We start from the raw sequence: 54,930 nt of genomic DNA on the forward strand, positions 1-54,930 counted from the left end.
GGACAGGCTTCGGCATCGCGGCGGCGACGCTGTTGGTCGCGGGCGGCGGGGCCTCGGCCTTCGGCACGGCGGCGCAGCCCGCGACCAACAGCGTCGCCGCCGCGATGCCGAAGCCTGTCCATGCCCGCCTGATCTTCATTCTCGAAACCCTCGCCAATCAATCACTTCATCCAGCCCGACGCGCGGGACGGGCCATTGGTTCACCGCCGCATCCTCGTTCGCATGGCCGATCGCAAGGCCGGTGAACAATATCTGGTCCTCGCCGAGGTCCAGCGTCTCGCGGACCGCCTGCCCATACATCGCCCAGCATTCCTGCGGGCAGCTGGCAAGGCCATGTTCGACGAGCAGCAGCATCACCGATTGCAGCCACATCCCCATGTCCGACCATTGCGGCGGCCCCATGATGCGCGAGCAATGGAGGAAAAGCATCACCGGTGCGCCGAAGCCCCGGTAATTGTCCATGAATTGAGCGAGCCGCCCCTCCTTGTCCTCGCGCGGGATGCCGAGCGAGGCGTAGAGCGCCTCGCCGACGCCGAAACGGCGGCTTTCCCACGGATCGGTCAGGCCTTTCGGATAGATGTCATATTCGGGCTGGTAGCCCTCGCGCCCCAGCGCGATCCGCGCCGCGACCGCATCCTTCACCCGCTGCCAGGGCGCGCCGGTGAGCACCACCGCCTGCCAGGGCTGGAGATTGCCGCCCGACGGCGCGCGCTGCGCCGCGGCAAAGATCGCCTCGAGGACGGCGTGGTCGACGGGTTTGTCCGAAAAGGCGCGCACCGAGCGGCGCCGGTGGAGCGCCTCGGTGACCGATACAGCCTCATTCGCTGGCATATTTATCCTCTCGTCTCTTTCCGAACAGCAGCCCGCGTTCGAGCCGGGCCTTCAGCTGCCGGTAGTAGGAAAGCAGGAACACGTCATCCTCTTCGGCCACAGGTCGGCCGATCTTGGCGCGGATCGTGTCCGCGACCTCGCGCATCGCGCGCGGGTCGCGCCCGCGCAGGATGCGTTCGAGCTCCTGCAGTTCGAAGATGCCGTAAACCGACAGCTCGGCGTCGCTGAACCGCATCGCCCCCGCTTCGGCGGTCGCCGTGATGTCGCTGTCGAGCTTCGCGCGCTGCGCCATCACGACCCAGGTGCCCGCGATCAGGTCGCCCATCCGCATCCGGTCGCGATTGAACAGCAGGAACAGGCTGAGCGTCAGCGACCAGGTCACCCCGGCAAGGACGGTCCAGCCCGACACCATATCCTCCGCCGTGCCGACGCCGAGCATCATCAGCGGCAGGAACAGTTCAAGCTCGCGGATCAGGTTGCGCGCGACCACGGCGTCGGCGGTGAGCCGACCGCCATCGCGCGCGACGACACGGATACCCATCAGCCGCTTGCCCGGCGTCGCGGCGCGCGATCCAAGTTCGAAACCGATGAACCAGAAGGTGCGGAGTACGAAGGCGCCGAGCATCCAGATCATCACCGCGATGTCGCCGCTCGCCGAAAAGCCGACCCACGCCATGAAGATCGAAAAGAGCAGCAGGACGGCCGAAATGACGATCAGGTCGACGATCAGCGCGCCGAGCCGCAAGCCCGAACTGGCGATCCTGAGTTGCAGGTCGACGCCTTCGGGCGTCACGAATTCGCGGACCTTCTTCGCACTCGCCGCGCGCATCCGCGCGTTAGTCGCCGCGGTCATGCGACGTCTCCGCGCCGCGGGACGTAATAATAGCCGAGCCAGAAGAGCAGCATCACCGTCCCGATGCCATAGCGCAGCATGGTGTCGGTGATCAGCTGGCGGCCGAAGCCTTCGAGAAGCCCCGCGACAAGCAGCATCAGGATCACGCCGACCATCACTTTGCCCGCGGTCTTGCCCGCTTGCGCCGCGGCCTCCAGCCGCGACCGCGCCCCCGGAAAGACGACCGCGGCGCCGATGCGCAACCCCGCCGCGCCCGACAGCGCAGCGGCGAACAGCTCGGTGGTGCCGTGGATGAACAGCCAGCCGCCGAAATCGAACCCGAGACCCTTCGACGAAAAGACCGCGAGCATCGCGCCGAGGCCGATGCCCTGATAATATTCGAGCATCATCGTTGGCACGCCGAAGGCGAAGCCGAGCGCGAAGGACATGATCGACACGCGGCTGTTATGGGTGAAGAGGAAGGTCGCGAAGACGTGGAGCCCGCTTTCCTCTCCGCCCCCGTCCTTACCGTGGCCGAGCGTCGATCGCAGGAACTCGACCGTGGCGCGCGGGTCGCGGCCGCCCGACATGCTTTCGTCGACGAAATTATAATACCATTCGGGATTGTGCGCGACGAGCGACCAACTGGTCAGCGCGCCGAGGATGATCACCAGCGAAATGATCAGCGTTTCCTTCCACACCGCGCGCACCGCGGCAGGCCAGTCGTAAAGGACAAAGCGGCGGATCCGGCTCCAGCGCGTTTCGCGGACGCCGTAGACGAGGAAATAGCCGCGGATCGACAGCGCCTCGAGATGGTCGAGCAACGCCTTGTCGAGGCTCGTCGCGCGCGCGATCGAGAGCGATGACAGCGTCGCGCGATAGAGGATCGGAAGCCGGAGCAATTCCTCGCTGGTCAGCGCCTTGGCGCCGCGCTTTTCGAGCTTGGTGAGCAGCAGGTCGAAGGCGATCCAGTCGGCCTCGCGCTCGGCACGGAAGCGGCCGGTGGAGAAAGAGGGAAGCTCGGCCGCGCTCACAGGCTGCCGGCCCGCTTGATGCCCAGATAGGCCTCGACCACCGCGGCGCCCATCGCGTCGGCGGGCACCTCGATCACGTCCGCCCCCAAACGCTGGAGCCGCGCGATGACGAGCTGGCGGTCGCGGAGCATCGCCGCGGCGACATTGGCGCGCGTGACGTCCGATGCGCTTTCGGGGCGGCGGCGCTCGACCTCCTCGACCTCGTCGTCGCGGATCACGACGAACAGCAGCCGGTGCTTCCTGACCAGCCGGCCCGCGGCGCGGATCATCAGGTCGGCGCTCGTCGCGTCGGTGAATTCGGTGAACAGGATGATCAGCGAGCGGCGGTTGAGCTCGGCCGACAGCGTCGACAGCGCAAGGGTGAAATTGCTCTCGACCGGCGCATAGTCGATGAGGCTCGCCGCGCGCTGCAGCGCCGGGAAGTCGTGGATATGCATATAGGCCGGGGTCAGCGCCTGCGGCTTCGCGGCGAAGGAGAAGAAGCTGATGCGGTCGCCGAGCTTGAGCCCCGCATAGGCCATCAGCAGCGCCGCCGAGACGGCGCGGTCGACGCGCGGCATCCCGCCCACGGGCTCGGCCATCGTGCGCCCGGCATCGATCGCAAGGACGACGCGGTTGTCGCGCTCGACGCGATATTCCTTGGCGAGCAGCTTGATGTGGCGCGCCGAGGCGTTCCAGTCGATCGCGCGGCGGTCCATCCCCGGCTGATATTCGGCGAGCGATTCATATTCGCTGCCTTCGCCGCGAAGCTGCTGCTGGCGGAGGCCGAACCAGCTGTTGCGCTGGAACAGGCGGCTGCCTTCTTCGGTCACCGATCGCAGGCTGGGGACGACTGAAATCGCCCGATCGAGCGCGAAGCGGCGCTGTTTCCAGACGAGACCGAGCGGCCCGGCCCAGCGGACCCACAGCGCCTCGACGAGCGCCTGTCCGCGCCGCGACGCTGCAAGCGGCAGCGTGCGGACGAGCGCCTCGGCGTCGCTCGCGCGGCGCATCTCGCCCGCAAGACGCCCGCCGGGGGCGAGCCGCTCGTCGAGCGCGAGCGCAATCTCGGCGCGGCGCGGGACGGTGGGGGCCTTCGCGACGAGGCGCAGGTCGAACGGATCGCCGACGCCGACCTGGTGCGGCATCGTGGCATCGAGCGCGAGGCGGCGCGGGTTCGCGCCGAGCATCGCGTCGACGAGCAGGCCGAAGAGAAGGAGGCCTATCCAAGCGGGCGCGATCACCCACAGCTCCGGCCGCACGAGCCCGAGCGCCAGCGCCAGCGGAGCGCCGAGCAGCAGCAGATAGATCGCGCGGCGGGTCGGATAGATCAACGCGGCACGTCCTCGCGCTCGACGATGTCGGCGATCACCTGCTCGACGTTGCGGCCCTCGATCTCGGCCGCGGCGGACAGGATGACACGATGGCGAAGCACGCCCGCGGCGAGGCGCTGGACATCGTCGGGGATCACATAGTCGCGGCCCTCAAGCGCGGCGGCGGCGCTCGACGCGCGCGCAAGCATCGTCGCGGCGCGCGGGCTTGCGCCGCATTCGAGGTCGGCGCTGGCGCGCGTCGCGCGGATCAGGCGGACGATATAGTCGACGACCTCTTCGGCGAGGCGCACCGTCGCGATCGCGTCGATCGCGGCGCCGATCGCGGCGGCGTCGGTAATTTTGGTCACGCCGAAATCGGCGACCGCGGGGCTTTTGAAGCGCCCGCCATGGTCGGCGACGATGCGGCGTTCCTCGGCGGCGTCGGGATAATCGACGACGAGCTTGAACAGGAAACGGTCGAGCTGCGCCTCGGGCAGCGGATAGACGCCCTGCTGCTCGATCGGGTTTTGCGTCGCGAGGACGGTGAAGCGCGGGCTCATCGCGTGCGGTTCGCCGTTGATCGTCACGCGCCGTTCCTGCATCGCCTCGAGCAGCGCGGCCTGCGTCTTCGGCGGGGTGCGGTTGATCTCGTCGGCGAGCAGCAGCTCGGTGAAGATCGGCCCCTTGGTCAGCGTGAAGCTCGACGTTTGGAAGTTGAAGAGGTTCGAACCGAGAATGTCGCCCGGCATCAGGTCGGGGGTGAACTGGATGCGCCCGAAGTCGAGCCCCACCGCCCGCGCGAACGCCTGTGCGAGCAGCGTCTTCGCGGTGCCCGGGGGGCCTTCGAGCAGCACATGCCCGCCGGCGAGCAAGGCGATCGTCACCATGCGGGTCAGCGGGCCCTGCCCGAACACGACCTTGGCGACCTCGCCCTCGATCGCGGCGCCCAGCGCCCTCACGCTCTCGATTTCAGCCGTCACGGAGTAGTTCCTTCCTGATGTCGTGCAGCGCCTGCGCGCCCTCCAAAAATTCATGCCGGTTGCGCGCGAACGGCAGGCGCCGCGCGATCGCCGAGAACAGGTCGCCGCCGCGCTTCAGTCGCCGGTCGATCCACGCGTCGGTGGCCTCGCTATCGAGCCCCGCCGGCGCGTGCAGGCGGTGCGCGATCGCGAGGCGCTGGCTCGCGACATAGGCGTCGGCGCCGTCGAGTTCGCGCCGCGCTTGCCGCACGAGGTCGGCGCTGTTCGCGATCAGCGCTTCCTTCGAGATCGGGATCGCGCGCGCGCGTTTCAGTGCCGGGCCGAAGCGTACCCACGCCTGCCACAGCGCGAGCAATCCGGCCGCGATCAGGCAGAGCGTGATGCCGATGAAGGGCGGGACGAAGGCGAAGCGCAGCAGCGAGCGCCCGCCGCCGAAGCCGTTGAGCGTCAGGTCGAAGGCAACGCTGTCGGTGTCGGCGTCCTCACCGACCGCATCGACCAGCATTGCTGCCGCGCGCGCCTTGTCGCGCGATGCGAAGGCGAAATTGTCGATGAGGTCGGGATCGGCGAGAATGTAGAAATCACGCTCCTTCGCCATTGCCAGCACCGCGCCGCCGTTCGCGCCGGCGATCAGCGGAATGATTCCGTCGCCGTCGACCGTTTGCGCATTGTCGGGGAGATAGGCTGCAAAGGGCCGACCGGCGACGTTCGCGGGGACGGTTTGCGCGCGCGCTTGCGGCGCCCGAATGCGGACCTTTCCGAACTGGCTTTCGGGAAGCAGCGCCGTGTCCGGGGTGACCGGAAAGCCCTGGCCGACCCAGCCGGGCTTCTTCGCTTGCCCCGGGATCGTCATCGTCTGCCATTTCGGCAGGACGACGAGCGCGCGGCGTCCGCACTGATTGAGCAATTCCTCGATCTCGGCCGGCGTGGTCTGGTGCGTCGGGGTGAGGATCAGCAGCGGCTCGTCGGCCGACGCGGCGCCGGGGCCGATATGACGCCGCAGCTCGACATGCGCGCCCGACCGTTCGAGCAGGTCGACGATCCCCGCAAAGCCGGGCGCCGCCTTCGACAGCGAATGGCCGCCGCCGTCGTTGCCGCTCGACAATTGCGGGCCGAGCGCGACCAGCGCCCAGAGCGCGATGAACGCGACCACGCCGACCACCACCATCGCCGCCATCAACAGCGGGTTGAAGCCCGAGTCATTCGCGCGCGTGCCGCTCATGCCCGCGCCCAGTTCTGCGGCACGGTCAGCTCGGCATAGGCGCTGCGGCACTCTGTCCACGCGCCCTCGTCGATCGCGCGGCCGCCGAACAGGCTGATCTCGACCGCGCGCGCGATCCGGCTGAAGGCATGGCGCGCGACCGATGGCAGGTCGTGCGCGCCGGCAAGCTCGCGCGACGTCATCGCCGGGCGGACGAGTCCGGGGCGGCGGTCGCTGATGTCGTCGACGCTGCGATAGAGCAGCAGGTGCACCGCCTCGGCGAAGCGGCCCGCGGCGGCAAGCGCGTCGGCGTCGGCGAGCCGCGCGCGCGCGGCGCCGGCTTCGGCCTCGCCCAGCGCCTCTTCCTCGATACCGCCGCGCTTGCGCCCGAAGCGCAGATTGTCGACCCAGTCGGCGAAGGCGGGGACGAAATGATAGAGAATGAGGAGGAGCAGCGCCGCGGCGCCGATCCACATCAAGGGCTTCAGCGCCGGGGCGCTCCATTCGAAGAAATCGCGCAGCCAGCCGAGATCCCATTGCGGTTGTTGGGGCTGCGGAGGGGGTGGCGGCGGGAAACCCGTCTGGATCTCGCCCCCGGCCATCGTCTGGCCATAGGCCGGGTCGACGAGTTCGGGGTCGACAAGCCATCCCTCATCGGATGCGGCCGTCGCTGCAGACGCCTGGGCGATCCACAGCGACATCATGTTGAGAAGAGAGCCCCGCCCCGATGCGTCATCGATCAAGGTGGTAGCGCGAGGCGGCGCAGCAAGGCAAGAGATGCTTGCGCGCCAAACTGCCCCGTTCTAGCGCGCCGGTAGGCGGCCGGTAGTTGCGCGTGCAACCATATGGCCCAGCTAATGGAGGAAGTCGGTGGACGCGGCGCAGGCAGTGCATGAAAAATTCCTCGGCGCGCTGACAGAAGGCCGCTTGCCCGGCCGCGCCGATGCGCCCGATCCGGCTGCGGCGGGCCTGTCGCGGGCGGAGGCGACCGATATCTTCCTGTCGCAGCTCACCAGCCGCCAGATGGACCGGCTGTCGCGCCATCTGCAGGCGCGCGGCGAGGGCTTCTACACGATCGGCTCGTCGGGGCACGAGGGCAATGCCGCTGTCGCCGCTGCGCTGCGCGTCACCGACATGGCGTTCCTCCACTATCGCTCGAACGCTTTCCAGCTCCACCGGGCGCGTCAGTTGCCCGGCGAGAGCGCGACATGGGACATGCTGCTCAGCTTCGCAGCCTCGTCGGAGGATCCGATTTCGGGAGGGCGCCACAAGGTGATCGGGTCGAAGCCGCTCAACATCCCCCCGCAAACCTCGACGATCGCGTCGCACCTGCCGAAAGCCGTCGGCGCGGCCTTCTCGATCGGCATTGCGCGGCGGCTCGGGCGCAAGGGCCTGCCGCTTCCCGACGATGCGGTGGTCCTGACCAGCTTCGGGGACGCCTCGGCAAACCATTCGACCGCGCAGGGCGCGTTCAACACCGCGGGCTGGGCGGCATTCCAGGGCACCCCGATGCCGCTGATCTTCCTGTGCGAGGACAATGGGATCGGCATTTCGACGCGCACGCCGACGGGCTGGATCGAGGCGCAGTTCCGCCACCGCGCGGGGCTGCATTATATCCAGTGCGACGGCACCGACCTTGCTTCGGCTTATGCCGGGGCGAAGGCGGCGGCGGATTATGCGCGCCGGACGCGAAGGCCCGTGTTCCTGCACATGGCGACGGTGCGGCTCTACGGCCATGCTGGGTCGGACGTGCAGGGCGCCTATCTGCCGAAAGCGCTGATCGAGGCCGATGAGGCGCGTGATCCGCTGCTCGCCGGCGCGGCCCTGATGGTGCAGCAGGGCTGGATGACCGCGGCCGAGATTGCCGAAACCTATGAGGAGATCGGCGCGACGCTGGCGCGGCAAGCCGAGGCCGCGATCCGGCGGCCGAAGATCACGACCCCGGCGCATGTCATGGAAAGTCTGATCCCGCCGACGCGCGAAGTTCCGCGGCCGAACACGCCGTCGGCCGAGGACCGCAAGGCGATGTTCGGCAGCGATGCGGGGCAGATGGACAAGCCGATGCACATGGCGCGGTTGCTGTCGTGGGCGCTCGCCGACTTGATGCTCGCGCATGAGGAGATCGTCGTCGCGGGCGAGGATGTCGGGCCGAAGGGCGGGGTCTATAACGTCACCGCGAAGCTTCACCAGCGCTTCGGCTCGGCGCGCGTGGTCAACACCCTGCTCGACGAACAGGCGATCCTCGGCCTCGCGATCGGCATGGCGCACAACGGCTTCGTCCCGATGCCCGAGATCCAGTTCCTCGCCTATGTCCACAATGCCGAGGACCAGATTCGCGGCGAAGCGGCGACCTTGAGCTTCTTCTCGAACGGCCAGTACACCAACCCGATGGTGATCCGCATCGCGGGGCTCGGGTATCAGAAGGGCTTCGGCGGCCATTTCCACAACGACAACAGCCTCGCGGTCTTCCGCGACATTCCGGGTGTGATCCTGGCCGTGCCGTCGAACGGGCGCGATGCTGTGCATATGCTGCGCGAATGCGTGCGGCTGGCGCGCGAGGAGCAGCGCGTCGTCGTCTTCGTCGAACCCATCGCGCTCTATATGACCCGCGACCTCCACGAGGAAGGCGACGGCCTGTGGACCAGCATCTATGAAGCGCCGGGCGAAGGCGCGCCAATCCGCCTCGGCGACGTCGGCATCCATGGCGACGGCACCGACCTTGCGATCGTGACCTATGGCAACGGCTATTATCTCTCGCGGCAGGCCGAAAAGCTGCTCGCCGCCGATGGGGTGAAGGCGCGCGTCATCGACCTGCGCTGGCTCGGCCCGGTCGACGACGACAAGCTCGCCGCCGCGGTGGGCGATGCGAAGCGCATCCTGATCGTCGACGAATGCCGCATCACCGGCTCGCAGAGCGAGGCGCTGATGGCGACCTTCGTCGAGCGCACGCCGGGCAAGACGCTCAAGCGCATCGCCGCCGACGACAGCTTCATCCCGCTCGGCAAGGCCGCAACGCTGACCCTGCCGAGCCGCGATTCGATCTACGCCGCCGCGAAGGAGCTGCTCGCATGAGCGCGAAGAAGACCGCGCTCGTCGTCGCGCCCGGCCGCGGCACCTATGGCAAGGGCGAGCTCGGCAGCATTGCGCGGCTCCACCGCGCACGTTTCGCCGACCTCATCGCGAATTTCGACGCGCAGCGCGCCGAACGCGGCCAGCCGACCGTCACCGAGCTCGACGGCGCCGAGCGCTTCAGCGTCGCGACGCATATGCGCGGCGATGTCGCGGCGCCGCTGATCTATGCCGCCACTGCGCTCGATTATCAGAGCATCGATCGCGACAAATTCGACATCGTCGCGGTCGCGGGCAATTCGATGGGCTGGTACAGCGCGCTCGCGCTCGGCGGGGCGGTGTCGATCGAGGATGGCTTTCGCATTTCGAACGCGATGGGCCTCAACAGCCAGACTCACGGTCCCGGCGGGCAGATATTGCTTCAGGTGGTCGACGAGGATTGGCGGCCCGTCCCCGGCCTCCGTGACCAGTTACTCGATCTCGTCGCGAATATCGCTGCGCGCCCCGGTCACGATCTCGCCTTGTCGATCGACCTCGCCGGGATGCTCGTCCTTGCGGGGAATGAGGAAGGTCTTGCCGCGCTGCTCGCCGAAGCGCCGCAAACGCCCGGCCGCGAACCGCTGCGCCTCGCGGGCCACGGCCCTTTCCACACGCCGTTGATGTTCGGCAGCTCGGACAAGGCGAAGGCCGAATTGCCTCCGTCGCTGTTCGGCGGTCCTGCAATCCCGATGGTCGACGGGCGCGGGCATATCTGGCGGCGCTTCTCCAGCGAGCCGGGCGCGATCTGGGATTATACCTTCGGCCACCAGATTCTGGCGCCTTATGATTTTGCGCTGTCGGTGCAGGTCGCAGTCAAGGAGTTCGCGCCCGACGTGATCATCCTGCCCGGCCCCGGCGACACGCTGGGCGGTGCGATCGCGCAGTCGCTGATCGGCATCGAATGGCAGGGAATGGCCGGCAAGGCCGATTTCGTGGCGCGGCAGGCGTCCGACCCGATCCTGCTCTCGATGGGACGGCCTGAGCAGCGCACGTTGGTCAGTCGATAGAACGTTGTCAGTCGATAGAAATTGGGGTCGCCCCACAGAAATTGGGCCGGCGGAGATGGAACTTTCTCCGCCGGCCCGCTTGGGATCCGTGGCCTGGTGGGGTTCGGCCACGAGGGAGAACGGCGGTGCCGATGGGGACCAACTCAGCGGCGGCCGTCCGTTCATCCTCCTTATAGGCACCTGTGCGGCGATCCGGCGGTGCCGATCGGGATTCATGCACCGAAATGGAGAGGGTTCCCGCGCGCCAGCTCGGCGGTGAAGGCGAGGCGGAGCAGCTCGGCGACGCTTCCCGCCCCGGCGCGGCGCATGATGTTCGCGCGGTGAACCTCGACCGTGCGCGGGCTGAGGTCGAGGCGGCGGGCGATCGCCTTGTTGCCCATCCCCGCAGCGATCGCCTCCAATATGTCGCGCTCGCGCGGCGTCAGCGCGGCTAGCCGCAGTTCAGCGTCGCGGTGCATCGCGAGCGCGTCGCGCCGCGCCTGCCAGCTTGCGATCGCCTCGTCGATCGTGCAGCGGACGAGGCGCGGGTCGAGCGGGGCGGGGAGCAAATCATGCGCGCCGCCGCGCAGGATCGCGCGGGCGTCGGCGATGCCGAGGCGGCTCGCGGCGACGAAGATCGTGACATCGGCGCGTCCGGCGAGCTGCGCGAGCAATGTCTCGCCACTGACGCGCCCTGGTTGCTGCCAATGAAAGAGCAGGATCGCGCAGTCGGCATCGGCGCCCGCTTCCAGCCAGGCGTCGGCGCTCGCGAAGCTGCGCACGATCCGGCCGCCGGGCTCGGCAAGCGTGCGGAAACACGCCGCGCGCTCGACCGCCTCGGGCAGGATCAGATGGATATGGCCCCCGCTCTGGTTCACGCGCCAAGGCTGGCGCGCCCAGCCGCCGAAGCCCAGCGCGATCCGCTCGGCTTCGGCGCCGATATGACGCGATCAGGCGACGACGGGCAGCCGCAGCGTGACGATGGTGCCGTACGGGTCGGCCCGCGCGATCGTCATCCGACCGTCGTGCATGTGGGCGATCGTCTCGACGAGCGAGAGCCCGAGCCCGGCGCCCGAGCCGCCGCGCGCGGGGTCGAGGCGGACGAAGCGTTTGGCCGCCTCGCCGATCTGCTCCTCGGCGATGCCGGGGCCGTCGTCGGCGACCCTTATCTCGACGTCGGTTCCGTCCCGTACCGCAGACAGCCGGATCGCCGATCCGCCATCGGCATATTTCAGCGCATTGTCGATCAGGTTCGACAGCGCCCGGAGCAGCATTTCGCGGTGCGCGATCAGTTCGAGCTCGGCGGGCGCGTCGACGCTGATCGCGAAGCCTTCGTCCTCGGCGAGCGGGCCATAGACTTCGGCGAGATCGTCGAGCAGCGGCGCGAGCGCGAAGCGGGCGAACTGGTCGCGGCCGATCCCGGCCTCGGCGCGGCTGATCTCGAGCGCGGTGTCGAGCAGGCGGTGCAGGCTGTCGGCCTCGTCGATCGCGCCGGCGAGCGCGGCGGTCGCGTTCGGGTCGCGCGTGCGGCCGAGCGCCTGTTCGAGCGTCGCTTTCATCCGCGAGACGGGCGAGCGGAGGTCGTGCGCCATCGAATCGGTGACCATGCGCAGCTCGCCGACCAGTGCCTCGATCCGGTCGAGCATCGCGTTGATCGAAGTGCCGAGCCGATCGAAGGCGTCGCCGGTTTCGTCGCGCTCGACGCGCGCGTCGAGCTTGCCCGACGCTATGGCCGAGGCGGCGCGCGCGAACGCGTCGACCCGCCGCGACAATATCCACGCCGCGAGCGCGGCGACGACGGTCGCGATCAGGATTCCGGCGGCAAGCGCATAGAGAAAAGCCGCCTGACTTGCCCGGGCGAGCTGTGCCTGCGCCTCGAGCACTTCCCCGGTTAGAAGGACATGGCCGGTGTCCAGGCGCCGCGTGACCAGTCCCATCTCCTCGGCAGCCGTGCCGCCCTCGCGGAACAGGCTGATGCGCCGCCAGCGTTCGTTGTCGCCCAGCGTCGCGGGCCATTGCTTGAGATTGCCGACGATCGGCGCGCCGCCCGGTCCCTTGAGCAACACGACGAAATTGCGGTCGTCGCGCGCCGCGAGCCGGTCGCGGATCGCCCGGACGAGGCCGGCCTCACCCTCCTGCCGATATTCCTCGGCGAAATCGTCGCGCGCGACCTCGGCCGCGGTGCGGGCGTCGGCAAGGATCGTCGCGGCGGTGAAGCGATGAATGACCGTCAGCCCCAGCGCGAGCGCCGCGACCTGCGCGAGCAGCAACGCGAGCGCGAGCCGGACCGTCGTCGACTGGAAGAACCCCCGCCGCATTGGCGCCTAGCCCGCCTTGCCGAGCATATAGCCCGCGCCGCGGATAGTGTGGACGAGCGGCTTGTCGAAGCCGTCGTCGACCTTGCGGCGCAGGCGGCTGACATGGACGTCGACGACATTGGTGCCGGGATCGAAATGATATTCCCACACGCCTTCCAGCATCATCGTGCGCGTGACGACCTGTTCCTTGTGCCGGAGCAGATATTCGAGCAGGCGAAACTCGCGCGGCTGGAGCTCGATCCGCCTGCCCGCCCGCGTGACGCGGCGATTGAGCAGGTTCATCTCCAGATCCTCGCACGCGAGGATGGTTTCGACCTGCGTTCCGCCCGACGGTTTGGCGATCAACAGCTTCAGCCGCGCGAGCAGTTCCGAAAAGGCGAAGGGCTTGGCGAGATAGTCGTTGGCGCCCGAGGTCAGCCCCTCGACGCGTGCATCGACCGCGCCGAGGTTCGAGAGGATGATCACCGGCGTCGCGACCTTCGCCGCGCGCAGCGCCGCGAGCACCGCCATCCCGTCCATCCCCGGCAGCATCCGGTCGAGGACGATCGCATCATAGCTGCCGTCGGTCGCGTGGAACAGGCCGTCGCGGCCGTCGGCGGCATGGTCGACGACGAACCCCTCGCCGGTCAGGCTCTTGACGATGAAGTCCGCGGTTGTCCGGTCATCCTCGACGACGAGTATTTTCTGGGACATTCGGTTCCTTCACGCGGGTGGGCGGCAGATGCTTATAGCGGCTCTCGCCTGCATGGCGAATATGGAGGTCGACGCCCTTGTCCGCATCGTCCCTGATGGTGCGCGTGACTGCGGAGACCGAAGCGATCGGCTTGCCGTCGATACCGACGATGACATCGCCCGCCGCGATATCGGCCTTCGCCGCGGCGCTGCCGTCCTGCACGCTGGTGACGACGAGCGCGAGCGGCGCGTGCGGTGCGGTGCGTTCGGCCTCAAAGGTCAGGCCGGGGATCTGGTTGCCGGGAGACGCAAAGGGCGACGCGGCGAGGTGCGCCGCGAGTGCGACGACGCCCGCGAGCATCAGCAGCAACGCGCTGGCGGGAGGCATGGGGCGCGGAGGCATCGCGTCCATCGCTCACGCCGGCGCCGCGACGGGCGCAGCAGCCTTCTTCGTCGCAGGAGGGCGGCTGACGATGCGGTGGACGGCCGCCATGCCCTGCGCGAAGGCCATGCCGCGCGGCCCCGCGATATAGCGCGGTTCCCAGTGGGTCGCGAATTTCGCCTTGTAGCTGCGCAGCCCTTCGAAACCATAAAGCATCTCGCCATGGCGGAAGAGAAAGGCCGCGCCGCGCGCCCAGGTCGGGGCGAGCCGCCGTCCGTCGACCCCGGCGAGCGGCGCGATGCCGAGCGTGAAGCGACGAAAGCCGCGGTCGCGGGCATATTGCATCAGCCGGATGAACAGGAAATCCATCACGCCGTAGGGCAGCGCCGCGACGTGGCGCATCAGGTCGACCGACATTTCGGCGCCGTTCGCGGTCGCGAGGATGTTGGCGAAAGCGACGATGCGTCCGTCGATCCGGACCACCGCGCAGGGGAAGCGCGCGATATAGGCTGGGTCGAAGCTGCCAAGGCTGAAGGCCTTTTCGCGTTGTTTCTTCGCGCGCAACCAGTCGTTGGATACGGCCCGGAGCTCCGCGATGTGCGCGGGGACATCGGCGGCCGCGATGACCGCGAATTCGGCGCCTTCCTGTGCGGTGCGGCGTTCGGCGTGGCGGAGCGACTTCGCTTGCGGCCCGGCAAGCGTGAAGGCGGCGAGGTCGACCTCCGCCTCTTCGCCATATTTCACGATCGAGAGGCCGAGGTCGATCGCGTGCGGCAGGGTGCGCGCCCCGATCTGGTAGAGCAGGATGCGACCCTGCGCGGCGTCGGCTTTTTCGCGCAGTTTCCAAAGCAGGTCCGACCAGCGATCCTCGTTGCCGACGGGATCGCCCATCACGATCCAGTTGGCGCCGAGGGTCCGGTACATCAGGAAGGCGTCGCCCTCGTCGGCGAGGAGGAAGCGCTTGTCGCCGGTCAGCGCAAGGAAGGCGTCGGTGCGGTCGGCGAGCGCGAGCGCCGGTTCGAGCTGCTCGAAACCGATTGCGCTCGACCGGGAGGCGCGCGCCGACGGCGCAAAGAGGCGCCAGAGCGCGAGGCCCGCGAGCAGCACCGCGATGCCGAACTGTGCGCGCAGGAAACGCGGCGCGTCGCCGTTCAGGCTGAACTGCCACCAGAGGCTGCCCGAATAGGCGACATGCTTGTAGGCGAAGAAGCCCGCGAAGGCCGAGGCGAGGATCGCGGTCAGCGCGGCGGCGATCCAACCGGTCGACAATGGCGCGTCGATCAGCGCGGTGCGGCGGTAGAAGGCGGCGCGGCTCCACTGGAGCGCGGCGACGATGCCGGTGAGGATCAGCGCCTCCTCATAATCGCCCCCCTTGGCGAGCGAGAAGAGTATCGCGGCGGCGAGCAAGGCGCGCGTCGCGATGAAGGCGCCGTCGAGGCGGCGGAGCAGCCCGGGCGCGAGGAAGAGGAGGAGCGTGCCCGCAAGGCTCGCGGCAAGGTGCGAGGCCTCGACGAACGGCAGCGGAAGGAAATGCTTGAGGTCGTGCATCCGCGCCGCCTCCGCCGGGGTCGATCCCGAGAGGAGCAGGATCAGACCACCGGCGAAGACGAGCGCGGCGAGCAGCGGCGGCGCCAGCTCGCGCAGCAGCGACTGCCCCGCAGCGGCGAGTTGCTTCGCCGGTCCGTGCCACGCGCGGCTTTCGTGCCAGGCGAGGAGCAGCGCGGCGAGGAGCAGCGGCAGCAGATAATAGATGACGCGGTAGGCGAGCAGCGCCGCGAGCAGCTCTGCCTTGTCGCCGGGCACCATCGCAATCACCACCGCCTCGAACACGCCGAGCCCGCCCGGCACATGGCTGATCAGCGCGGCGATGATCGCGAGCGCATAGCCGAGGAAGAAGAGCGGCCAGGCGGCCGGATCGGGCGCCGGGAGCAGGATGAACAGCGCGGCGCTGGCAGCGGCGAGATCGAGCGCGGCGACAAGCGTCATCGCCGCGCTCATCGCCGGACCGGGTATCGGCGTGCGCCAGCCGCCGATCTCGATCGCGCGCAACCCGAAATGGCGGAGCAGGAGCGGGATCAGGCAGATCGTCACTGTCGCGATCCCGGCGAGGTGCAGCCAGTGAAGCGACAGGCCGAAGTCGAAGAAGGGCAGGATCTGCGTGCTCGTCGCCGCGGCGAGGCCGGCAAGCAGGATCACGCCGTTCCAGAAGGCGAGGCTGGCGAGCGCGATGACGCTGCCGATCTCGCCGCCGCTGAGTCCGGCGGCACGATAGACGCGGTAGCGCGCCGACCCGCCGGTGAGCAGCGCGAGGCCGAGATTGTGGCTGAGCGTGTAACTGGTGAAGCTGGCGAGCGCCGCCGTGCGCCACGGAAGCTTCTTGCCGAGCACATGCAGCGCGAAACTGTCGTAGAGGGTGAGGAGAAGATAGCTTGTCGCGGAGAGCGCCAGTGCCCCCTCGATCTGCGCCGCCGACAGCGCGTCGAAGGCTTGGCGGATTGCACGCGGGCGCACCGAATGGAGCAGGCCGAAGAGCGCGGCGAAGCCGAGCGCAGCGACGAGCAGCGCTGCGAGGATCGAAAGCGACCGCTTGTGCGTGCGGATGCGGGCGAGAAACCGGCTCATTGCCGCGTCCAGTCCTGGCGCTTGCAGAGCAGGCCGCCGAGGATGCAGCCCGAGATGCGGATATCGTTGGGGCTCTTCTGCTCGATCGTCGAATAGAAACGGCGGCCCTGGTCGGGGACATAGACCTGCCCGGTCCAGCGTGCGGCGCCGCTCTTGCGATAGTCGCTGAGCAGCTCGGTTCCGATCAGCGCATTTACGCCGGCGTCGCGTGCGTCGGCCATCGCCTTCGGGCTCGCCCAGACGATATTGCCGCAGAGCAATTGTCCGCAAAAGCGCGTCCGGACAAGCAATGTCCCCTTGGGGTTCTGCCACAGCCCGATCGGGTTCGCGGCGGGCTGCGGTATCGCGGCCGCCGCGATCCCCGTCGAGGCGGCAAGCATCAGCGCCAGTGCAAGCATCTTCATGACCGATTGTCCCTGGCTTGGGTTACTGCCGGCAGGATCGCTGCGGTCAGCGCCGCATCGTCGAAATCCAGCCGGTGCCCGCCGGGCAGCGTGACGCGCCGGACGTTGGGCAGGGTGAGTTCGGGGCAGAGGCTGTTCGCCTCCGTGGAACCATGAATGCAGGTGACCGGCACCCAGGTCAGGCGCGACGCGGTCGGCAGCGCGAGCGCGTCGGGGGTTTCGAGTCCCGCGAGTTCGACCGGCGAGGCGCGAAACACGATGTCGCGCCCTGGAACGACAAGCACGACCGCGCGGATCGGCGCGCGCGCGGCGGCGCGCAGCTCCGCGAGCCCGGCGTGGAGCATGTCGGCGCCGAACGACTGGCCGATCAGCACCACATGACCGGTCCGGCCGAGCGCCATCGCGCGGCGCATCGCGCCCGCGATCAGCGCGCTCGTCTCGGCGGCGGTGCGGCCGGGCGCGAAAAAGGACAGGCTGTTGACGGTAACGATCGCATAGCCGCGCGCATGGAGCCGCGCGGCGACCTTCGGGGTCATCCCGACGCGGTCGCCCATGTCGCCCGACAGCATGACGAGCGCGGGGCGTTCGGGCCCGGCTCCGGCCGCGGGCAGGTCGTGGAAGATCGTGTGGCGATAATAGCCGAGATGGAGGTAATAGAGGCCGGCGACGAGCAGCGCGAGCAGGAGCATGAGCAGCCCTGCGCGTCCCCATCGCCTGTTTCCGGTCGTTCGTGTCATGCGCCCCTCATAGGCGGCCGCCCGCCTCCGCAAGCTGACGCGCGGATTACGATATTGTCATGTGCCGGCCATCCGGGGGACGGCCGCGCGGGACTAGAAGCCAAGGGGTCGAAGGCGATTGAGCTCCTTCGGCGACCCGAACCGCAGGCTGGCCGGGGTCTCACCCGGCACCCGCTGACCCCGGCCCGCCTGTATCTGGCCAGCCTCCGCCCCCGGGGGCTGGCCGCTTTTACGGTGGCGCCCGCGCATCCATTTTCCCCGATCCTACCATGGTTTGCATGGCCTTGCGCGCGGCGCTGTGCTTTACTCCGGCGCGATATCCAGGTTCGGGAGATGACGTGATGGCCGACGGCAAAGCCCGCTACCAGACCTATAACGCCCCCGCCGGCGGCTGGGGCGCCGCCGCGGCGACCGCGAAGGTGCTCCTCGAACAGAGCGTCGTCACCAAGGGATCGCGCGCGCTGCTGTCGATGAACCAGCCCGGCGGCTTCAAATGCCCGAGCTGCGCCTTTCCCGATGCGACCTGCACCAAGAAGCTCGAATTCTGCGAGAATGGGGCGAAGGCGTTGGCGCACGAGGCGACGAAGTTCCGTGTGACACGCGATTTCTTTGCGCAGCACAGCGTATCCGAGCTGATGGAGCAGTCGGACTATTGGCTCGAGATGCAGGGCCGGCTGACCGAACCGATGCGCTACGACGCGGCAAGCGACCATTATGTGCCGGTGAGCTGGGACGATGCCTTCGCGCTGATCGGATCGCACCTGCGCGCGCTCGAAAGTCCGCATCAGGCCGAATTCTATACCTCGGGCCGGACCCCGAACGAGGCGGCGTTCCTCTATTCGATTTTCGTGCGCGAATATGGCACGAACAATTTTCCCGATTGCTCGAACATGTGCCACGAACCGACCAGTCGCGGGCTTCCCCCCGCGATCGGCGTCGGCAAGGGTACGGTGATCCTCGACGATTTCGACCATGCCGAGGCGATCTTCGTCATGGGGCAGAACCCCGGCACCAACGCGCCGCGGATGATGACGCAGCTGTTTCACGCGCACAAGCGCGGCTGCCCGATCGTCGCAGTCAACCCGATGCCCGAGCGCGCGCTGATGCGCTATACCGAGCCGCAGGACGTCGTGCAGATGGCGACCTTCGGATCGGCGCCGATCGCCAGCGAATTCGTCCATATCCGGATCGGCGGCGACCTTGCTTTCCTCAAGGGCATGATGCGCGTCATGTTCGAACGCGAGGCCGCGGGCGAGGCGGTCCTCGACCGCGCCTTCATTGCCGAGCATACGGTGGGCGTCGAAGCGCTGCGTGACGACATACTGGCGCAGGACTGGGCCGAAATCGTCGCGGTATCGGGCATATCGGAGGAGCAGATCCGCCGCTGCGCCGAGATCTATATCCGGTCGAAGGCGACGATCATCTGCTATGGCATGGGGCTGACGCAGCACCAGTTCGGGTCGCAGCTGGTCCAGCAGGTCGCGAATATCCTGCTGCTCAAGGGCAATTATGGGCGGCCGGGTGCGGGCATTTCGCCGATCCGCGGCCATTCCAACGTGCAGGGCGATCGTACCGTCGGGATTGACGAGAAGCCGACACAGGCCTATCTCGACCAGGTCCAGCGCGTCTTCGGCTTCGACCCTCCGCGCGAGAACGGGCATCATACGATCGAGTCGGTCGAGGCTATGCTCGCGGGCACCGCGAAGGTCTTCATCGGGCTCGGCGGCAATTTCGTCCGCGCGATTCCCGACACGACACGCGCCTACGACGCGATGTGCTCGCTCGACCTGACCGTCGGGATCGCGACGAAGCTCAACCGCGGGCATCTCGTGCACGGCAAGGACGCGCTGATCCTGCCCGTCGTCGCGCGGTCGGAGCGGATCGAGACCGCGGCGGGCGAACAGTTCGTGACGATCGAGGATTCGATGTCGAACGTCACCGCCTCGCGCGGGGTGCTCGACCGCGCGAGTGACGACCTGAAGCCCGAGGTCGAGATCGTGTGCCGCATCGCGATGGCGGCGCTACCCGCAAGCCGCGTCGACTGGGCGGGCTATATCGACGATTACGACCGCATCCGCGACAAGATTGCCGAGGTCTATCCGGCGCTCTATTCGGATTTTTCGGAACGGATCAAGGCGCCGATGGGCTTTCATCTCGACGTTGCGCCGCGCCGGCTGGTGTGGCTCACGCCGAACGGCAAGGCGAATTTCCAGATCCTGCCAGGCCTTCTTGTCGATCCGCCGGTCGACGATCCCGCGATGCTGCGGCTCTCGACGATCCGTTCGCACGACCAGTTCAATACGACGATCTACAGCTATAACGATCGCTATCGCGGCGTGTACAACGACCGGATGGTGCTGTTCGTCAACGCCGAGGACCGCGAAGCGCGCGGGCTGGCGGCGGGGGCGAAGGTGGCGCTGGAGACGATCGCCGCCGACGGGATCGACCGGCGCGTGGGCGATCTGACGCTGGTCGACTATCCGATGCCGCGCGGATCGCTCGCGGGCTATTATCCGGAGCTCAATCCGCTGTTGCCGCTCGATCATTACGATCGCGTCAGCGGCTGTCCCGCCGCGAAGTCGATCCCCGTGCGCATCGTCGCGGCGGCGGGCTGACGCCACCGATGTCGCGTCGCGCGAAGCTCGCCGTCGGCCGGCACATCGCGCCGGTCCGCTTCCTTCTCTTCGCCGCGGTTTTTGCGGGCGTCGCCGGCGCGCTGGCGGCACTTGGCGATGGGAGCCGGACGGCCCTGCTCATGGGGTTTGACGCGGGGGCGCTCGTCTTCCTCGCCGCGTCGCTGACGCTGCTGCGTTCCGATGCCGAGCAAATGCGAGGTCGCGCCGTCGACAATGACGCGAACCGCGCCGGCCTGCTCGCGATCTCGGTGCTGCTGTCGCTCGTCGTCCTGTTCGCCGTCGGGACGCTGATCGCGAGCCCCGAAAAACTCGATCGCGGCGATATCGTGCTGATCGTCGCGACCCTCCTGCTCGCATGGCTGTTCGCGAACATGGTATTCACGCTCCATTATGCGCATCTCTATTATCTGCAGGAGGGCGGTCGCGATCGCGGCGGGCTGGAGGTGCCGGGGGTCAAGGAACCCGGTTACTGGGACTTCCTCTATTTCAGCTTCACCTTGGGCATGACCTTTCAGACCTCCGATGTCACCATATCGGGCGCGCATATGCGCCGCGTCGCGCTCGGCCATTGCATGGCGGCGTTCGTGTTCAACATGGGGATATTGGCGTTCACCGTGAACGCGCTCGGTGGCCCCTAAGCTATCGGTCCGCCGCTGATCAACAATGCCGAATCCGCGCGCGCGAGCGCGACGAGCGTCAGTCCGGCGGCGGCGGCGCGTTCGGCGGCGAGGCTGGTCGGCGCCGAGATGGTGACGAGCATCGGACAGCCCGCGCGCACGGTCTTTTCGACCAGCTCATAGCTGCACCGCGCCGAGAGCAGGATGAAGCCGCCCGCCGGATCGATCGCCGCGCGCGCGAGGGCGCCGACCAGTTTGTCGAGTGCATTGTGCCGCCCGACATCCTCGCGCGCGCAGAGAATCTCGCCCGCCGGCGTACAGAAGGCGGCGGCATGAACCGCGCCGGTCGCGCGGCCTAGCGGCTGGTGATCGGCGAGCGCGGCGAGCGCCCGCGCGATCGCGGACCGGTCGACGTCGATGTGTGCGATGACGCTCGGCAGCGGGCGCAGCACCGCCTCGATATTCTCGATCCCGCACAGGCCGCAACTGCTTTCGCTGACCCGGCGGCGCGCGCGTTCGAGCGCCAGATGCGCGCGATCGGGGGCGAGCCAGAGGCGTAGCGCCCAGCCGCCCTCGATCGGGTGGACGCCGATCTTGGTGAGCTGCGCGGGCGTCTCGACCAGCCCCTCGGCGAGCGCGAAGCCGAGCGCATAGTCCTCGAGATCGGCGGGGGTCGCCATCATCACCGCGTAGCCGATGCCGGAGACCTCGACCGACACCGGCGCCTCGATCGCGAGCGCGCGCGTCAGGTCCGAATCGCCGCGCTCGGCAAGACCGATCCGGCGGACGCCGCGGTCGGTGGTCGATGCGCCGACGGGGCCGGCTTTGCTGTCCTGCGCGCTCATTATAGGGTCCAGCCTATAGGCGGCGCGCCGCGCGCGGACCAGCGGAACATGCCGGTCAGAAATGCACCGCGTTGGCCGGCTCGCGTTCGATCGCCCTGATCCCGACCGCGAGCAGCATCGCGATTTCGCGCGCGACATGTTCCTGCTGGGCAGCATCTGTATAACTCGCCCGCGCAAGCCAGCCGAGGACGCCCGCTTGCAGTGCCGTCGCGAAGGTGCCGATCGGCCGCATACTCCCATCGACGACGCCCTGCTGGACGTGCGCCAGCGTCAGCACCGTGAGCTCGTCGGCGTAGCCATAGAAACGCGCCTGATGCTGCGCGCTAAGCATTTCGAAACCGGCAAGTGGCATCAGCGGCGACAGGTCCGCGCGCATCTGCGTCAGCGCCCAGGCTTTCTGGAAGGCGATGTAGCCGGGCAATTTCGGCCCCGGCTGATCGAACGCCGCCGATTGCAGATGGATGCCCATCCGCATCATCCTGAAATAGCATTCGGCGACCAAAGTCTCCTTGTCGCCGACATTGTGATAGAGGGTGCGTGGGGTCGCCCCGATGGCGGCCGCGATGTCCTCAAGCGTCGTCGAATCGATTCCCTTGCTGTTGAAGAGGCGCGATGCCGCGGCCAGAATCCGCTCGCGCTTCGCGTCGCCTACGGCGGCACGATCGAACGCATCGGCGACCGGGCTGGTCAACGTCTCGATATCGAGCGGCCGGTATTCGACCGCCGCGCTGCGATCGCTCGCCCAGCCGTCGAAAAACAGGCACTCGGCCGATTGCAGCATCGACGGACCGGTGATCTCGAGCCGCCGCCGGTTCCACAGCATGGCAAGCGGCGCCCAGAAGAGCGTGTTGATCAGTGCACGCGCGACGATCTCGAAATCGCAGGCGCGCACGATCCCGTCGCGATGCCCGGCGTCGAGCAGGGCGACGATGCGCGCGATCACCGCGTCGAACCGCCGTTCGACCTCACGCCTTTTATCCTCCGGCAGCAGGCCCGGCTCGACGATCGCGCACAGCGCGGGGGCTTCGGGGCCGAGCAGACGCCGGAGCATCACGCGTATCTGTTCGATCGCGCCGCCCGCGGTGCTTGCCGCCTGCGCAACCTCGTCGTCGAGCCGGTCGCAGCTTTGCACATAGCATTGGAAGACCAGATCCTCGCGGTCGGCGACATGCTGGTACATCGCCATGCGCGTCACCCCGATCTCGCGCGCGACGTCGGCGAGCAGCGTCGCGACGACACCGCGGCGGTTGATCAGCCGCGTCGCGATGTCGAGCACCTGCCCGCGAGTCGCCTTGCGCGGCGCGCCGCGTTTGCGCTTGGGCGCGCTTCCGTCCTTCGCCATCGCGGGAGAATTTACCTGTTCAGCCAATCGCTTGCCTATTTATTTTCGTTTCATTGCATAAAGGATATTTTGTGATATTAATTGCTGCGGGAGTAAGGTGCAAGCAAACAGGCCGCAAGCGATGAACACATCCATGCAAGACCGCAGGAAAAGGCAACCTGACGCGGGGCTCGCCGCCTGCGAACCCGTCCGCGCCCGGCGGATCGCGATTCTCGCCTATGACGGCGCGAACGCGCTAGACATATTCGGGATCAGCGAACCTTTTGCACGCGCCAGCGAAATCCTCGGGCGCGGGAAGCCCGCCGACCTCATTTTCGGCGACGAATGGCCGTACCGGCTCTCGATCGTCGCGCCCTCCGCCGGAACGGTACGGATGATTTCGGGCGGCCATGTCGTCACCGAGAAACTCGGCGAGCCCGATCCCGCAGACCCGATCGATACGCTGATCATTCCCGGCGGCGCAGGGATCGTCCCTTGGAGCGTGCAGGACGGAACGCTGGCGTGGATGCGGCGCCATTCCCTCGCCGCGCGGCGCGTCTGCGCGACAGGCGGCGGGGTGTTTCTGCTCGCCGCGGCGCGTCTGCTCGAGGGTCGGCGCGCGGTGACGCGTTGGGACGTCGCGGCGACGCTCGAGGCCGATTATCCCGAAACGCGGGTCGAGCATGGCACCACCTTCGTCCGCGACGGCCGGTTCTGGACGGCGGCGGGCAGCAGCTCGGCAGTCGATGTCGGGCTCGCGATGGTCGAAGAGGATCTTGGGCGCGGCGTGGCGATGCGGATCGCGCGCCAGCTCGTCGTCGTCAACCGGCGCGGCGCCGACCAGCCGCAGATCAGCACATTGCTTCGCGCGCAATCGGTCGAGGAGGATATCTTCGACGGGCTGCACCAGTGGATCGCCGACAATCTCGGCGCCGATCTCCGCCTCGAACAGCTTGCGGCGCATGTCGGCATGAGCACGCGCAATTTCGTGCGCCGCTATACCGAAGTCGTCGGCAGCTCCCCTGCCAAGACGGTCGAGCGTATGCGCGTCGAGGCGGCGCGGCAGGCGCTCGAAGCGGGCGACGGGCGGATCGAACGCATCGCGCATCGCTTCGGCTTTTCGTCGGCCGACGTCTTTCGCCGCGTGTTTCTGCGCCACATGGGCAAGGCGCCGCGCGAGTTTCGCGCGACATGTCGTGAAACACCCGTCGCGGCCTGACCGGCAACGCCTTGGCGCCCGGCCGGCGCGATCCTTTTCCGATAGCTGTGCCGGCTTTCCCCGGTGGGTCGCCATGCCCTCGGAATCGACGCATTTGCGCCATGTATTCGGCGCAAAAGGTCGGATAGTTGGCGTTGTCGCCAGGCCTTGCTCGCCGCACCATCCCGCGAAACCGATAAACTTTGGGGAGTGGTGATATGCGTGCCTTTTCGCACAAGAAATTCCTGTTGCTCGCGACCGTCGCGGCGCTTGTTCCGCAGGCGGCGGCCGCCGAAGCGGCTGACACCGCCGATGCCGCCGACAGCCGCGACACTGAAATCGTCGTGACCGCGCAGAAGCGCGCGCAGTCGCTGCAGGACGTACCAATCGCGATCACCGCGCTCGACGAAAAGCAGCTCGAGATGCGCGGCATTCGCACCATCGAGGATCTTCAATATTCGACCCCCGGTTTGACGATGTCGGCGAATACGCTCAACAACTCGCGCCTCATCCTGCGCGGCGTGGGAGCGGAAAATCCGGTGATCGGCGGCGATCCCGGCGTCTCGCTCAACATGGACGGCCACTATCTCCAGGCGGGCAGCTTCCTGACCCGCGACCTGTTCGACATCGAACGGATCGAGGTGCTGCGCGGGCCGCAGGGCACGCTCTATGGGCGCAATGCCGTCGGCGGGGCGGTGAACATCATCACCAAGAAGCCGAGCGGCGTGTTCGAGGGCAGCGTGTCGCTGACGCTCGGCAATTATGACAAGCGGCTGTTCCAGGCGGCCGTCGGCGGTCCGATCTCCGATCGGCTGCGCTTCCGGCTCGCATTGTCGAACGAAAAGCGCGACGGCTATATCACGAACATCGTCACCGGCCGCGACCTCAACGACAGCGACTATACGAGCATTCGCGGCGCATTGTCCTTCGACCTGTCCGAGCGGCTCCAGATCAATGTCAGCGGCTTCTATTATCATGACGACAGCACGTCGGCGACGCTCAGCCCGCAGGCGCCCTACACTTGGTCGCCACTCATCTACGCACTCTACCCGGCGGCGGCGACCACGGTGAACCCTTCGATAGCCGATGGCCAGGTCGTTGCCTTCAACATCGATCCCACGAAGGAAGATGTGACTTATGGATTTTTCGCGGATACCAGCTGGGATCTCGGCTTCGCGACGCTGAAGTCGATCACCGGGTACAGCAACAACAGCCTCAAGAACCTGGACTTCGATCTCGACCTGTCGCCGCTGAACATTGCCGAACAGGACATCACGCTCGATTTCGAGACGCTTACGCAGGAGCTGCAGCTGGCCTCCAACGGCAATGGGCCGCTGTCGTGGGTCGGCGGGCTCTTCTATTATCGCGAAAATTCGCAATATACGTTGCCCGTCCTGTTCAACTATCTGGGGCTGATCATCCCGAACGGGCAGATCCTGACCTTCGGGCCCAACGTCTTCGACAGCTCTTCCTACGCCGCCTACGGTCAGGCCGACTATTATGTCGCCGACAAGCTGCAGGTCGTTGCGGGTGCGCGCTACACATACGACAAGAAGCGGCTCGAGGAAGATACGTTTGCGCCGGGCCTGGGGCTGTTCGACCCTGCGACGGGCGGACCGATCCATTCGGGGCCGTACAAAAAGCATTGGGACCAGTTCAACTACAAGCTCGGCGTCAACTGGTATCCGACGAGCGACCTGATGCTCTATGGCAGTTACTCGACCGGCTACAAGGCGGGCGGCTACCAGGCGGGCGGCTCGAACGGCAACGATTACGACCCCGAAACCGTCGACGCAGCCGAGATCGGCCTGAAGAGCCAGTGGTTCGACCGGCGCGTCACCTTCAATCTTTCGGCCTTCCGATACGATTACAAGAACAAGCAGGAATATCGCCGCCCGCCGGTCGGGGTGAGCTTCCTCGAAAACGCCGCCTCTGCGGTATCGAAAGGGGTAGAGGTCGAATTCAACGCCGAGCCGGTGGACCGGACCCGCTTCGAATTCGCGCTCACCTACCTCAGCGCCAAATATAAGGATTTCTCGTCGGTCGACGAAACCAATCCGCTGGCGACGGGAACGCCCTTTGCCTGCACGCCCGTGCCGCCGGCGACCGCCTGTCCGATCAATGTTGCGGGGAACCGCCTCACCCGTTCGCCCGAATGGAAATTGAGCGGTGGGCTCGAACAGAGCTTCGATCTGGGGTCGGTCGGCACGCTGACGGCGCGCTTCAACACCTCCTGGGTCGGCAAGCAGTTCACGCGGCCGTTCAACGACCAGCCCTATGTCATCGGCTCCTATTGGCGGAGCGGTGCGCGCATCGTGTGGACCGACCGGTCCAAGCGCTTCTCGGTCACCGGCTATGTCGACAATCTGGAGAATAACGACGTCGCCGCGGACAAGGAGACGAACCCCTCCTTCGCGCTCTTCCTGCCGCGTGGCACCTATCTGCCGCCACGCACCTGGGGCGTTCGCTTCGGCGCGACCTTCTAAAATGGCGACCTTGCTGGAGCCCGCCGTGCAATTGCCGACAAGCAACGCGCGCTCGGCGGGCTTCTGTCCCGACGCGCTCGGCCGTATCGATCGTTTCTATGGCGAAATGGTCGGGGGCGGGTTGATGCCCAACATGGCCTATGCGCTGGCGCGCAAGGGTCAGGTCTTCGCCCGCGGACATATGGGCTGGGCCGATCGCGAGACCGGCCGGCCGATAGAGGCCGACAGCATCTACCGGCTGCTGTCGCTGACCAAGGCCTATTCGGGGGTCGCGGCGATGATTCTCGTCGAGGCGGGGCTGATCCGTGTCGACGATCCGGTCGCCGACTATATTCCCGCCTTCGCGAACATGAAGGTCTGGACCGAGACCGGGCTGGTTCCGGCCAGGACGGCGATCACGATCGACCACCTCGTCACGCATATGTCGGGGCTGACCTCGGGCTTCTTCGCGGGGCCCGTGCCCGATCTCTATCTCGCCAACGGCCTGCAGGAGGGGACGCGCGAGGCGCAGCAGCCGACGCTCGCGGAGTATGTCGACAAGCTGGCGTCATTGCCCCTGATCGCGGAACCCGGCACGGCGTGGAACTACAGCGAGGGTCTCGCGGTCCTCGGCCGGATCGTCGAGATCGTCAGCGGGATGCGCTATGCCGATTTTCTGAAGACGCATCTCTTCGATCCGATCGGCGCCACAGACACCGGCTTTTTCGTGCCGCACGACGAGCAGCACCGGCTGGTCAAGCTCTACGCTGCGCAGCCCTACACCGGCGGGCTCGAAGAATGCACGACGATGCGCTTTCCGCGGCCGGGTGGTCCGACTTTTCACCCCCTCGACGTGACGCGGCAGCCGAGCGCCGACCTCGGCGGCGCGGGGCTCGCCGGGACGGTCGACGACGTATTGCGCTTTGCGATGATGCTCGCCCGAAAGGGCGCACTCGGCGAGGCGCGCGTATTGAAGCCCGAAAGCGTCGCCGAACTCCGCCGCGGGCGCGTCATCGACCGGCTCGGCAGACATGCCATGATGAAAATGCCGCTCGACGAGCGGGGCGTCGGCCTCGACATGGGGATGGGCGTTGTCGTCGTGCGCGAACCCGAGCTTGCGAGGGACGCAGGCGGGCAGGGAAGCTTCAGCTTTGGCGGCTCGGCGGGAACGCGCTTCTGGGTCGATCCCGAACTCGAGCTCGCGGCGGTCTTCTTCACCCAGACCATCAACTCGCCCGCACCCTATTTTGCGCCATTCTCGCGCTTCGTTTATGAAGCCTTGCGTGCGGGGAGCGCGCGATGACCACACCCGATCTCCCCATGGAAAAGGTTGCCACGATGGTTCCGGCACAGGCAGGCGGCCATCGCTACGCGCTCGCGCTGTTGCTCGGCGCGAGCACGCTCAGCGCGGTCGACCGCCAGATTCTGAATGTTCTCGTCGAACCGATCCGCCGCGATCTCAGTTTATCGGATACGCAGATCGGGCTGATGACCGGGCTCGCCTTCGCGCTCTTCTACGCGACGATGGCGCTGCCGCTCGCGCGGTTCGCCGAACGGATGCGGCGGCCGCTGCTGCTCGGCGGCTGCATGGCGCTGTGGAGTCTGTTCACGATGGTCTGCGGTGCGGCGCAGAGCTTTGTCCAGTTGTTCGTCGCGCGCGTCCTGGTCGGGGTCGGCGAGGCGGGAAGCGGTCCCGCGTCGCATGCGCTCGTCACCGACATCACGCCGCCCGAAAAGCGTGCCCGAGCGCTCGCGCTCGTCGGTTCGGGCCAGCCGCTCGGGGCGCTGATCGGGCTTGCGTGCGGCGGGATTGCGGCCGACGCTTTCGGCTGGCGCTGGGCGTTTGTGCTCGCCGGTTTCCCCGGTATTGTCCTCGCGCTCCTGATGCTGTTCACGCTGCGCGATCCGCGGCCCGCGATCGGCGCCGACGATGCGGTGCCGTCGGCGCGCGAGGCGCTCGGCGTGCTCGCGCACAAGTTCAGCTTCTGGATGTTCGTCACGGGTTCGTCCTTCGTTTCGACGACGACGCTCGCTTTCGGTGCCTTTTTCGGCTCGCTGCTGATCCGCAACCACACGCCCGAACTCGAGGCGCTGGCTGCGCGCTTAAGTCCCGGCCTCGGCGCGACGAGCGTCGTCGGCGCCATGCTCGCCCTCGCGTTCGGAGCAGCCGGCGCGTTGGGGGTCATCGTCGGCGGAATGATCACCGATCGGCTGCGCGCGCGCGACCCTGCTGCCTACCTCGGCGTCCCCGCGCTGGCTTCGCTTGCGAGCACCCCTTGCTTCGTCGCCGCAGCGATGATCGCCGCGCCGCTCACCGCGCTCGGCTTCCTCTCGCTCGGTATCGTCATTTCGAGCTTTGCGATGGCGCCGGTTCTGGCCGGAGCGCAGAGCATCGTGCCCGTGCGGATGCGGGCGACGACCTCGGCGGTGCTGTTTCTGATCGTCAATTTCGTCGCGCTCGGGGTTGGGCCGCTCAGCGTCGGCATCCTCAGCGACGCGATCGGCGGCAGCGAAGGCTTGCGCCTCGCGCTCGCCTGGTCGGCGATCGGTGGGCCGCTCGCGGCGATCGCCTTCTGGGCGGGGCGCCCCGCGCTCGTCCGCGACATCGAAGGCTGACCGCTTTGGCAAAAAGCGTCGGGTGATTGGCGTGGCGGCGGCGGCGCCGGCGAGCCAGCTTTCCAAATATAGCGTCGGCCCGGATGTGCGGCGCAATGGGAGACGACACGTGACTGCCAAGTGGAATCCGTCGATATCGACGGCGCCTGAAAGCTATCCGCATCTCGAAAATGCGAAGATCAAGGGGCATTGCGACACGCGCTTCGAACCGGTGAGGCAAGCGCTCGAGTTCAGCTTCGCGATGGGCGAGGATGTGGGGGCGTCGGTCGCGGTCTTTGTCGATGGCGAACCGGTCGTCGACATCTGGGGCGGCTATTTCGACGCCGACTTCGACCGCCCCTGGGATCGCGACACGATCATCACCACCCATTCGACGACGAAGACGATGACCGCGATGGCGGCGCTCGTCCTGGCCGACAGCGGCGACCTCGATCTCGACGCGCCGGTTGCTAAATATTGGCCCGAGTTCGCGGCCGAAGGAAAAGCTGAAATCCCCGTTCGCTGGCTGCTCGGCCATACGTCGGGCCTCGCCGGATGGACCGAAGATGTCAGCTGGGCCGATGTCTACGACCTCGAAAAGAGCAAGGCGCTGCTCGCCGCGCAGGCTCCGTGGTGGGAGGCCGGCACTGCGTCGGGCTATCACGGGATCACGCAGGGGCATCTCATCAGCGGGGTGATCGAACGTATCACCGGCAAGACGCTCGGCCGCTATTTCGCGGACCATGTCGCGGGGCCGCTCGGTGCGGACTATCATATCGGGATCGATGCCAGCGAGGATCATCGCATCGCCAGCTTCGTCCAGGCGACGCCGAAGCAATTGCCATCGGGCAATCCGATCGCCGAGCGTGTCGGACTCAATCCCGTCCTCAGCCCCAGACTCTCGACGACCAGCGACTGGCGACGCGCCGAAATCGGCGCTGCGAACGGGCAGGGGAACGCGCGGTCGGTCGCGACGGTCCATTCGGCGCTCGCCTGCGGCAGCGCCAACGGCGTCACGCTGTTGTCCGATGCCGGGCGCTTGCGGGCGCTCGAAGTGCAGGCCGACGGCATCGATTTGCTCCTTGGATTGCCGGTCAAATGGGGCATGGGCTTCGCGCTCGAATCGCCGCTGCGCCAGAATCGTCCGGGGCACCGCGTCGCCTATTGGGGCGGCCAGGGCGGCTCATCCTGCCTTGTCGATTTCGACGAACGCATGTCGGTCGCCTTCGTGATGAACCGCTTCGTCGAAGGCCCGGGCGAATCGGTCCGCGGTAGCCGCATCATCGAGGCGGCCTATCAGAGCCTGGGGCGCTGACGTGGGCGACCTGCTTCCGATCGGCGATGTTCCCGGCCACTATGCGCGCCAGTTCGGCCCCGATCGCTGGGCGCTCGAACATAATGGCGAGGTCATGACATGGGCCGAGCTCGAACGGCGCGCGAACCGCCGCGCCTGGGCGCTTGCCGCGCAAGGAGTCCGCGACGACGATATCGTCATGCTGTCGCTGCCGAACGGCAATGCGCTGTACGAGCTGACCTTCGCGATCTGGAAATGCGGCGCGACGCCCTGCGTCGTCTCTTCGAAGCTGCCGCTGGCCGAGATCAAGGCGATCGTCGCGCTTGCGCGGCCGCGGATGATCATCGCGGCCGATGCGGCACTCGCCGTGGCGATCGAGGCCATGCCCGTATCCTTCGGTCTCGACGGCGGCTGCGACCTTCCGTTTCCGACGCGCGTCCCGAAACATTGGAAGGCGATGCCTTCGGGCGGATCGACGGGTCGGCCAAAGATCATTGTCGATCATCAGCCCGGCGTCGTTGACCTGTCGGTCGCGGCGACGATGGGACTGCCCGAGGGCAAGGTCGTGCTGAACCCCGGCCCGTGCCATCACAATGCCCCCTTTGCATTCTCGCACATCGCGCTGGGCCGCGGGAACAGCCTGGTTGGCATGACCAAATTCGACGCGGCGCAGGCGCTTGCATTGATCGAATCGCACAAGGTCGCGTGGGTCGTGTTCGTCCCGACAATGATGAACCGCATCGCGAAGCTTCCCGACGAAATTCGCGCGGGCGCCGATCTCTCGTCGCTCGAACGGGTGTGGCATATGGCGGCACCGATGCCGCCGTGGCTTAAGCAGGAATGGATCGACTGGATCGGGGCCGAGAAGATCTGGGAATATTATGGCGGCACCGAACGCCAGGGAGCGACGGTGATCAGCGGCGAGGAATGGCTGGCGCATCGGGGCTCGGTGGGCCGCGCCGTCGAGTGCGAGATTTGCATTCTCGGTGAGGACGGGCAGCCGGTGCCGCAGGGCGAGATCGGCGAAATATTCCTGCTCCCGCCGGGTGGTCTGGGCTCAACCTATCACTATCTCGGCGCCGCGGCGAAGCAGGCGGCGGGAGGCTATGAATCGATCGGCGATCATGGCTGGCTCGACGAAGAAGGCTATCTCTATCTCGCCGACCGGCGCACCGACATGATCGTTTCGGGCGGCGCGAACATCTACCCGGCCGAGATCGAAAATGCGTTGATGGAATATCCGGGCGTCGAATGCGCGGTCGTAATCGGTCTGCCCGACGATGATATGGGCGCGCGCGTCCATGCGATCGTGCGTCCCGACCCCGCCGCGGGTCGGACGCCGAATGCGGACGCGCTGCTCGCATTCCTCGGCGACCGGCTGGTGCGCTACAAGATGCCGCGCTCGATTGAATTCACCGCCGAGGAACTACGCGACGATGCCGGCAAGGTGCGGCGGAGCGCGCTTCGCGAAGCGCGGATCGCAGCGGCGGTTGCTGCTTGACCGCGCGGTGGCCCGGCTAGCGGCGTTCGGCAGCGGCGCGGAACAGCGCAGCCAGCTGCGCCGCGTCGCGTTCGCTGTCCCAATGGGACCCCGGGGCGATGTTTAGCCGCGTGACCAGATAGCCGAGATGGAGGCTGAGGAACGATCGCGCGAGAAAGGCGGTGTCGGCATCGGGTGCAATCGCTCCGCCCGCCTTCAACGTGTCGAGACAAGCGACAAGCGGTCGCCACAGCCGCGACAACCACACCGGGCTGTAGCGCGCCTTGAAGGTCGGATTTTGAAGGATTTCGACCAGAAACATGCGGCCGGCGTCCGATCCCGTACCCTGTGCCTTCGCGCGCTCGACGATCACCGCCCGGTTCCATCGCTCGAAGGCGTCCCACGTACGCGGCGGGTCGGTCTCGAGCTGCACGAACAGCGACTGGTCGAGTTGTTCGATCGCGACGCGGTCGAGCACTTCGGTGAGCAGCCCTTCCTTGCTGCCGAACTGTTTGAACAGCGTGCGCTCCGTACTCTTCGCGCGCTCGGCGATCTCGCGTGTCGTCATTCCGGCGAGCCCCTTTTCGATCAGCAGCGCCGCCGCTGCCTCGATCAGCGCCGCGCGCTTCGCATCACCCCTTTTCATCGTTTCGGTCACGTCGAACCCCGGAAGTATAGCAATCACTTTACATTTAATACGAATCAATGTATAGCGTCCACTATACATTATGCGCTCAGGAGACATTTTCCGATGCTTGCCGCCGCCGAATTGAAACCGCACTCCGTCGAAGGCGCCACCGACATGGTCGATGCGACGATCAGAGCACGCCATGCCGCCCGCCGCTTCCGCAAAGACCCGGTGCCAGCGGCTATGGTTCGCGATATCCTCGACGTGGCACGCTATGCGCCGAGCGGGACGAACATCCAGCCGTGGCGGGCGTGGGTCGTCACCGGCACCGCGCGCGACCGGTTGTGCGCTGCGACGGTGGACGCTTTGCTCGCCAGCGGCCCGCAGCCGCAGGAAGAAGAGTATAGATATTACCCCACCGAGTTTCCCGAGGCGATCCTTGCGCGTCGCATGGCGTTCGGGGCGGCCTTCGGCGCCGCACTCGGCATCGCGCACGACGACATGAACGGCCGGATGCGCGCGATGGCGCGCCAGTTCCTCTTCTTCGATGCGCCGGTCGGGATCATCTTCACGATGGACCGCGCACTCGAACTCGGCAGTTTCCTCGACTATGGCTGCTTCCTGCAGAACGTCATGCTCGCCGCCAAGGTGCGCGGCCTTGACACCTGCGCGCAGCAGAGCTGGTGTCAATTCCACCGCGTGATCCGCGCCGAACTCGGCATCCCCGAAGGCGAGATGCTGGTGTGCGGCATGTCGCTCGGCTGGGCCGACGAAGCCGCGCCCGAAAACAACCTCGATCTGGGCCGCGCCCCGATCGAGGATTTCGCCACCTTTTGTGAATGAGGACAAGACCCGAATGACCGACGAATCCCCGCAAGTGCTGAGCTACCGCGGCGTCGTCTATCCATGGCACTGCGATCAGATGGGCCACATGAACGTCATGTGGTACACCGGAAAATTCGACGAAGCGACGTGGAACCTCTTTGCCGAACTGGGCCTAACGCAGGCCTATCTAGCCGCGAACGGACGCGGGATGGCGGCGGTCGAACAGACGACGCGATATCTGCGAGAGCTGGTTGCGGGTGACACGGTCACCATCACCTCGCGCCTCGTCGAGGTGCGCGAAAAGGTGCTGCGATTCGAGCATTCGATGGTCCGGACGACCGACGGCATCCTCGCGGCGACATCGGCGATCACCGGGGTTCACCTCGACACGGCGCTGCGTAAGGCGTGCGCTTTTGAAGAGGATGTTCGTCGCCGAGCGGCAGCGATGATCGGAGGGCATACAGCCGATCCGGTGTAGAAGGAGACGAAGATGAGACCCCCACCCATCGGTTTGTCATTCCGGTCGACGATCATGGTCGATGCTATGCTGACGGTGCCGCAAATCCCGCTGCCGCTTGGCGTCATGGCGAACATGCCGCCGGTCTTTGCGACCGCCTATATGATCGCCTTTATCGAGGCGACATGCATCGAGGCGCTGGCGCCCTATCTGGGCGAGGGCGAGGCGACGGTGGGCACGCATGTCGATATCAGTCACGCCGCGGCGACGCCGGTTGGCATGCGTGTGACCGCCGAGGTGGTGCTCGAAGCCCTCGAACGGCGCAAGCTTCGCTTCCGGGTTTGTTGTTACGATGAAGCCCATCTGATCGGCGAAGGGTTTCACGAGCGTGCCGTGATTGATGCGGCCGCATTCTCGGCGCGGACTTCGGCTAAGCTGGCGTCGGGCGGGGTGACTGGATAGGAAAGCGCACGGCATTATCGGGCGTTGCATCATGCGGGGTTGATCCCGTTTGCGTTGATTCTGGTCCGCCTTCTCGTCCGGCACGGCCAAGGAATAGCCCCAAAACCTTCCCGTGCGGCATGCAAGAGCCCGCGCGATTTCGGGCGACATCTTCGTCCGCGCCGGCATCGGTCCGCGCTTTTGCCGCGCGTCCCGGCCTTGTGCGCGACTAATCGCCGGCGAGCGCCTCGATCAGACGATCGACGTCGGAGTCCGTCACATGCAGGTGCGGCGCGATGCGGATCGCGTCCCCGCGCTGGCTGACATGGATGTTGCGCGCACGCAGAAGCCCGATCAGGTCCTGCGGGTCTCCGGCAACCGACAAGCCAAGGATGTGCCGGCTGCGGAAGTGCGGGGCCAATATTTCGTAGCCGAGCGGCGCGACGGCGGCCGCGATCCGGTCGGTGATCGCGCCCAATCGCGCCTCGATACCCGCAATCCCCCATTGTTCGATCTGACGAAGCGCCGCGATCGCGCCCGGCAACACGGTCGTCACACAGGTCTCGCCGACGTCGTACCGCCGCGCGCCGGCGCGATACTCGGCGCAATAATCGGCGAGGCGCGTGAAATCCTGCGCATTGCTTCGCGCCAGCCAGCTTTCCTCGAGCGGACGTTCGCCGTGCCAACGCGGATCGACGTAGAGCAGCGAAAAGTCGTAGGGGCAAAGCAGCCATTTATAGCCTGCCGCAACCATGAAGTCGGGCCGTACGGCAGCGAGGTCGAGCGGCGCCGCGCCGAGCGACTGGGTGACGTCTAGAACGAGGACCGTACCGTTCGCGCGGCATGCCGCGCCGATCGCGACAAGGTCGAAGGTGGCGCCGTCGGTCCAGTGACACGCCGAGAGTGCGGCGATACGGACCGACGGATCGAGTGCGGCGAGCACCGCCCGCGTCCAGTCGCCATCGGCCGGACGCCCGGCGGTCCGGATGGCCGCGCCGCGCTCGGCGGCGATCCGCTGCCAGGGGAATATATTCGATGGGAATTCCTGCGCGGCCACCAGGATATGGTCGCCCGCTTGCAACCGCGGCTCGAGAATGCGCGCGGCGGTACTGATGCCATAGCTTGCGGCGGGCACGATGGCGAAGTTCTCAGCGGCGGTGCCGAAGAGCGCCGCGGAGACGTCGCGCAGGGTTTCGGCATCGGCGAAGAAATCCCCGGGGGCGCGCTCCCAAGGCCGCAACTTCGCGCCTGCCCCGCATACGAGCGCGTCGCGCGAAGCGCGGAGCAGCGGCGCATTATACGCGGTGTTGAAATAGGCGACATCGTCGGGGATCTCGAAAAGGGCGCGACAGGAGAGGTTCGGCATGCGCGATGCTCTAGCAGTCCCGTCCGGTATGCGCAGCGAACCATTGCTTGGGCTGATCAAAGCCAGAATTTGCGTTCACGGTATGCCCGTTTGCGAAACTGTTCGCCGGATGACTTTAGGGTAACATGATACGCGAATCATGCTTCCGCGTAACTTGATTTCGACCCCTGATGCTCTATTGCCAAGGCGTGCAGGGTGATCCAGACAATTACATCAGCCTCCTTTCGGCCGCGCAAATTGAAACGTTGCGGCATGTTTTCGAGCACAAAAATTCCAAGGAAATCGCTCGCATTATGGATGTTTCGCCGCATACGGTCGACGAGCGCGTGCGGCGCGCCCTAAAAAAACTTAATGTTTCCAACAGAATAGAGGCCGCGACGATCCTGGCTCGTAACGGTGTATTCGACCAGGTTACGCCATATCAGCCTTTGACATATCAATTGTTCGACCTAGGCGATGCCGTCCCCGCCGATGAAGCCGGTGCGGGGCGCAGTTCGATCCGGCGGCTTTTCGACATCGGTTCGCCATTTCCTACCGCGTCCCAGCCGGCCAACCGGCACGGGTTGATGGAAAGGATTATCTGGCCGATCCTGATCGCCTTCGCGACCATATTGGCATTTTCCGCTCTCTATTCGATCCTTGTTGGTCTTGGTCGTGTTTTGACCTGAATGCTGCGGGGGGGAAACCGTCGGCATTCGCTTTCAAGGACCGAAGACATGCTGAACGAACGACTTTCCGCGGCGAAGAAGATCGCCTCCGAACTCCACCAGGCCGAAGACGCCATCGACGAAACGATGATCCGCATCGCCCAACTCGCGGCGACGCTGCCGACCGCGCGGCGCGATATCAACATGTCGGCCATCGTCGGCCAGGAAGCGATGGCTAAGGTTGCCAATGCGCTGGCCGCCGCGGGCGAGGTTCGCCAGCTGCTGACCGACGCGCACATCGCGCTCACCGCGACGCAGAAGCAGGTAGGCCTTGGCACGCGCATGTTCGGTGCCGGCGTCAAGCCGCCCGAAGCGTCGCTCGTCGAGGCAGGTGAAGATCGCGGCATGGCCGAGATCGCGCACTTCCCGCTGGCGAAGGCTTCCTAAGCAACTGGGTGGACCAAACCACATGTGGACCGTGGCGATTTATTATGGGGTTCTGCTGCTCACCGTGGCCGTCGCGATGTGGCGCGGCGGCCCCCTGGAACGCTGGGCAGCGTACACCGCATTGCTCGCCTCGGTCTGCACCACCGTTCTGGCACCGAAACCGAACTGGTCGCATATTGAATATAGTATCTTCGCGATAGACGTCGTCGCCTTGGCGAGCTTCTGGGTCATCGCATTGAAAACGCAGCGTTTCTGGCCCTATTGGATAACCGGATGGCAGTTGATCGCCATTTTCGGTCACGTCCAGAAGCTGATGTTTTCGGAGATATTGGCGCGTCCCTACGCGCTGCTTTCAATGTATATCTCTTACCCGATCCTTTTTGTCATTCTGTACGCATCGGGTTCGACCAGACGGAGAGAGGATACCAGGGCTCGAATTTAGTGCCCGAGGGGTCTTGATACATGCAGCAATTCTCGAATCAGGAAATTGCGGAAATACGCTCGCGCATCGACCAGATTCACGACATGCTGGCGAAGGGTGGCGACGAGCAGGCGCAAGCGGCGGTTTCAGGCTTCGTCCTGCCGACAGCCGAGGCGCAGCCGCGGCTGGTCGACCAGCTCGCGCTCAGCATCCAGGTCCGGCGAATGCGCCGGACGCACTTCGGCACCGCGCAAATGTCCGGGCCGACGTGGGACATGATGCTCGACCTCATGCTCGCCAACGCGAACGGCCGCACGCTCAGCGCCAGCGACCTCGCGACCGGCGCGGGCGTTCCCCTGTCGTCGGGGCTGCGGATGATCGCGGCGCTCGAAGCGCAGGGTCTCGTCAAACGGTCGATCGACGAGCGCGATCGTCGTCGATCGCTCGTCCGCCTGACCGAGGCAGGCACCGAGAAGATGGCGAGCTATTTCGAGAAATTCGGTACGGCGATGCGCAACGGGTACACCCGCGCCGCGTGATTGCCGGGGTGAGGTTGGCGGCACACCCCTCCCGCCGCCGGCCTCATTCGGTCATGTCGCGCATCATCCGTTCGATCTTCGCCATCGCATCGCGTTTGATCTGGCAGACGCGTGCCGCGCTGACGTCGAGCGTCAGCCCGATCTCCTGCAGATTCAGCTCTTCGAAGAAATAGAGCTGCAGGATGAGCTGTTCGCGCTCGCCAAGCCGGCCGACGCATAATTGCAATGCCCTGAGCAGACCGTCCTGCTCGATCGCTTCGCCGGCGCCCGGCCGGTCGTCGGCAAAGAGGAAGCTCCCCTCGTCGACGAGCTCGTCGAGCGACGTCGAGCGGCCATGCGTCGCGCTCTTTTCCAGTGCGAAATAGTCCTCGGCCGAGAGACCGAACGCCTCGGCCATCTCCGCCGCCGTTGGCGCGCGCATCAGCTTCTGTTCGAGCGTGGCGCGCGTCTGCTGCAATCGCCGCGCCGCCGCCATCGCCGAACGCCCGACATCGGCCTCGCGCCGCTGCTGGTCGATCATCGCGCCGCGAATGCGCGTAGTGGCATAGGTGGTGAAGGCGAAGCCGCGCTCCTCATAGGTCCGGCTCGCCTCGATCAAGGCCATCAGCCCGACCTGGATCAGATCCTCAAGGTCACTTGTGCGCGACACGCGCGAATGCACCTGCCAGGCGATCTTGCGCACCAGCGGCGCATATTCCTCGATCAGCGTCTCGGCGCTCTCGCCATAACCGCCGAGGCGCGGAGCGCGGGCCTTGGCCGCCGCAAATTGATCGGCGGGCTCAGTTTTCATGGGGCTCGTCCTTCATCTGGGCATCGGGAGCGTTCAGGCGCGGGACTTCGGCGCCGATCGTCGCGACGATCTCGGTCGCCTTGTTTGCCGGGATTTCGAGGTATGAAATGACCGCGACGTCGGGGAAGGTCGCGCGTACCAGCCGTGACAGCGCCGAACGGCAGAGCGGCGAGGCGACGAGCGCAAAACTGCGTGTCGAAAGCAGCAGCGGTTCGACCGCGTCGCCGATCTGTTCGATGATCTTCATCGCCATGCCATGCTCGAACGGCCATTCGGCACCCGGATTCGCGCGCACCGCCTGATTCAGCAGCACCTCGATCTCGGGGGCGAAGGTCACCACGGGCAGCGGCATCCGGCTGGGCACGATCGTCTGGACGATCAGCGCGCCGATGCGCTGGCGCACCGCCTCGATCAGGTCGGCATCGCCCAGTTGCTGGCCGGCGATCGCCACCATCGCCTCGGCTATCTTGCGGAAGTCGCGCAGCGGGATGCGCTCGACGAGCAGCGCCTTGCACAGCGCGGCGACGCGCGGCAGCGCATAGCCCTGCGGGCTCAGGCTCTGCGCGAGCTGCGGATAATGCGTCTTCAGATTGTCGATCAACGCCTGCGCATCGTCGAGCCCGAACAGCTCGGACGCCGAGGCGACAATGCTGTTGTTGAGGTGCGTCGCGACGACCGTCGACGGATCGACGACGGTATAGCCCGCGGCGATCGCGTCATTCTGCGACGCCTTGGGAATCCACAGCGCGTCGAGCCCGAAGGTGGGATCCTTGCACGGTCGGCCGGGTACCGTGGTGACGAGGTCGCCGGCGTCAAGCGCGAGCATCTCATTGGGATAGACCTCGTCCTCGCCGACGATCACCCCGGCAACCGCGATGCGATAGGCGTTGCCCGGCAGCGACAGGTCGTCGGTGACCTTCACCGGCGGGATCACGAAACCCAGCTCCTTCGACAGCTGGCGGCGGATGCCGGTGATGCGGGTCATCAGCGGCGCGCCCTTGCGCTCGTCGACGAGCGCAACGAGCGCATAGCCGATTTCGAGCTGGCACGGCCCGACGTCGCTGACGTCCGCCCATTCGATATGGTGCGGGTCGGGCGCGGGCGCGGCGGACGGCGGGGCGGCTTCGGCGACCTGTGCGGCCTTGCGCAGCTGCCAGCCGATCGTGCCGGCGATGGCCGAGGCGGGAAGGATCAGCAACTGCGGCATCGCGGGGACGAGGCCGAGCACGAAAAGCACGCCGCTCACCGCGAACCACACATGCGGCGAAGCGAACTGGCTGCCGATCTGGCCCGACAGATCGTGCGGCGACGAAACGCGGGTGACGATCGCGGCGGCGGCGATCGAGAGGAGCAGCGCGGGAATCTGCGCGACGAGTGCATCGCCGATCGCGAGCGTGACATAGGTGCTGCCGGCCTCGGAGAAGGAGAGGCCGTGGCTGAAAATGCCGAGGATCAACCCGCCGACGATATTGACGAACAGGATCAGCAAGCCGGCAACGGCGTCGCCCTTCACGAATTTCGAGGCGCCGTCCATCGAGCCGTAGAAGTCGGCTTCGGTCGCCACTTCCTGCCGGCGCGCCTTCGCTTCGTCGGGGGTGAGCAGACCGGCGTTGAGATCGGCGTCGATCGCCATCTGCTTGCCGGGCAAGGCGTCGAGGGTGAAGCGTGCCGACACTTCGGAGACACGGCCCGCACCCTTGGTAATGACGACCAGGTTGATGATCATCAGCACGAAAAAGACGAACAACCCGACGACATAGTCGCCGCCGATCAGCACTTGGCCGAACGCCTCGATGACATGCCCCGCCGATGCCGTACCCTGGTGTCCGTGAACGAGCACCACGCGCGTCGAGGCGACGTTCAGCGACAGGCGGAACAGCGTCGCGAGCAGCAGCACGGTCGGAAAGGACGAGAAATCGAGCGGTTTCGACGCCTGCATCGCCACCATCAGGATCGCGAGGCTGAGCATGATGTTGGCGACGAAGCTGATATCGAGCAGGATCGGCGATACCGGAATCACCATCAGCGCGACGAGAATCAACATCGCCGCGGGCAAGGCCGCGGCGCCCGCGATGCGGGGCCAGTTGCCGAGTTTCAGGTCGCCCATCAGGCGCCCCCCCCCAGCGAGGCGAGGCGGCGATACGCGCTCGCGGCGAAGTCCATCGACAATTTCTTCGGCATGGGCTGGATATCCATCATCGGGAGCGGCGGGCGCCCGCCGCCATTGGCGCCGCTGGCGCTCGCCATCTGCATGCGCCAGCCGGACGTCGGAGCGGGCGGGCCCGGTATCATGCCGGCGCCGCCATCGGCTTCGAGCTTGGCGCGGAAGAATTCGCGGATTTCACCGAGGCTGCGCATACTGCCGTCGGCGTTGTAGAAGACCGGGCGGTTGGCTGCTGCGGCGTCGGGCAACATCGTCGCGCCGGGCTGGTCGGGATTGTCGCTCCACGCGCCGAGGAAGCGGGCGGCGCCCGCGCTCCCCAGAAAATGCGCAAGATAAAGGTCGACCGGCTCGGCGGCGCGCCCGGTGCGGCTTTCGATATAGTCCTGATTGTCGGAGGTCAGTGCCGCCGCCATGTTCGACGCGGCAACAGGGTCGTCGCGCAGACCGAGGATCTGGTCGCGCAGCATCGGGTCGGCAATGCTGAACCGCCCCGATGCATCCTTACCGATCGCATTCGCGGCCCAGCCGAGCCCATGGTCGGCGCCGTGGCGATGCAAAGTCGCGAGCCAGGTCTGCCTGGTGAACTGGTACAGCCCGCGCGCCGACGAGGTCGGTGCCTTGGCGGTCGGGTTGAAACGGCTTTCAACCCGCGCGACATCGACCAGATAGTCGAAATCGACCCCGGTTCGCGCCGATGCATTCTGCACGGCATCCAGTACGGGAACGGCGCCGGGCGCCCCGGAAACAGGAGCAGGTGTCGCAGAAGGGTTGATCAGGTTCATGCCTTGGGTTCCGCTCTTTCAGGGAACCAAAAGCAATCATCGTGCCATTTTCCGGAAGCTGGCCGGAAAATACGGTTTGTCAGTAGGTTAAGGCGAGCCCTCGAGGCCGGGTGCCGCGGATCGCATGGTTCATGTCAATCCTCTGACGCGTCCAGTCCTTGAGCAGGTTGATCCGCATCGCGGCGGCTTCGAGCTGCGCCAGCGTCCGGGTGATCAGCGTCCGCGCCTCGGCTTCGCTGCCCGCCGGGATCGCGGCGCCGCGAAACAGGATCACCGCCGTCGCCAGTTCCTCGGTCGCGGCGATGATCGCGCCGGCGTCCTGCCCGTCGAGCGCGCCGACCAGCAGGTCGAGCTTGGCCTGGACATCCTCGATCGGCATTATTCGGTGCGCCCTTGTGCATAGTTCAGCATCGCGAGCGCGATCGTTGCCGCGTCGACGCGGTAGCCGCCCTGGTTGATGGCGGTGCGCAGCGAGGCGACGCGTGCGCTGTCCACCGGCGGCGGCATCGATGCGAGGTCGCTCGCGATGCGGATCAGGCTCGCGCCCGCCAGCGCGTCGGGCGCGGCCGTGCGAAGCGGCGCCGCGCCAGCCGCAAGCGTGCTGTCTGCGATCTTGCGCACGGGGGCCGTGCGGCTGACGCCGCCCACCTGTCCGATCTTGCCGTCACTCGACATAGCTGCCTCCATCTGCCCCGCCCGAACGAACGGCGGATGCGTCTCACAAGGCTTTAACGGACGGCGCGTCCGGAGATTAAGGGGTGGTTACCGAAAAAATGAAAAAAGAAACCCGGCGTGTCGGAATGCCGACGCCGCCGGGCCAGTGGGGCTTGGTCGTGCGAAGCGTGTCAGTCGGTCATCCGCGCGCGGCCGGGGCCCGTGACGACCGCGCTCAGCATGTTTTTCGCGTCATTGCCGCGGAGCGCGATCGTCTCGCCAAGGCGGCCGTCCTGCGTCGCGATGGCCGAATAGCTGACCGTGAAAGTCTCGCTTTCGATCGTCACGCGGACATTGTCGCCGCGACGGACGACGGGTGCCGTCGCCGCGGGGGCGGCAAAGCCTGCTTGCATGGGCGCCGCGCCCGCCGGACCGGTGAGCGGGACGCGCAGGCGCCATCCGAGCGGTGCACAGCGGACGGCGAGCGTCTGCGCGTCCAGCGCGGTGATGGCCGGCTGTTCGGGGCAGCGCGCCAGCTTGATGCGGCGATCGATCGGCACCGCGGCGCGGCCCATCGCATTGGCGACGGTCTGCGCGATCGCGTCGATGGGCTGCCAGTCCTGCATCGCCTGCTGTGCATGGGCAGCGGGAAGTGCGGTCAGGCTTGCGGCAAGGCAGGCGACGATCATGCGGGTCATGGAGACAATCCTTGTTGGTCCAAAATTCCACGGAATCGAAGTGCAGGATGCGTGCCAGTCGGGGTTTCCCGCGGAATTCCGTGTGGTGGCACGGCGCCACGTCAATCTTTTGACGAGCTGCCGTCCGGGGCCGCGGCGGATGATCGAGCGACCGGCACATATATTTGAAAAACAAAGATAAATATATTTTGGCACGGCGATTGCATCATGCCTTGGTGTTATTCCGCGTGCCCGCGCCGGCCGGCCAGCCCGTCCACTGCGGCAAGCAAGGGAAGATGATGATGGCAACCGAGAAGCTCTTTGGCCTGCACGCGACGGCGCTCCAGCTGCGCAGCCAGCGCATGATGATGCTCGCGTCGAACATCGCCAATGCCGCCACGCCCAACTACAAGGCGCGCGATCTCGACTTTTCGAAGGCGCTCGACCTTGCAAGCCAGGGCGCCTCGACCGACGGCGCGATCGAAGGCGCGATCGCCTATCGCGTGCCCGTCCAGCCCTCGCTCGACGGCAACACCGTCGAGATGGCGACCGAACAGACCGCCTTCGCCGAGAATGCGCTCGCCTATCGCTCGAGCCTCTCTTTCCTCCAGGGCCGCGTCAACACGCTGACGCGCGCGATCAAGGGCGAATGACGATGAGCAATTTCTCGGTCTTCGACATTAGCGGGCGCGCCATGTCGGCGCAGCTCGTTCGCCTCAACACCACTGCGTCGAACCTCGCCAACGCGGGGACGGTCGCGGGCAGCGAGAAGGAAGCCTTCCGCTCGCTGAAGCCCGTGTTCCGCACCGTGATGGACGCGCAGGGCCGCGCGACCGTGCAGGTCGACCAGGTCACGACGGGCAAGATGGCGCCCTCGAAGCGCCATGATCCGTCGAACCCGCTCGCCGACAAGGACGGCAATGTGTGGGAGGCGGCGGTCGATAGCGCCGCCGAGCTGGTCGAGATGGTCGAGACGGCGCGCCAGTATCAGAACAATGTCCAGGTCCTCGAAACCGCAAAGGGCCTGATCAACGAAACGCTGCGGTTGGGACAATAATCATGGCCGTCGATTCCATCCAGAACCAGTATCAGTCGTACACGCCGACCCAGCTCAAGGGGCAGCAACTCGACCAGAGCGACTTCCTGCGCCTGATGACGGCGCAGCTGTCGCAGCAGGACCCGTTCAACCCGGTCGATAACCAGGAGATGGTGGCGCAGATGGCGCAATTCTCCAGCCTCGCCGGGGTCAGCGAGACCAACACGGTGCTGAAGAGCATTTCCGAACAGCTCGCGGCACAGACCGCGCTGCTCAAGGACATCAAGGCCGCCCAGACACCCCCGGCGACGCCGCCGGCCACCCCGACCACCTAATCATTTCGCAGGAAGGATAAGTCCATGTCGTTCTATACTTCGCTTTCGGGCCTCAAGGGCGCCCAGACCGACATGTCGGTCATCTCGAACAATATCGCCAACGCCAACTCGATCGGCTTCAAGCGCAGCAAGGCGCAATTCGGCGACATCTTCGCCTCGTCGCCGACGCAGTCGTCGAAAACCGTCGCGGGCCAGGGCCAGCGCCTGATCGGGATCACCCAGCAGTTCACGCAGGGGTCGTACGAGACGAGCGAAAAGACGCTCGACCTCGCGATCGTCGGCGAGGGGCTGTTCATCGTGAAGGGCGAGCCGCCGCGCAACCAGGTCACCTATACGCGGAACGGCGCTTTCTCGCCGCTGCCCGATGGCACCGTCATCGATTCGACCGGCCAGAAACTCCAGTTGCTTCCCGTCGATGCTGCGGGCAACGTCACCGACCGCACGCTCGCCGGCGCTTATGACTTCGTTCTGCCCGATGGTGCACCGAGCGATCCGACGGCCTCGCTGATCAACGTCTCGGTCGACCTCGACGGCCTCGTCACGGCGACCTTTGCGAACGGCGAAGACCAGGTGCTCGGCAAGGTCGCGATGGCGACTTTTCCCGCGATGGAGGGTCTGCGCCCCATCGGTGACGCGCATTGGCAGTCCACCGGCGAAAGCGGACCACCGACGATCGATGCTGCGACCAACGGCCCGATGGGCACGATCCGGTCGGGCACGCTCGAACGCTCGAACGTCGACATTACCGAGGAGCTGGTGATGCTGATCGCCGCGCAGCGCAACTTCCAGGCGAACGCCAAGGCGATCGAGGGCGCTTCGACGCTGACCCAGACCGTCATCAACATGCGCACGTAAGACGCGCGACTGACCGCCTGCCGGGAGTATCCAGATGGACCGCCTCATCTACACCAGCCTGACCGCGATGCGGGGCAGCATGGCCCGGCAGACGGCGATCGCGAACAATCTCGCCAACGCCCAGACGCCGGGGTTCCGGGCCGACATGGCCGAAGCCCAGTCGCTCTGGCTGAACGGCGAAGGGTTCGATACGCGCGCCGTCGCTTCGGAAGAGGTGCTCGGCGCCGACATGGCTGCGGGCACGATCACCCAGACCGGCCGCGATCTCGATGTCGCGGTACAGGGCGATGCGTTGCTCGTCGTTCAGGCGAAAAATGGCGAGGAAGCCTATACCCGCCGCGGCGACCTGCAGCTATCGCCGAGCGGCCTTTTGACCACCGGCGACGGCAGCCCGGTACAGGGCGCGCAGGGGCCGATCACGATCCCGCCCGCCGACTCGATCAGCATCGATGCCGAGGGCCGGATCTGGGTCGTGCCGAACGGGGGCGACCCGCAGAATCCGCAGGAGGTCGACCGGCTGCGGCTCGCGACCCCGGCGGGTTCGGATGTCGTCAAGGGGATCGACGGGCTGTTCCGCGTGAAGGGAGGCGGGATTCTTCCCGACGACCCCGAGGCACGGCTCGTCACCCGCTCGATCGAAGGGTCGAACGTCGCCGCCACCACTGCGCTCGTCGAGATGATCGAGGCGAGCCGGAGCTGGGATACGCAGCTCAAGATGATCACCGACGCGCGCGACATGGACAGCGCGACGGCCAATCTGATGCAGCTGCCCCGTTAAGGAGAATAGAGATGAGCTTCGGAGCCCTTCACGTCGCGCGGACCGGTCTGGATGCCCAGGGCTTCCGGATGCAGGTGATCGCGAACAACCTCGCCAACGTCAACACGACGGGCTTCAAGCGCGACCGCGCGAGCTTCGAGACGCTGAGCTATCAGATGATGACGCAGCCGGGTGCGCCGTCGACCGCGGAAAACCGCTATGCGACCGGCCTCAACCTCGGCACCGGTGTCGCGCTCAGCGGCACCGCGCGCATCGATACGCAGGGCACGTTCGCGACGACGGGCAACGGCCTCGACGTTGCGATCGACGGTGCCGGCTATTTTCAGGTGCAGATGCCCGACGGGCGCATCGGCTACACCCGCGCCGGCAATTTCGGCCGCTCGCCCGACGGCACGATCGTGACCTCGGACGGCAAGCCGCTCCAGCCGCAGATCCAGATCCCCGAGGATGCGTCGAGCATCACCATCGGCGCCGACGGCACCGTGTCGGCGAGCGTGCCGGGACAGGAAGGCGCGACCGAGCTCGGCCGCATCGAGATCGCGCGCTTCTCCAACCCCGCGGGGCTGCAGGCGATCGGCAACAACCTGCTCGTCGAGACGCAGGCCTCGGGCGCGCCGCTCGTCGGCGGCGCCGGCGAGGAAGGCCGCGGCTCGCTGCGCGGCGGGATGCTCGAAGGATCGAACGTCAATGTCGTCGAGGAACTCGTCGACATGATCGAGACGCAGCGCGCCTACGAGGTCAATTCGAAGATGATCTCGGCCACCGACGAGATGATGAAAAATGCCGCGCAGACTCTCTAAACTCGGCCTGATCGCCTTGGCGCTTGTGGCGGCTCCGGCGGCCGCGAAGGACAAGGTCGCGCCCGACGCCTTTTCGGTGTCGATGCCCGCGCCGCCGCCCGCGCCGCCGTCCAATGGCGCGATCTTCCAGAGCGGTTACACCCCGCTCACCTCGGGCGGGCGCGCCGGGCAGGTCGGTGACATCATCACGATCCAGCTCGTCGAGCGCACCGCCGCGACGAAAAGCAACGCCGCCAACACCCAGCGCGACGGCAGCATCGGCCTGACGCCGCCGGCGACCGGACCGTTCTCGCTGTTCGACCCGAGCGATGTCGGCGCGAGCGGCACACAGCAGTTCAAGGGCAAGGGCGACGCGTCGCAGTCGAACGCGCTGTCGGGCGAGGTCAGCGTGACCGTCGCCGCCGTCTATCCGAACGGCACGATGCTGGTGAAGGGCGAGAAGTTGCTGACGCTCAACCGCGGCGACGAACGCGTGCAGATTTCGGGCATCGTCCGGGCGATCGACATCAGTCCCGACAACCGCGTCCTGTCGACGCGCGTCGCCAATGCCAACATCCGTTACGTGGGCAAGGGCGAGATCGCGCGCGCCAGCAAGCAAGGCTGGCTGCAGCGCTTCTTCTCGATCATCAGCCCGTTCTGAAAGAGGATAATCCAGTGACCAGGCGTCCGACCCTCCTCACCTTCTTCCTGCTGCTTCTGGCGAGCCTTGGCTTTTCCGCGTCGGCGCAGGCCGAACGGATCAAGGATATGGGCCAGTTCCAGGGCCTGCGCGCGAACCAGCTCACCGGTTACGGCATCGTCGTCGGCCTCGCGGGGACGGGCGACGACAGCCTCGACTATTCGACGCTGGGGATGAAGGGCGCGGTCTCGCGCTTCGGCCTGACGCTGCCCGCCGGGGTCAACCCGGCGCTCAAGAATGCCGCGGCGGTGATGATCACCGCCGAGCTGCCCGCTTTCTCGAAACCCGGCCAGCGCCTCGACATCACCGTGTCGGCGATCGGCAAGGCGAAAAGCCTGCGCGGCGGCACGCTGGTGCTCGCGCCGCTCTATGGCGCCGACGGCCAGATTTACGCGATGGCGCAGGGCAATCTCGTCATCGGCGGGCTCGGCGTCGATGCCGCCGACGGATCGAAGCTGACGGTCAATGTGCCGTCGAGCGGCCGCATCGCCGGCGGCGCGACGGTCGAACGCGCGGTTGATACAGGGTTCACCGCGACCGACCAGCTGACCTTCAACCTCCACCAGTTCGACGCGACCAATGCAAAGCGCGTCACCGACGCGATCAATCAGGCGCTGCCGGGCTCGGCCGTCATGATCGACGGCGCCAGCATCGCGATCCGCGCCTCGGGTGGCGGCGACGAGCGGATGCGCCTGATGTCCCGAATCGAGAATCTCGACGTAATCCGCGCCGAACCGCCCGCGAAAGTCATTGTTAATGCCCGCACCGGGACGGTCGTTATTAACGGCGCGGTTCGCGTGGGGACCGCGGCGGTGACGCAGGGCAAGCTGACCGTCTCGATCAAGGAATCGCCGACGGTGGTGCAGCCCGCGCCGTTCAGCCGCGGCCAGACCGCGATCGAGCCGTCGAGCGAGATCGGTGTCGACCAGGAGTATCGCCCGGTGATGATGATCAAGCCCACGGCTTCGCTTTCGCAGCTCGTCGATGCGATCAACCGCATGGGCGTCCCTCCCGGCGACCTTGTCGCCATCCTCGAAGCGCTGAGCCAGGCCGGCGCGCTGACTGCGGAACTGGTGATCATATGACGACGCCCATTTCCTCCACCCGTGCGCCGACGCCCACGCCCGCTGCGGCGGGCGGCGGCGACGGCGGGCTGCGCAAGGCGGCCGAGGCTTTCGAGGCCGTGATCCTGCGCCAGCTGATGGCGTCGATGCGGCAGGCGAAGCTTGCCGACGACATTTTCGGGTCGAGCGCGACCGACAATTTCCGCGAGATGGCCGACGCCAAGACTGCCGATTCGATGGCGGCACTGCGCCAGTTCGGCATCGCCGACATGGTCGAGCGCCAGTTCCGAGGTCTGGGCGGCGGGCCGACGTCGCTTGGCGGAGGCGTCCAATGAGCGACCTTCTCAGCATCGGCTATACGGGGCTGCGCGCCTATTCGAAGGCGCTCTCGATGGTCGGCGACAATATCGCCAACGCCCAGACGCCGGGCTATGCGCGGCGGCGGCTCGAGCTCGGCGAGGTGCCTGCGGGCAGCAACATGGTGCTCTACAGCGGGTCGGTCACCCCGGGCGGGGTCAATATCAAGGGCGTGGTGCGCTCGGTCGACCAGTGGCTGATCGAGGATGCACGCATCTCGGGCGGCGATTCGGAGCGAGCAGCGACCAAGCTCGATTGGATGAACCGCGTCGAGGGGGCACTGAGCGACGACACCAACGGCATCAAGACCGCGCTCAACAAGCTTTACACGACAGCCGACCTGCTGACCGCCGATCCGTCGAACAAGACGCTGCGCAGCCAGTTCCTGCAGGCGGTCGACGACGTCGCATCGGGTTTCCGCACGGCGGCCGGCCAGCTGTCGGGTCTTTCCGACGGCGTTTCGGGCGCGGCAGCAGCCGGTGTCGACAAGTTCAATGCCAATCTGACCGCGCTCGAGCAGATCAACGTCGGGCTGCGCAAGGCGCGGCCGGGCTCGACCAACGAGGCGGCGCTGCTCGACGAGCGCGACCGGCTGCTCGACCAGCTGTCATCGCAGGCGGGGGTCAGCGCGACGTTCGACACGCACGGCGCGGTGACGCTGCGCGTCGCCGGCAGCGGCGACCTGCTCGTCGGCGGCGGTGTGGTCACCCCGATCGCGGTCACGACGGCGGCGGACGGGCGCCTTTCCTATTCGGTCGGCGGGTCTCCCTTCGCGACCGCCACCGGCGAGCTTGCCGGGTTCGCGCAGGCGGCCGACCATGTCGCCGATCAGCGCGCCGGGCTCGACACGATGGCGGCGCAGTTCGCGAGCCAGCTCAACGCGGCGCACCAGGCCGGCATCGACGCGAACGGCGCGGGCGGGCAGCCGCTTTTCACCGGCACCAGCGCTGCGACGCTCACTGCAACGACGCTTACGCCGGAACAGGTTGCCGCAGCGAATGCGACGAGCACCAACGGCAATATGCTGGCGTTCGGCACGATGCGCGGCGCGACCGGACCCGAGACGGTCTGGTCGGGGCATATGGCGACGCAGGCGCAGGCGACCGCTTCGGCGCGCGCGCAGGATGCGGCGGCCGCGACGCGCGCCGACGCGGCCGCCGCAGCACGCGACAATGTCAGCCAGGTCGACCTCGACAAGGAAGCGTCGGAGCTGATCCGTTTCCAACAGGCCTATTCGGCCGCGGCACGCACGATCCAGGTCGCGCGCGAGACGATGCAGACGCTGCTGAGCTCGATTTAAGGGGGCGGACAAGATGATTAACGCCGTTGGCAACAAGATGACCCGCGAGATCGCCCGCCAGGGCAAGCTCGCCGAGGCGCTCGAACGGACGCAGATCCAGATCTCGACCGGCAAGCGGCTCCAGCGCATGTCCGACGACCCCGTCGCCGCGCGGCGCATCCAGACGATCGGCACGACGCAGGCGAGCATGGCGAGCTGGGCGGCGAACATCAAATCGGCCGAAGCGCAGACCGCGCAGGCCGACGGCGTGCTCCAGTCGGTCAGCGGCCTTTTGACGCGTGCGCGCGAGTTGACGCTTTCGGCCTCGACCGACACGCTGGCGCCCGCCGACCGCGCGACGATCGCCGCCGAGCTGAACGCGATCGCCGACGAAATCGACGGGCTGGCGGCAACGCGCGATTCGAACGGCGAACCGCTATTCGCCTCCGGGAACGCGCGCGTCATCCGGTTCGATTCGGACGTCAGCTTCGCGGCGGTGCCGTCGGCAGCCGATGTCTTTGTCATGGGCGGCAACAGCCTGTCGACCAGCCTTCGCGATATCGCGACCGCGGTCGGCGCCGGGAACAAGCCCGCGATGACCGCCGGTCTCGACACGCTGACCGCCGCAATCGATCATGTCGCCAACCAGAATGCCATCATCGGCCTCGCCGCCGGGCGGCTCGAACGGATCGGCGAAGGGCTTGCGGCGCGGGGGATCGAGATCGCGGACGAACGCAAGTCGGTCGAGGACACCGATCTCGAGAGCGCGATCGCGCTGCTCAACGCCCAGGATCTGACGCTCAGCGCCGCGCAGGCCGCCTTCGCCAAGATCAACCGGCAGACAATGTTCGATCTTTTGAACTGAGCGGTCTCAATTTCTCCGGCCGGCTGCCGTTAAGCTTAATAGACGTCCCCTGAATTTTCCGGGCTGCCAGCCCGAACGGAGTTGAGCGCGCATGTTTCCCGTCGTCGGCATCGTCGTACTGATCCTGCTGGTCTTCGGGGGCTTCGCGATGACGGGTGGCAATCTCGGCCCCGTCATGCACGCGCTTCCGCACGAAATGCTCATCATCGGCGGTGCCGCGGTCGGATCGCTGATCATCGGCAATTCGGGTGCCGAGCTGAAGGCGCTCGGCGGCGGCCTTGCCGCCGTGTTCAAGGGGCCGAAATACAAGAAACAGGATTACCTCGACGTCATCCTGCTCGTCTCGACGTTGATGAAGATGATGCGGACCGAGGGTCCGGTCGCGGTCGAGCCGCATATCGAGGACCCCAAGGCTTCGCCGCTCTTCCAGCAGTATCCCAAGCTTTTGAAGGACGACACGCTCGTCCATCTGATCTGCGACACGCTGCGCCTCGTCGTCGTGTCGTCGGGTACGCTCGATCCGCACGCGGTCGAGGATGTCATGGACAATGCGCTGAAGAGCCATCGCCACCATGCGCTGAAGCCCGCCGAAGGGCTGCAGGGCCTCGCCGACGCGCTGCCCGCGCTCGGCATCGTCGCGGCGGTGCTTGGCGTTGTGAAGACGATGGGTTCGATCGACAAGCCGCCGGCGATCCTCGGCGGCATGATCGGATCGGCGCTCGTCGGCACCTTCCTCGGCGTGCTCTTGGCCTATGGTCTTGTCGGCCCGTTCGCGAACCGCGCCAAGGCGGTGATCGAAAGCGACGCCGCCATCTACCACACGGTGAAGCAGCTCATCATCGCGTCGCTCCACGGCCATCCGCAGCCGCTGGTGATCGAGGCGGCGCGCTCGGGTGTCGATCACCATAACCAGCCGAGCTTTGCCGAAGTCTTCGACGGAATGCGAGGGCGGTAGTGGCTGCGCGTCCCAACCTCGTCCGGCCGATCATCGTCAAGAAGGTGATCGAGGAAAGCCATGGCGGCCATCACGGCGGCGCGTGGAAGGTCGCCTATGCCGACTTCGTGACCGCGATGATGGCCTTCTTCCTGCTGATGTGGCTGCTCGGCGCGACGACCGAGAAGCAGCGCAAGGCGCTCGCCGACTATTTCGCGCCGACGATCGTCAAGACCAAGCAGGAGAGCGCCGGCGGCGCAAGCCTGTTCGGCGGCGATTCGATCGTCTCGGCCGACCGCTATCCGCATCGCGCGGGCCAGACGGGGACGCGCTCGCTGACCATCCCCAAGGACGCGGTCGGCGGTCCGAAGGAAGCGGCGGGGCGCGAGCGCGAAAAGGAAAAATTCGCGCAGGTCGCGAAATCGATGATGGAGCGCGTCCAGAAAAAGGGCGAGCTCAAGCGTCTTGCGCGCAACCTGCGTTTCACTGTGACGACCGAGGGGATGCGTATCGACGTCGTCGACGATGCCGACTTCTCGATGTTCGCAATGGGCACCAGCCAGTTGACGCCCGCCGGCGCGAAGCTGTTCAGCGAGATCGCCAAGCCGATTGCCGAGACCCCGAACCGGGTGATGATCCGCGGCCATACCGATGCCGCGCCCTGGTCGGCGAAAACGGGGATGAACAACTGGCGCCTGTCGGTCGACCGCGCCGAGGTGGTTCGCAACTTCCTGGAGTATCGGGGGGTTGACGGCAGCCGCTACGCACGCATCGAAGGCGTCGCCGATCGCGAGCCCTATAACCCTGTCGACCGGCTCGATCCGCGCAACCGTCGCATCTCGATCACCCTCGGCTGGCGGGTCGGGGACGAGAAATAGAGCCAATCTGGCAGCATTGAAATTCGTAAACATCCAAATTGAGCCAACATTGCTGCCAATATGGTAATAATGCTTTGTTTTCAATGGCTTGTGTTAATTTGGATAATCATTCGTTTACCATTTTCCTCAATTTCTGTCTCCATCAAGAGGGCGCCGAATGGGGGGCGCGGTGGAGACGAAAATGACCGTGGGGCAGACTGTTGGACAGAATGGGGAGGATCGCTCGGCGCTTGAGGCGCTGATCATCGGGCACAGCCCGGCGGTGGTCCAGCTTCGCGAAATGATCCGGCGGGTCGCCCGCTCCAATGCATCGGTCATGCTCTGCGGCCCCTCGGGCTCGGGCAAGGAACTGGTCGCCCGCGCGATCCACGATGAAGGCGTCCGTTCGGGCAGGGCCTTCTCGGCGATCAACTGCGGCGCCATTCCCGCCGACCTCATCGAATCCGAGCTGTTCGGGCATGAAAAGGGCAGCTTCACCGGCGCTCACGCTCGCCGCATCGGGCATTTCGAAGCCAGCGAGGGCGGTACGCTCTTCCTCGACGAAATCGGCGACATGCGCTTCGACATGCAGGTCAAACTTCTCCGCGTGCTCGAAGACCGGACGATCGTCCGCGTCGGCAGCAGCGACATGAAGAAGGTCGACGTCCGCGTCATTTCGGCGACCCACCAGGATATGGGCACTGCGATTGCAGACGGCCGCTTCCGGGAGGATCTTTTCTTCCGCCTCGGCGTCGTTGTCCTGCAGGTTCCGAGCCTCGCGGCGCGGGTTGAGGATATCCCGGCGCTGATCCGCCATTTCCAGCGCAACATGCCCGGCGAAACCAAATGCCGCTATGATGACGCCGCGCTCGCAGTGCTGATGCAGCATCGCTGGCCGGGCAATGTCCGCGAACTCAGGAACTTCGTCGAGCGCGCCAGCGTGCTCTATGGCGGCGAAACGCTCGGCGCCGACGATGTCGCCATCCTGTTGAACCCGACCGCGGCTTTCGCGCCGCGTCTGGCCGCTCCGATCGCTGCTGCCGCGATAGACGACGGTCAGCCCGCGCCGGTGCCCTATGCCAAGACGCCGGCTCCGGGCCGCCCGATCGATCTTAAGCGCGAAATCGAAAGCATCGAGCTCGAACAGATACACAATGCGCTCGACCTCGCCGACGGCATCATCTCGGAGGCCGCACGCCTCCTGACCCTCAAGCGCACGACGCTGATCGAGAAGATGCGCAAATATGGAGTTCAGCAGCAGGCCGCCTGATAACTACCCCACCAGTTTCGGCGCCGCTGAATTCGGCACCGGCCGCACTCCTCCCTCTGACGCCTGTCCCCACCTTTGGCGGCAGCAGGGAAGCGGCCGGTGCCGAACCCTTTTCAGGGTCGAGAGACATTACTGGCGCAGCTGACGCCAGGCCGAGCTGACGGTGACGATGCCCTTGAGCAGCTCGTCGAGCTCTTCGGCATCGTTCGCGGCGACGGCATTGTCGAGCTTCCGCCGCATACTGCGATAGACGCGGGCGAGTGCCTCGGCGACGTCGCCGCCATTCTCGTGATCGAGCCCGACGTCGAGGCCGATCAGGATCGCGCGGGCGCGGTGCGCGGGCTCGGTCGCCGACACGCGCTGCCCCTGGCGCACCATCGCCGCGAGTACGCCCACCGCCGTCTCCAGCTCGTCATAGAGCATGGTCACGAGTTCGATCGGGTCCGCCGCATTTGCCCGGCTTTCGTTCTGCAGGCGGCGATAGAGTCCCGTCGCGCGGACGGTCGAGGCGGTGGCGGTCGTCATCGGTACCATCAATCGTTATTGGAATTGGACCACAGCTTGATCTGCTGCTCGAGATAGGCCTGCGTCGCCTTGAAGGCGTTCAGCTTGACGTCGAGCTGCGAATATTGCTTCTCGAGCCGTGCCTTGTACGCCGCTTCGCGCGTCTCGACCTTTTCGAGTTCCTTCGACAGCGAGGTGCCCTTGTCGGCCAGCGATTTCTCGAGCCGGCCGATCGCGCCGTCGGTCGCCACCGCCTTGTCGCGGATTGCGTCGAGCGCGCCCGCGATGCCCGGGTCGCTGACCGGATTGTGCGTGCCGTCGCGAAGGGGATTGAACAACCCCTCGACCGCGCCGGCGTCCGACGCCAGCACCGCGTCGAGCTTGACCTTGTCGAGCGTCAGCGTCCCGTCTTTCGTGGTCGAGACGCCGATGTCGGAGAGCTGGTTGATGCTGCCATGGCTGGTGAGCACCTTGGTGACGAGCGTATTGAGCTCGCGTTCGAGCTCGCGCAAGCCCGTCGTTGCCCCCGATAGTTTCGACGCCGCCTGCAGGCTTTTCTTGAGCTGGTTATAGACGTCGACGAAGTCGCCAACGGTCTGCTTGATCAGATCGAGCGGGCGGCTCGCCCC

The 54,930-nt window shown here is 66.5% G+C and carries 57 protein-coding genes (1 of these 57 only partly in view); 31 read left to right on the top strand and 26 right to left on the bottom strand.

Annotated features, from left to right (window positions below):
* Window positions 1-135: 135 nt before the first annotated feature.
* From ATE64_RS19795 to ATE64_RS19825, 7 genes are read right to left on the bottom strand one after another with little or no spacing between them, the layout of a single operon-like run.
* Window positions 136-831, bottom strand: coding sequence for a nitroreductase (locus ATE64_RS19795; protein WP_058456522.1), 696 nt, complete (start codon window positions 829-831; stop codon window positions 136-138).
* Window positions 818-1,684 (bottom strand): RDD family protein, encoded by an 867-nt coding sequence (locus ATE64_RS19800; protein WP_058456523.1) that lies wholly within the window; start codon window positions 1,682-1,684, stop codon window positions 818-820. Before ATE64_RS19800 ends, ATE64_RS19795 begins: the two co-directional genes overlap by 14 nt.
* Entirely contained in the window at window positions 1,681-2,697 is a 1,017-nt protein-coding gene (locus ATE64_RS19805; protein WP_058456524.1) for a stage II sporulation protein M, read from the bottom strand. The genes ATE64_RS19800 and ATE64_RS19805 overlap by 4 nt, the downstream gene beginning before the upstream one ends.
* Window positions 2,694-4,010 (bottom strand): DUF58 domain-containing protein, encoded by a 1,317-nt coding sequence (locus ATE64_RS19810; protein WP_058456525.1) that lies wholly within the window; start codon window positions 4,008-4,010, stop codon window positions 2,694-2,696. The genes ATE64_RS19805 and ATE64_RS19810 overlap by 4 nt, the downstream gene beginning before the upstream one ends.
* Window positions 4,007-4,969 carry a MoxR family ATPase gene (locus ATE64_RS19815; RefSeq protein WP_058456526.1) on the bottom strand — a complete coding sequence of 321 codons (963 nt, stop codon included), beginning with the start codon at window positions 4,967-4,969 and terminating at the stop codon, window positions 4,007-4,009. The genes ATE64_RS19810 and ATE64_RS19815 overlap by 4 nt, the downstream gene beginning before the upstream one ends.
* Window positions 4,959-6,191: a DUF4350 domain-containing protein gene (locus tag ATE64_RS19820; RefSeq protein WP_058456527.1), complete on the bottom strand. Its 1,233-nt coding sequence runs from the start codon at window positions 6,189-6,191 to the stop codon at window positions 4,959-4,961. Before ATE64_RS19820 ends, ATE64_RS19815 begins: the two co-directional genes overlap by 11 nt.
* Complete coding sequence (locus ATE64_RS19825; RefSeq protein WP_058456528.1) at window positions 6,188-6,874, bottom strand: DUF4129 domain-containing protein; 687 nt, start codon at window positions 6,872-6,874, stop codon at window positions 6,188-6,190. The genes ATE64_RS19820 and ATE64_RS19825 overlap by 4 nt, the downstream gene beginning before the upstream one ends.
* A gap of 166 nt (window positions 6,875-7,040) precedes the next feature.
* Between ATE64_RS19825 and ATE64_RS19830 the strand changes: the two genes are divergently transcribed.
* Together ATE64_RS19830 and ATE64_RS19835 are read left to right on the top strand one after the other, a co-directional pair.
* Window positions 7,041-9,242: a thiamine pyrophosphate-dependent enzyme gene (locus tag ATE64_RS19830; protein WP_058456529.1), complete on the top strand. Its 2,202-nt coding sequence runs from the start codon at window positions 7,041-7,043 to the stop codon at window positions 9,240-9,242.
* The gene (locus ATE64_RS19835) at window positions 9,239-10,285 is read left to right on the top strand and encodes an ACP S-malonyltransferase (RefSeq protein ID WP_058456530.1); all 1,047 of its coding nucleotides are present in this window, start codon (window positions 9,239-9,241) and stop codon (window positions 10,283-10,285) included. Before ATE64_RS19830 ends, ATE64_RS19835 begins: the two co-directional genes overlap by 4 nt.
* A gap of 212 nt (window positions 10,286-10,497) precedes the next feature.
* On the opposite strand, the gene ATE64_RS19840 is transcribed toward ATE64_RS19835, so the two are convergent.
* The 7 genes from ATE64_RS19840 to ATE64_RS19870 all read right to left on the bottom strand — a co-directional run bounded on the left by ATE64_RS19840 (window position 10,498) and on the right by ATE64_RS19870 (window position 17,399).
* Window positions 10,498-11,142, bottom strand: coding sequence for a LuxR C-terminal-related transcriptional regulator (locus ATE64_RS19840; protein ID WP_058456531.1), 645 nt, complete (start codon window positions 11,140-11,142; stop codon window positions 10,498-10,500).
* 72 nt (window positions 11,143-11,214) lie between these two features.
* Entirely contained in the window at window positions 11,215-12,582 is a 1,368-nt protein-coding gene (locus ATE64_RS19845) for an ATP-binding protein (RefSeq protein ID WP_058456532.1), read from the bottom strand.
* Window positions 12,583-12,588: 6 nt separating this feature from the next.
* Complete coding sequence (locus ATE64_RS19850) at window positions 12,589-13,275, bottom strand: response regulator transcription factor (protein ID WP_058456533.1); 687 nt, start codon at window positions 13,273-13,275, stop codon at window positions 12,589-12,591.
* Window positions 13,244-13,657: a PDZ domain-containing protein gene (locus ATE64_RS19855; protein WP_167541786.1), complete on the bottom strand. Its 414-nt coding sequence runs from the start codon at window positions 13,655-13,657 to the stop codon at window positions 13,244-13,246. The genes ATE64_RS19850 and ATE64_RS19855 overlap by 32 nt, the downstream gene beginning before the upstream one ends.
* A 12-nt stretch (window positions 13,658-13,669) precedes the next feature.
* Complete coding sequence (gene mprF, locus ATE64_RS19860) at window positions 13,670-16,258, bottom strand: bifunctional lysylphosphatidylglycerol flippase/synthetase MprF (RefSeq protein ID WP_058456535.1); 2,589 nt, start codon at window positions 16,256-16,258, stop codon at window positions 13,670-13,672.
* Window positions 16,255-16,662, bottom strand: a complete 408-nt coding sequence (locus tag ATE64_RS19865) for a DUF2147 domain-containing protein (RefSeq protein WP_058456536.1) — start codon at window positions 16,660-16,662, stop codon at window positions 16,255-16,257. The genes mprF and ATE64_RS19865 overlap by 4 nt, the downstream gene beginning before the upstream one ends.
* The gene (locus ATE64_RS19870; RefSeq protein WP_082657893.1) at window positions 16,659-17,399 is read right to left on the bottom strand and encodes an AcvB/VirJ family lysyl-phosphatidylglycerol hydrolase; all 741 of its coding nucleotides are present in this window, start codon (window positions 17,397-17,399) and stop codon (window positions 16,659-16,661) included. The genes ATE64_RS19865 and ATE64_RS19870 overlap by 4 nt, the downstream gene beginning before the upstream one ends.
* 341 nt (window positions 17,400-17,740) lie before the next feature.
* On the opposite strand from ATE64_RS19870, the gene ATE64_RS19875 reads away from it, so the two are divergent.
* The gene (locus ATE64_RS19875; RefSeq protein WP_058456538.1) at window positions 17,741-20,014 is read left to right on the top strand and encodes an FdhF/YdeP family oxidoreductase; all 2,274 of its coding nucleotides are present in this window, start codon (window positions 17,741-17,743) and stop codon (window positions 20,012-20,014) included.
* A gap of 8 nt (window positions 20,015-20,022) precedes the next feature.
* Entirely contained in the window at window positions 20,023-20,673 is a 651-nt protein-coding gene (locus ATE64_RS19880) for a DUF1345 domain-containing protein (protein WP_058456539.1), read from the top strand.
* Here the strand turns inward: ATE64_RS19880 and fdhD are convergent.
* Window positions 20,670-21,497, bottom strand: coding sequence for a formate dehydrogenase accessory sulfurtransferase FdhD (gene fdhD, locus ATE64_RS19885; protein WP_058456540.1), 828 nt, complete (start codon window positions 21,495-21,497; stop codon window positions 20,670-20,672). The two genes, ATE64_RS19880 and fdhD, sit on opposite strands and share 4 nt — an antisense overlap.
* Window positions 21,498-21,552: 55 nt before the next feature.
* Entirely contained in the window at window positions 21,553-22,866 is a 1,314-nt protein-coding gene (locus ATE64_RS19890; RefSeq protein ID WP_156416649.1) for a TetR/AcrR family transcriptional regulator, read from the bottom strand.
* A 106-nt stretch (window positions 22,867-22,972) separates the two neighbouring features.
* On the opposite strand from ATE64_RS19890, the gene ATE64_RS19895 reads away from it, so the two are divergent.
* From ATE64_RS19895 to ATE64_RS19920, 6 genes are all read left to right on the top strand, one after another.
* Window positions 22,973-24,037, top strand: a complete 1,065-nt coding sequence (locus ATE64_RS19895) for a helix-turn-helix domain-containing protein (RefSeq protein ID WP_058456542.1) — start codon at window positions 22,973-22,975, stop codon at window positions 24,035-24,037.
* Window positions 24,038-24,234: 197 nt separating this feature from the next.
* A complete protein-coding gene (locus ATE64_RS22070; RefSeq protein WP_058456543.1) occupies window positions 24,235-26,502 on the top strand; it encodes a TonB-dependent receptor in 2,268 nt (755 codons plus the stop codon).
* Window position 26,503: 1 nt separating this feature from the next.
* Complete coding sequence (locus tag ATE64_RS19905) at window positions 26,504-27,784, top strand: serine hydrolase domain-containing protein (RefSeq protein ID WP_058456544.1); 1,281 nt, start codon at window positions 26,504-26,506, stop codon at window positions 27,782-27,784.
* Window positions 27,781-29,097, top strand: a complete 1,317-nt coding sequence (locus ATE64_RS19910) for an MFS transporter (protein ID WP_082657897.1) — start codon at window positions 27,781-27,783, stop codon at window positions 29,095-29,097. Before ATE64_RS19905 ends, ATE64_RS19910 begins: the two co-directional genes overlap by 4 nt.
* A gap of 109 nt (window positions 29,098-29,206) precedes the next feature.
* Complete coding sequence (locus tag ATE64_RS19915) at window positions 29,207-30,391, top strand: serine hydrolase domain-containing protein (protein WP_197410189.1); 1,185 nt, start codon at window positions 29,207-29,209, stop codon at window positions 30,389-30,391.
* 1 nt (window position 30,392) lies between these two features.
* Complete coding sequence (locus tag ATE64_RS19920; RefSeq protein WP_058456545.1) at window positions 30,393-31,871, top strand: AMP-binding protein; 1,479 nt, start codon at window positions 30,393-30,395, stop codon at window positions 31,869-31,871.
* 16 nt (window positions 31,872-31,887) lie between these two features.
* On the opposite strand, the gene ATE64_RS19925 is transcribed toward ATE64_RS19920, so the two are convergent.
* Window positions 31,888-32,496: a TetR/AcrR family transcriptional regulator gene (locus ATE64_RS19925; RefSeq protein WP_058456546.1), complete on the bottom strand. Its 609-nt coding sequence runs from the start codon at window positions 32,494-32,496 to the stop codon at window positions 31,888-31,890.
* A 105-nt stretch (window positions 32,497-32,601) separates the two neighbouring features.
* Between ATE64_RS19925 and ATE64_RS19930 the strand changes: the two genes are divergently transcribed.
* The 3 genes from ATE64_RS19930 to ATE64_RS19940 are packed head-to-tail and all read left to right on the top strand — an operon-like array spanning window position 32,602 to window position 34,222.
* The gene (locus ATE64_RS19930) at window positions 32,602-33,321 is read left to right on the top strand and encodes a nitroreductase (protein ID WP_197410190.1); all 720 of its coding nucleotides are present in this window, start codon (window positions 32,602-32,604) and stop codon (window positions 33,319-33,321) included.
* Between the two features lie 13 nt (window positions 33,322-33,334).
* Complete coding sequence (locus tag ATE64_RS19935; protein WP_058456547.1) at window positions 33,335-33,781, top strand: thioesterase family protein; 447 nt, start codon at window positions 33,335-33,337, stop codon at window positions 33,779-33,781.
* A gap of 12 nt (window positions 33,782-33,793) precedes the next feature.
* The gene (locus tag ATE64_RS19940) at window positions 33,794-34,222 is read left to right on the top strand and encodes a thioesterase family protein (RefSeq protein WP_058456548.1); all 429 of its coding nucleotides are present in this window, start codon (window positions 33,794-33,796) and stop codon (window positions 34,220-34,222) included.
* 208 nt (window positions 34,223-34,430) lie between these two features.
* Here the strand turns inward: ATE64_RS19940 and ATE64_RS19945 are convergent, their stop codons facing one another.
* Entirely contained in the window at window positions 34,431-35,567 is a 1,137-nt protein-coding gene (locus ATE64_RS19945; RefSeq protein WP_058456549.1) for an aminotransferase class V-fold PLP-dependent enzyme, read from the bottom strand.
* Window positions 35,568-35,737: 170 nt separating this feature from the next.
* On the opposite strand from ATE64_RS19945, the gene ATE64_RS19950 reads away from it, so the two are divergent.
* The 4 genes from ATE64_RS19950 to ATE64_RS19965 are packed head-to-tail and all read left to right on the top strand — an operon-like array spanning window position 35,738 to window position 37,621.
* A complete protein-coding gene (locus ATE64_RS19950) occupies window positions 35,738-36,235 on the top strand; it encodes a helix-turn-helix transcriptional regulator (RefSeq protein WP_058456550.1) in 498 nt (165 codons plus the stop codon).
* A gap of 48 nt (window positions 36,236-36,283) precedes the next feature.
* Entirely contained in the window at window positions 36,284-36,661 is a 378-nt protein-coding gene (locus ATE64_RS19955; protein ID WP_058456551.1) for a hypothetical protein, read from the top strand.
* Window positions 36,662-36,683: 22 nt separating this feature from the next.
* On the top strand, window positions 36,684-37,103 hold the full coding sequence (locus ATE64_RS19960; protein WP_058456552.1) for a hypothetical protein: 420 nt from the start codon (window positions 36,684-36,686) through the stop codon (window positions 37,101-37,103).
* A 20-nt stretch (window positions 37,104-37,123) separates the two neighbouring features.
* Window positions 37,124-37,621, top strand: coding sequence for a MarR family transcriptional regulator (locus ATE64_RS19965; protein ID WP_058456553.1), 498 nt, complete (start codon window positions 37,124-37,126; stop codon window positions 37,619-37,621).
* A 43-nt stretch (window positions 37,622-37,664) separates the two neighbouring features.
* On the opposite strand, the gene ATE64_RS19970 is transcribed toward ATE64_RS19965, so the two are convergent.
* The 6 genes from ATE64_RS19970 to ATE64_RS19995 all read right to left on the bottom strand — a co-directional run bounded on the left by ATE64_RS19970 (window position 37,665) and on the right by ATE64_RS19995 (window position 42,709).
* On the bottom strand, window positions 37,665-38,411 hold the full coding sequence (locus ATE64_RS19970) for a FliA/WhiG family RNA polymerase sigma factor (RefSeq protein WP_058456554.1): 747 nt from the start codon (window positions 38,409-38,411) through the stop codon (window positions 37,665-37,667).
* Entirely contained in the window at window positions 38,401-40,518 is a 2,118-nt protein-coding gene (gene flhA / locus ATE64_RS19975) for a flagellar biosynthesis protein FlhA (RefSeq protein ID WP_058456555.1), read from the bottom strand. The genes ATE64_RS19970 and flhA overlap by 11 nt, the downstream gene beginning before the upstream one ends.
* Window positions 40,518-41,357: a transglycosylase SLT domain-containing protein gene (locus ATE64_RS19980; protein ID WP_058456556.1), complete on the bottom strand. Its 840-nt coding sequence runs from the start codon at window positions 41,355-41,357 to the stop codon at window positions 40,518-40,520. Before ATE64_RS19980 ends, flhA begins: the two co-directional genes overlap by 1 nt.
* 79 nt (window positions 41,358-41,436) lie before the next feature.
* Window positions 41,437-41,736: a hypothetical protein gene (locus tag ATE64_RS19985; RefSeq protein ID WP_058456557.1), complete on the bottom strand. Its 300-nt coding sequence runs from the start codon at window positions 41,734-41,736 to the stop codon at window positions 41,437-41,439.
* Window positions 41,736-42,032 (bottom strand): flagellar biosynthesis anti-sigma factor FlgM, encoded by a 297-nt coding sequence (flgM, locus tag ATE64_RS19990; RefSeq protein ID WP_058456558.1) that lies wholly within the window; start codon window positions 42,030-42,032, stop codon window positions 41,736-41,738. The genes ATE64_RS19985 and flgM overlap by 1 nt, the downstream gene beginning before the upstream one ends.
* A 170-nt stretch (window positions 42,033-42,202) precedes the next feature.
* Window positions 42,203-42,709, bottom strand: coding sequence for a flagella basal body P-ring formation protein FlgA (locus tag ATE64_RS19995; RefSeq protein WP_058456559.1), 507 nt, complete (start codon window positions 42,707-42,709; stop codon window positions 42,203-42,205).
* Window positions 42,710-42,987: 278 nt separating this feature from the next.
* Between ATE64_RS19995 and flgB the strand changes: the two genes are divergently transcribed.
* The 14 genes from flgB (at window position 42,988) to ATE64_RS20065 (ending at window position 53,797) form a co-directional block, all read left to right on the top strand.
* Window positions 42,988-43,341, top strand: coding sequence for a flagellar basal body rod protein FlgB (flgB, locus tag ATE64_RS20000; protein ID WP_058456587.1), 354 nt, complete (start codon window positions 42,988-42,990; stop codon window positions 43,339-43,341).
* Entirely contained in the window at window positions 43,338-43,745 is a 408-nt protein-coding gene (gene flgC / locus ATE64_RS20005; protein WP_058456560.1) for a flagellar basal body rod protein FlgC, read from the top strand. The genes flgB and flgC overlap by 4 nt, the downstream gene beginning before the upstream one ends.
* A 2-nt stretch (window positions 43,746-43,747) precedes the next feature.
* Complete coding sequence (locus tag ATE64_RS20010; protein WP_058456561.1) at window positions 43,748-44,059, top strand: flagellar hook capping FlgD N-terminal domain-containing protein; 312 nt, start codon at window positions 43,748-43,750, stop codon at window positions 44,057-44,059.
* Window positions 44,060-44,083: 24 nt separating this feature from the next.
* Entirely contained in the window at window positions 44,084-44,914 is an 831-nt protein-coding gene (locus ATE64_RS20015; protein ID WP_058456562.1) for a flagellar hook-basal body complex protein, read from the top strand.
* Window positions 44,915-44,948: 34 nt separating this feature from the next.
* Window positions 44,949-45,692 carry a flagellar basal-body rod protein FlgF gene (flgF, locus tag ATE64_RS20020; RefSeq protein WP_058456563.1) on the top strand — a complete coding sequence of 248 codons (744 nt, stop codon included), beginning with the start codon at window positions 44,949-44,951 and terminating at the stop codon, window positions 45,690-45,692.
* Window positions 45,693-45,703: 11 nt separating this feature from the next.
* A complete protein-coding gene (gene flgG, locus ATE64_RS20025) occupies window positions 45,704-46,492 on the top strand; it encodes a flagellar basal-body rod protein FlgG (RefSeq protein ID WP_058456564.1) in 789 nt (262 codons plus the stop codon).
* On the top strand, window positions 46,473-47,132 hold the full coding sequence (locus ATE64_RS20030; RefSeq protein WP_058456565.1) for a flagellar basal body L-ring protein FlgH: 660 nt from the start codon (window positions 46,473-46,475) through the stop codon (window positions 47,130-47,132). The genes flgG and ATE64_RS20030 overlap by 20 nt, the downstream gene beginning before the upstream one ends.
* A 47-nt stretch (window positions 47,133-47,179) precedes the next feature.
* On the top strand, window positions 47,180-48,256 hold the full coding sequence (locus ATE64_RS20035) for a flagellar basal body P-ring protein FlgI (RefSeq protein ID WP_231729194.1): 1,077 nt from the start codon (window positions 47,180-47,182) through the stop codon (window positions 48,254-48,256).
* Window positions 48,253-48,570, top strand: coding sequence for a rod-binding protein (locus tag ATE64_RS20040; RefSeq protein WP_082657903.1), 318 nt, complete (start codon window positions 48,253-48,255; stop codon window positions 48,568-48,570). Before ATE64_RS20035 ends, ATE64_RS20040 begins: the two co-directional genes overlap by 4 nt.
* The gene (gene flgK / locus ATE64_RS20045) at window positions 48,567-49,892 is read left to right on the top strand and encodes a flagellar hook-associated protein FlgK (RefSeq protein ID WP_058456567.1); all 1,326 of its coding nucleotides are present in this window, start codon (window positions 48,567-48,569) and stop codon (window positions 49,890-49,892) included. Before ATE64_RS20040 ends, flgK begins: the two co-directional genes overlap by 4 nt.
* 13 nt (window positions 49,893-49,905) lie before the next feature.
* Window positions 49,906-50,736, top strand: coding sequence for a flagellin-like protein (locus ATE64_RS20050; RefSeq protein ID WP_058456568.1), 831 nt, complete (start codon window positions 49,906-49,908; stop codon window positions 50,734-50,736).
* A gap of 91 nt (window positions 50,737-50,827) precedes the next feature.
* A complete protein-coding gene (gene motA / locus ATE64_RS20055; RefSeq protein WP_058456569.1) occupies window positions 50,828-51,691 on the top strand; it encodes a flagellar motor stator protein MotA in 864 nt (287 codons plus the stop codon).
* Window positions 51,691-52,548, top strand: coding sequence for a flagellar motor protein MotB (locus tag ATE64_RS20060; protein ID WP_058456570.1), 858 nt, complete (start codon window positions 51,691-51,693; stop codon window positions 52,546-52,548). The genes motA and ATE64_RS20060 overlap by 1 nt, the downstream gene beginning before the upstream one ends.
* A 181-nt stretch (window positions 52,549-52,729) precedes the next feature.
* The gene (locus ATE64_RS20065; protein ID WP_167541787.1) at window positions 52,730-53,797 is read left to right on the top strand and encodes a sigma-54 dependent transcriptional regulator; all 1,068 of its coding nucleotides are present in this window, start codon (window positions 52,730-52,732) and stop codon (window positions 53,795-53,797) included.
* A 129-nt stretch (window positions 53,798-53,926) separates the two neighbouring features.
* Here the strand turns inward: ATE64_RS20065 and ATE64_RS20070 are convergent, their stop codons facing one another.
* Window positions 53,927-54,322, bottom strand: a complete 396-nt coding sequence (locus tag ATE64_RS20070; protein ID WP_058456590.1) for a flagellar protein FliS — start codon at window positions 54,320-54,322, stop codon at window positions 53,927-53,929.
* An 8-nt stretch (window positions 54,323-54,330) separates the two neighbouring features.
* A protein-coding gene (gene fliD / locus ATE64_RS20075; protein WP_058456571.1) for a flagellar filament capping protein FliD crosses the window boundary here: on the bottom strand, window positions 54,331-54,930 show its 3' end. 771 nt of this gene lie beyond the right edge of the window; 600 of the gene's 1,371 nt are visible here — the last part of the coding sequence; its start codon lies beyond the right edge, outside the window — the gene reads right to left on this strand; it ends in the stop codon at window positions 54,331-54,333.

This window comes from Sphingopyxis sp. H073, from assembly GCF_001468395.1.
GTDB lineage: Bacteria > Pseudomonadota > Alphaproteobacteria > Sphingomonadales > Sphingomonadaceae > Sphingopyxis.

What these genes read in the sequence shown, in the direction of transcription:
- ATE64_RS19875 (WP_058456538.1), top strand. Translation starts at nt 17,741, where the DNA reads ATGGCCGACGGCAAAGCCCGCTACCAGACCTATAACGCCCCCGCCGGC.
- ATE64_RS19960 (WP_058456552.1), top strand. Translation starts at nt 36,684, where the DNA reads ATGTGGACCGTGGCGATTTATTATGGGGTTCTGCTGCTCACCGTGGCC.
- ATE64_RS19825 (WP_058456528.1), bottom strand. Translation starts at nt 6,874, where the DNA reads ATGATGTCGCTGTGGATCGCCCAGGCGTCTGCAGCGACGGCCGCATCC.
- ATE64_RS19905 (WP_058456544.1), top strand. Translation starts at nt 26,504, where the DNA reads ATGGCGACCTTGCTGGAGCCCGCCGTGCAATTGCCGACAAGCAACGCG.
- ATE64_RS19955 (WP_058456551.1), top strand. Translation starts at nt 36,284, where the DNA reads ATGCTGAACGAACGACTTTCCGCGGCGAAGAAGATCGCCTCCGAACTC.
- flgB (WP_058456587.1), top strand. Translation starts at nt 42,988, where the DNA reads ATGATGGCAACCGAGAAGCTCTTTGGCCTGCACGCGACGGCGCTCCAG.
- ATE64_RS19835 (WP_058456530.1), top strand. Translation starts at nt 9,239, where the DNA reads ATGAGCGCGAAGAAGACCGCGCTCGTCGTCGCGCCCGGCCGCGGCACC.
- ATE64_RS19895 (WP_058456542.1), top strand. Translation starts at nt 22,973, where the DNA reads ATGCAAGACCGCAGGAAAAGGCAACCTGACGCGGGGCTCGCCGCCTGC.
- ATE64_RS19865 (WP_058456536.1), bottom strand. Translation starts at nt 16,662, where the DNA reads ATGAAGATGCTTGCACTGGCGCTGATGCTTGCCGCCTCGACGGGGATC.
- ATE64_RS20010 (WP_058456561.1), top strand. Translation starts at nt 43,748, where the DNA reads ATGGCCGTCGATTCCATCCAGAACCAGTATCAGTCGTACACGCCGACC.
- ATE64_RS19985 (WP_058456557.1), bottom strand. Translation starts at nt 41,736, where the DNA reads ATGCCGATCGAGGATGTCCAGGCCAAGCTCGACCTGCTGGTCGGCGCG.
- ATE64_RS19970 (WP_058456554.1), bottom strand. Translation starts at nt 38,411, where the DNA reads ATGAAAACTGAGCCCGCCGATCAATTTGCGGCGGCCAAGGCCCGCGCT.
- ATE64_RS19850 (WP_058456533.1), bottom strand. Translation starts at nt 13,275, where the DNA reads ATGTCCCAGAAAATACTCGTCGTCGAGGATGACCGGACAACCGCGGAC.
- flhA (WP_058456555.1), bottom strand. Translation starts at nt 40,518, where the DNA reads ATGGGCGACCTGAAACTCGGCAACTGGCCCCGCATCGCGGGCGCCGCG.
- ATE64_RS19870 (WP_082657893.1), bottom strand. Translation starts at nt 17,399, where the DNA reads ATGACACGAACGACCGGAAACAGGCGATGGGGACGCGCAGGGCTGCTC.
- ATE64_RS20030 (WP_058456565.1), top strand. Translation starts at nt 46,473, where the DNA reads ATGCCGCGCAGACTCTCTAAACTCGGCCTGATCGCCTTGGCGCTTGTG.
- flgM (WP_058456558.1), bottom strand. Translation starts at nt 42,032, where the DNA reads ATGTCGAGTGACGGCAAGATCGGACAGGTGGGCGGCGTCAGCCGCACG.
- ATE64_RS19845 (WP_058456532.1), bottom strand. Translation starts at nt 12,582, where the DNA reads ATGCGGCGGGGGTTCTTCCAGTCGACGACGGTCCGGCTCGCGCTCGCG.
- ATE64_RS19930 (WP_197410190.1), top strand. Translation starts at nt 32,602, where the DNA reads ATGCTTGCCGCCGCCGAATTGAAACCGCACTCCGTCGAAGGCGCCACC.
- ATE64_RS19950 (WP_058456550.1), top strand. Translation starts at nt 35,738, where the DNA reads ATGCTCTATTGCCAAGGCGTGCAGGGTGATCCAGACAATTACATCAGC.
- ATE64_RS20040 (WP_082657903.1), top strand. Translation starts at nt 48,253, where the DNA reads ATGACGACGCCCATTTCCTCCACCCGTGCGCCGACGCCCACGCCCGCT.
- ATE64_RS20070 (WP_058456590.1), bottom strand. Translation starts at nt 54,322, where the DNA reads ATGACGACCGCCACCGCCTCGACCGTCCGCGCGACGGGACTCTATCGC.
- flgG (WP_058456564.1), top strand. Translation starts at nt 45,704, where the DNA reads ATGAGCTTCGGAGCCCTTCACGTCGCGCGGACCGGTCTGGATGCCCAG.
- ATE64_RS19935 (WP_058456547.1), top strand. Translation starts at nt 33,335, where the DNA reads ATGACCGACGAATCCCCGCAAGTGCTGAGCTACCGCGGCGTCGTCTAT.
- ATE64_RS19925 (WP_058456546.1), bottom strand. Translation starts at nt 32,496, where the DNA reads ATGAAAAGGGGTGATGCGAAGCGCGCGGCGCTGATCGAGGCAGCGGCG.
- mprF (WP_058456535.1), bottom strand. Translation starts at nt 16,258, where the DNA reads ATGAGCCGGTTTCTCGCCCGCATCCGCACGCACAAGCGGTCGCTTTCG.
- ATE64_RS19800 (WP_058456523.1), bottom strand. Translation starts at nt 1,684, where the DNA reads ATGACCGCGGCGACTAACGCGCGGATGCGCGCGGCGAGTGCGAAGAAG.
- ATE64_RS19820 (WP_058456527.1), bottom strand. Translation starts at nt 6,191, where the DNA reads ATGAGCGGCACGCGCGCGAATGACTCGGGCTTCAACCCGCTGTTGATG.
- ATE64_RS20065 (WP_167541787.1), top strand. Translation starts at nt 52,730, where the DNA reads ATGACCGTGGGGCAGACTGTTGGACAGAATGGGGAGGATCGCTCGGCG.
- flgK (WP_058456567.1), top strand. Translation starts at nt 48,567, where the DNA reads ATGAGCGACCTTCTCAGCATCGGCTATACGGGGCTGCGCGCCTATTCG.
- ATE64_RS19980 (WP_058456556.1), bottom strand. Translation starts at nt 41,357, where the DNA reads ATGAACCTGATCAACCCTTCTGCGACACCTGCTCCTGTTTCCGGGGCG.
- ATE64_RS19995 (WP_058456559.1), bottom strand. Translation starts at nt 42,709, where the DNA reads ATGACCCGCATGATCGTCGCCTGCCTTGCCGCAAGCCTGACCGCACTT.
- ATE64_RS20050 (WP_058456568.1), top strand. Translation starts at nt 49,906, where the DNA reads ATGATTAACGCCGTTGGCAACAAGATGACCCGCGAGATCGCCCGCCAG.
- ATE64_RS19910 (WP_082657897.1), top strand. Translation starts at nt 27,781, where the DNA reads ATGACCACACCCGATCTCCCCATGGAAAAGGTTGCCACGATGGTTCCG.
- ATE64_RS20015 (WP_058456562.1), top strand. Translation starts at nt 44,084, where the DNA reads ATGTCGTTCTATACTTCGCTTTCGGGCCTCAAGGGCGCCCAGACCGAC.
- ATE64_RS19795 (WP_058456522.1), bottom strand. Translation starts at nt 831, where the DNA reads ATGCCAGCGAATGAGGCTGTATCGGTCACCGAGGCGCTCCACCGGCGC.
- fdhD (WP_058456540.1), bottom strand. Translation starts at nt 21,497, where the DNA reads ATGAGCGCGCAGGACAGCAAAGCCGGCCCCGTCGGCGCATCGACCACC.
- ATE64_RS19940 (WP_058456548.1), top strand. Translation starts at nt 33,794, where the DNA reads ATGAGACCCCCACCCATCGGTTTGTCATTCCGGTCGACGATCATGGTC.
- flgF (WP_058456563.1), top strand. Translation starts at nt 44,949, where the DNA reads ATGGACCGCCTCATCTACACCAGCCTGACCGCGATGCGGGGCAGCATG.
- ATE64_RS19880 (WP_058456539.1), top strand. Translation starts at nt 20,023, where the DNA reads ATGTCGCGTCGCGCGAAGCTCGCCGTCGGCCGGCACATCGCGCCGGTC.
- ATE64_RS19965 (WP_058456553.1), top strand. Translation starts at nt 37,124, where the DNA reads ATGCAGCAATTCTCGAATCAGGAAATTGCGGAAATACGCTCGCGCATC.
- motA (WP_058456569.1), top strand. Translation starts at nt 50,828, where the DNA reads ATGTTTCCCGTCGTCGGCATCGTCGTACTGATCCTGCTGGTCTTCGGG.
- ATE64_RS22070 (WP_058456543.1), top strand. Translation starts at nt 24,235, where the DNA reads ATGCGTGCCTTTTCGCACAAGAAATTCCTGTTGCTCGCGACCGTCGCG.
- ATE64_RS19855 (WP_167541786.1), bottom strand. Translation starts at nt 13,657, where the DNA reads ATGCCTCCGCGCCCCATGCCTCCCGCCAGCGCGTTGCTGCTGATGCTC.
- flgC (WP_058456560.1), top strand. Translation starts at nt 43,338, where the DNA reads ATGACGATGAGCAATTTCTCGGTCTTCGACATTAGCGGGCGCGCCATG.
- ATE64_RS19945 (WP_058456549.1), bottom strand. Translation starts at nt 35,567, where the DNA reads ATGCCGAACCTCTCCTGTCGCGCCCTTTTCGAGATCCCCGACGATGTC.